This window comes from Micromonospora sp. CNZ296 (assembly GCF_007827635.1).
Window position 1 is genome coordinate 57,117 of sequence record NZ_VISW01000014.1, and the last position, 56,424, is coordinate 113,540.

A 56,424-nucleotide genomic window follows, 5' to 3' on the forward strand; every position below is an offset into this window, starting at 1 on the left:
AGGAGATCCGTACCGCCGCGAACGTCACCACCCGCACGACAGTGGTGCTGTCCACGCCGTACGAGAACCGGCCGCCGAAGATCAATGGCGAGCTGACCGGTCGGGGACGTCCCCGACCGTCGGCGGAGCCGGCAGGTTCCACCGCCTGATCACCCGCCGGCCGTGCTCGTGACCGAGCACGCTGAGCGTGGCGGTGTCCAGCCGCAGCAGCGCACCGGCCGAGGGCGGCAGCCCGATCCAGCGCGCCCCCAGCACCCGCAGGCTGTGCCCGTGCCCGACGAGCGCGACGTCACCCTCCTCCAGCAGCGGCGCGGCCCGGTCCAGCACGCGGTCGAGGCGGGCGCCCACCTGCTCCGGTGACTCGCCGCCGGGGCCGCCGTCGGTCCAGATCGACCAGCCGGGCCGTTCCCGCTGGATGTCCGCGGTGGTGCGGCCCTCGTACTCGCCGTAGTTCCACTCGGCCAGGTCCGGCTCGATCGCGTCCACTGTGAGCCCGGCCAGGGCGGCCGTGCGGGTGGCGCGCTGCCGAGGGCTGGACAGCACCCGGGCGAGGTGCCGGCCGGCCAGCAGAGGAGCCAGCGCGCGTGCCTGCCGCTCGCCGTCGGGCGTCAGGTCCAGGTCGGTGTACGAGGTGTGCCGGTGGGCGGCGCTCCAGGTGGTCTCGCCGTGCCGGATCAGCAGGATCTCGTTCACCGGCCCAGTCAACCATGACGAGGCGGGTCGGGCCCGCCGACGGTTTGCGCCGGCGCTACCGGGCCGCCGGCGCGGGTTCGGTGTCGCGCGCCGGTCCCGCCCGGCCGGCCGCCTGTTCCCGGGGCCGTACGCGGCCGGGTCGCAGTTGCAGGACCGCGACGGAGGACAGCACCAGCGCGCCGCCGGCGAGCTGCGCGAGCGTCAGGGCCTCGCCGAGCGCGAGCGTGGCCAGCGCGGCGGTGACCACGGGTTCGAAGGTGGACAGGATGGCCGCGGTCGACGGCCCGGTCCGTCTCAGGCCGGCGAAGAAGGCCAGCATCGCCACGACCGTGGAGACCACGGCGATGGCGGCCAGCCAGAACCATCCCCGCCACCCGAAGCTCAGGTCGACGCCGCCGGTGACCAGGGCGCGAGCGCCGAGGGTGCCGGCGGCACCGGTCATCACCATTGCCGACAGCGTTACGGGTGCCAGCCGGTGCACGACGGTGTCGGAGACCAGGATGTAGACCGTGTAGGTGACGGCGGCGGCGAAGGCCAGCAGCGCCCCGAGCGGGTGGAAGCCCGCGCCACCGGCGCCGAGCAGGACCAGCAGCGTTCCGCCCGAGGCGGCCACCAGGGCCGCGCCGCGTCCCAGGGTGAGCCGGTCCCGGCCGAGCAGGACCGCGGCCGCTGTCACCATGACCGGGTACGTGTAGAGGATCAGCGCCAGCAGTGACGCGTCCATCAGCTCGAGCGCGGAGAAGAACAGGCTCGCCTGCGTGGCGTACCCGATCGCGCCCAGCCCCAGGGCGACGGCCACCACCCGCCCACGCCTCGTCGCCGGCCGCCCACCGCCGGCGTCGCCCGGCGCCGCGCGGCGCAGGCCCGGCCGGGTGAGCAGGACGAGCCAGAGCAGTGCGGCGGCCAGCCCGAAACGCACCAGCAGCAGAGACGTCGGGGGGACACCGGCGTCGTACGCGAGCTTGCCGAAGACGGCCATCGCGCCGAAACAGGCGGCTGACAGGAGACACAGTGCGGCACCCACGCGCCAAGGATCACCGGCACCGACTGCCCAGGTCCAGCGATGAATTCCGCAGGTGAATCATTAGGATTTCCGCATGATCGAGCTGGACCTGCGGCGGTTGCGCTTCCTGCGGGAGTTCGAGGAACGCGGCACGATGGCCGCTGTCGCCGCGGCTCTGGGCTACAGCCCGTCGACTGTCTCGCAGCAGCTGGCCCTGCTGGAGAAGGAGGCAGGTGTCCGGCTGCTAAGCAGGGCCGGCCGCGGCGTACGGCTCACCGAGGCCGGGCACGTGCTCGCTCGGCACGCCCGGGTGCTGCTGTCGGCGGCCGAGGCGGCGGAGGCCGACCTGGCCGCCCTCGACTGTGACGTCCGGGGGAGCGTCCGGGCGGGCGGCCTGCAGTCGGCGGCGCGCCGCCTGCTCGTGCCGGCCGTGGCCCGGATGAGAGCCGAGCACCCTCGGGTCCGGGTGGAGATCTTCGAGCTGGAACTCGAACAGTCCCTGCCGGGCCTGCGCCTGGGCACCGTCGACCTGGTCATCGGCGACGAGTACGACAGCCAGCCCCGCCCCCGCCCGGCGGGGCTCCGTTTCACGCTCCTGCTCGAGGAGCCCCTGCGTCTCGTGCTTCCCGCTGCGCACCCGCTCGCCGGGCCCGGGGGACACGTCGCGGTCACCGACCTGCGGTCCGAGGTGTGGACCGCCTCCGCCGAGGGCACCGGGCACCACGCCATGGTGGTGGGGACGTGCCGTCGTCTCGGCGGCTACGAACCGGACCTGCGGCACCGTTCCAGCGACGCGGACGTCCAGCTGGAACTGGTCCGGGCCGGGGCGGCGGTCGCTCTGATGCCGGCCCTGACCCTGCCCGACGCCGACCCGGCGCTGGCGGTCCGGGGTATCGCCGAGACCGTTCTCCGGCGCCGCCTGGTCGCAGTCACCCGGGACACGCCGCCCGGGCCCGCCCTCACCGCGTTCCTGTCCGCCGTCACGGAGCGGGTCCGCGACCTCGGCCGGTAGGCGCACACCTTCAACCTATTATCCTAGGACGCCCTACGCGATGTGCGCCGGTCAACGGCGTTTGCACCGACACTCACCGGGGACGCGACAAGGGCAAGGCGTAGCCGGACGAGGGAGGGCGACATGAGCTTCACCGACAAGGCGAAGAACAAGGCCCAGGAGATGAGCGGCATGGCCAAGGAGCGGATCGGCGACGTGACCGACAACGAGCGGTTGCGGGCCGAGGGCGCCTCCGAGCAGAGCACGGCGCGTGCCAAGCAGGCCGGGGAGCACGCCAAGCAGGCGGGCCGCGACGTCAAGGACGCCTTCAACAAGTGAGTACGCGAACGGCGGGCCACCTCATCGCAGAGGTGGCCCGCCGTCGTACGCCCTGAGGGCCGGGGGTCAGTCGTCGCGGTGCGCGAGCCACCAGGCCTGGCCGGCCTCGGGCAGCGTGTCGATCGGGTCGTAGTAGGCGTAGCGCTTGTTCAGCGCCTCCAGGTCGGCCGACTCGATCGAGGTGCGGTAGTTCTTGGTCCAGTACGAGATGCCGCGCTCACGGTCGTAGTCGGTGAGCATGTGCACCCAGCGCTTGCCGACGAACGGCACGTCGCAGACGATCCGCGGGGTGGCGTAGCCGGGCAGGTAGCCCATGATGTCGTGCTGGAGCTGCTGGGCGTGCCAGACCGGGACGCGCCAGTGCTCGGCGTTGGGGATCATGTCGCACATGTAGAAGTAGTACGGCAGGATGCCCGCCTCGCCCTGGAGCGCGAAGCAGAGGTCGAGCAGGTCGGCGCTGGTGGCGTTGACGCCGCGCATGAGCACGCCCTGGTTGCGCACGTCGCGTACGCCGACGTCGAGCGCGGTCTGTGCGGCCTTGGCGACCAGCGGGGTCAGCGACTGGGCGTGGTTGACGTGGGTGTGGATGGCCAGGTTGACGCCGCGGCGGGCGGCGGTGCGGGCCACTCGTTCGAGGCCCTCGACCACGTCGGGCTGGAGCCAGTGCTGGGGCAGGCCCATGAGCGCCTTGGTGGCGAGCCGGATGTCACGGATCGTCTCGATCTCCAGCAGGCGCATCAGGTACGACTCGAGGTTGCGCCACGGCACGTTGGCGACGTCACCGCCGGAGACGACCACGTCGCGTACGCCCGGGTGGGCCTTGAGGTAGGTGATGTGGGCGTCGTAGCGGTCGACCGGCTTGAGGGTGAGCTTGAGCTTGTCGACGGCGGGGGTGGAGTTGCCGACGAGGTCCATGCGGGTGCAGTGGCCGCAGTACTGCGGGCAGGTGGAGAGCAGCTCGGCGAGGACCTTGGTGGGGTAGCGGTGGGTGAGGCCCTCGGCGACCCACATGTCGTGTTCGTGGAGGCTGTCGCGGCTGGCGTACGGGTGGGACGGCCAGTCGGTGCGCCGGTCGGAGGCGACCGGGATCATGTAGCGGCGGATCGGGTCGGCGAGCAGCGCCTCGGTGCTCATCGGTTGATGCGGCACCATGGTGTTGAGCATCTGCGGCGGCACCAGCATGGACATGGTGGCCAGCGCCTTCTGGTCGGCCTCCAGGTCGGCGTAGAAGGTCTCGTCGACGGTGTCGCCGAGGACGGCGCGCAGCTGCTTGATGTTCTTGACGCAGTTGACCCGTTGCCACTGGGCGCTCTCCCACTGGTCGCGGGTGATGTGGCGCCAGCCGGGGAAGCGGGTCCAGTCGGGTTCGACGAGGGGCGCGCGGCGGTATTCGTAGGGCTGTCCGGCGGTCGGAACGGCGACCGGCGCGGGGCGGGGCGTCGGGATGGTCTCCACCGGTTGGGTCTGGGTCACGGCCCCTCCTCGTCAGTGTGCGGGTTGATCAACGAATGCGTAGGCTACTGGAAAATCTGCGGTGAAGAAATTAGTCTGCCGGAAGTTTTCCCGCGACGCGAGCCCTGACCGGGGGTTCGGGCGGCTGGACATAGGGGGTCGGCGTGACGTCACCGGTGGGTCTGCACCGAGTCGTGGAACCGGCGGGGGTGCTTCCGCAGGCGGCCTGGCGGCTGGACCCCGACCCGCGGATCGCGGCGAACGAGGTGCGGATCCGGGTCGAGCGGCTGAACCTGGACGCGGCGAGTTTCCGGCAGCTGGCGGAGAAGCACGGCGGCGACGGGGAGAAGGTCCGCGCCGAGGTGCTGGAGATCGTGTCGGCCCGGGGGAAGATGCAGAACCCGGTGACCGGTTCCGGCGGCATGCTGATCGGCACGGTCGAGGAGGCGGGCCGCCGCTCGCCGCTGGGGCTGAAGCCGGGTGACCGGGTGGCGACGCTCGTGTCGCTGACGCTGACGCCGCTGACGATCACCGACGGGCTGGCCCGCTGGGACGGGCGCAGCGAGCAGGTGCCGTGCGACGGGTACGCGATTCTGTTCGCCCGGTCGATCGCGGCGGTGCTGCCGCCGGACCTGCACCCCGAGCTGTCGCTGGCGGTGCTGGACGTGTGCGGGGCGCCGGCGTTGACGGCGCGGGTGGTGGCCGAGCAGGTGGCGCGGCGCTCGCGTGAGGGTGATCCGCGTCCGGTGTCGGTGGCGGTGATCGGCGGGGCCGGTAAGAGCGGGTCGTTGTCGCTCGCGGCGGCGCGGCGGGCGGGCGCCGCCCGTACCGTCGGGGTGGTTCCGGTGGTCGCGGAGCGGGACGCGCTGACGGCGGCCGGGCTGGCCGACGTGGTGGCGCTGGCCGACGCGCGGGATCCGGTGGGGTTGTCGACGGCGGTGACGACGGCGCTGGGTGTGCCGGCGGACGTGACTGTGGTGTGCGTGGACGTGCCGGGGTGTGAGCACGGTGCGGTGCTGGCCACGGCGGACGGCGGTACGGTGATCTTCTTCTCGATGGCGACGAGCTTCGCGGCGGCGGCGCTGGGCGCGGAGGGCCTGGCGGCGGACGTGACGATGCTGGTGGGCAACGGGTACGTGCCCGGGCACGCGGCGCTGGCGCTGGATCTGTTGCGTGCCGAGCCGGGGGTGCGCGGTCTGTTCGAGGCTCGTCTGGCGGCAGACTGAGACCATGACGAACCCCTCGACGCTGTATCGCGGTGGAGTGCTGCACTGTCCGGCGGACCCGAGCGCGACGGCGCTGCTGGTGCGGGACGGGCGGATCGCCTGGTTGGGTACTGATGCGGAGGCGCCGCGGGCGGACCGGGTGGTGGAGCTGGGCGGTGCGCTGGTGACGCCGGCGTTCGTGGACGCGCACGTGCACGCGACCGATACCGGGTTGGCGTTGTCGGGGCTGGATCTGTCGGCGGTGCGGTCGGCGGGTGAGCTGCTGGACGGGGTGTCGGCGTTCGCGGCGGGTCTGCCGGGTGACGCGGTGGTGCTGGGGCACGGCTGGGACGAGTCGGCCTGGGCGGATCGGGCGTTGCCTGATGCGGCGGCGCTGGGCCGGGCGGCCGGTGGGCGGCGGGTGTATCTGTCGCAGGCGTCGATCCATTCGGCGCTGGTGTCGGCGGCGTTGCTGGCGGCGTGCCCGGAGGTGGTGTCGGCGGCCGGCTACGACGCGTCGGGGTGGTTGCGGCGCGACGCGCATCACGTGGCGCGGGCGGCGGCGTTCGCGTCGGTGTCGCGGGCGCAGCGGGTGGCGGCGCAGCGGCGGGCGCTGGAACACGCGGCGTCGCTGGGTGTCGCGGCGGTGCACGAGTGCGGTGGTCCGGACATCTCCGACGAGGAGGACTTCACCGGGCTGCTGGCGATCTCGGGGGCCGGGGTGCCGGAGGTGTACGGGTACTGGGGTGAGCTGCTGGGTGCGGCGAAGGCCCGGGAGCTGGGTGCGGTGGGCGCGGGTGGTGACCTGTTCGCCGACGGGGCGCTTGGGTCGCGGACGGCGCACGTGTCGGCGGCGTACCTGGACGGTGAGGCGGGGGCGTGCGGGCACGGGTACGTGTCGGCGGAGCAGGTTCGTGATCATCTGCTGGACTGCGCGGCGCACGGGTTGCAGGGCGGGTTCCACGCGATCGGGGACGCGGCGATCGGGACGGTGCTTGAGGGGTTCGGGCTGGCGGCGCGGTCGCTGGGTGTGGACCGGTTGCGGGCGGCCCGGCACCGGGTGGAGCACGCGGAGATCATGAGCAAGGCGTTGATCGCCGGGTTCGTGGAGTACGGGATCGTGGCGTCGATGCAGCCGGCGTTCGACAGGTTGTGGGGCGGCGCGGGCCGGATGTACGAGTCGCGGCTGGGGTTGGCGCGGTCGCTGGAGTCGAATCCGATGGGTGCGATGCACGGGGTCGGTGTGGCGTTGGCGTTCGGGTCGGATTCGCCGGTGACGCCGGTCGATCCGTGGGGGTCGGTGCGGGCGGCGGCGGCGCATCACAACCCGGCGCAGCGGATGAGTGTGCGGGCGGCGTTCGCGGCGCACACGCGCGGCGGGTGGCGGGCGGTGCACCTGGACAACGAGGGTGTGCTGGCGTTGGGGGCGCCGGCGACGTTCGCGGTCTGGGACACCCCGGCGGGCGTGGAGCGGGGGCTGCCTGTGGTGCTGGCGGAGGATCCGGAGTTGCGGGGTGCGGACGATCCGACGCCGCTGCCGGTGTGCCGGGCCACTGTGTTGCGCGGTGACGTGATCTATCAGGAAGGGTCTTCGTGACAGGGAAGCTTGGGCTGGATCCGGCGCTGGTGGCGCGGGCGCGGGAGTTGGCGCGCCGGGCCGGGCAGCCGGTGGTGGATCTGGCGCGCAGCCACACCACTGTGTCGGTGGAGCGGGCGGTGCTGCGGCTGGCCGGGGTGACCGGCGCGGACCCGGACGGCATTCCGTGGGTGAACCGGCTCGTGGACGCGGTGGTCGCGGACGTGGGGCTGGGGCACGGGGTGGCGGCGCCGGTGTTCGACGCGCTGGCTCGTGAGGGCATCGCGGATGTGACGTTGCTGGCGCAGAAGGCGGCGGCCGGGTCGGTGCGGTTCGCGCAGCCGTCGGGGAAGGCGGCGACTGCGGCGCGGCGGGCGTCGCGTAAGGCGGTGGCGGCGGGGATCCGCAGCATCGACCGGCGGCGCGCGGAGCGGGACCGGCTGGTGAAGCGGTTCGGGGATCCGGAGCGGCGGCCGTGGATCTACCTGATCGTGGCGACCGGTGACATCTACGAGGACATCCCGCAGGCGCAGGCGGCGGCGCGGGCCGGCGCTGACGTGATCGCGGTGATCCGGTCGACGGGGCAGTCGCTGCTGGACTACGTGCCGGAGGGGGCGACCCGGGAGGGGTTCGCGGGCACGTATGCGACGCAGGAGAACTTCCGGCTGATGCGGGCGGCGCTGGACGAGTCGTCGCGGGAGCTGGGCCGGTACGTGCGGTTGACGAACTACGCGTCGGGTCTGTGCATGCCGGAGATGGCGACGCTGGCCGGGTTGGAGCGTCTGGACATGATGCTCAACGACTCGATGTACGGGATCCTGTTCCGTGACATCAACCCGATCCGCACGTTCGTGGACCAGCGGTTCTCGCGGCAGGTGCACGCGCGGGCGGGCATCATCATCAACACCGGTGAGGACAACTACCTGACCACCGCGGACGCGGTGGACGAGGCGCACACGGTGACGGTGTCGCAGCTGCTGAACGAGTTCTTCGCGCACGAGGCGGGGCTGGCGGACTGGCAGCTGGGGCTGGGGCACGCGTTCGAGATCAACCCGGATGTGCCGGAGTCGTTCCGGTTGGAGCTGGCGCACGCGTTGCTGGCGCGGGAGTTGTTCCCGGACGCGCCGTTGAAGTGGATGCCGCCGACGAAGCACATGACCGGTGACGTGTTCCGGGGCAACCTGCTGGACGGGTTCTTCAACCTGGTGGGCACGATGACCGGGCAGGGGATCCTGCTGGTGGGGATGATGACCGAGGCGGTGGTGACGCCGTGGCTGTCGGACCGGGACATCGCGCTGCAGAACGTGCGGTACGTGCTGGGCGCGGCGGGCGGCCTGCACGAGGACTTCGTGCCGGCGCCGGGCGGGTTCATCCAGGAGCGGGCGCACCGGGTGCTCGGTGAGGCGGTGGACCTGCTGGAGCGCATCGGGGACCAGTCGTTGCTGACGGCGATCGCCGAGGGCACGTTCGGGATCATGAAGCGGCCGGCGGACCGGGGCAAGGGCCTGGACGGGGTAGCGCGGCACGAGGCGGACTACTACAACCCGGCCACGGAGATCCTGGAGCAACCCTCATGAGTGAGAAGACGGTCGTGCGGCCGTACGGGGACACCACCGGTGACGGCATGGTGCAGGTGTCGTTCACGTTGCCGGTGCCGCACGACAAGCGGGCCGAGGGCGCGGCGGTGCAGCTCGCAAACAAGATGGGCATGGACCCGGCGATGCTGGTGCACGCCAAGCCGATCGGTGACGGGTTCACGTTCTTCGTGGTGTACGGGCGGGTGAACCACCTGGTGGACCTGTCGAAGGTGCAGGTGGTGGAGCGTGACTATCCGCTGCTGTCGGCCAAGGAGGTCAACGCGGTGGTGAAGCGGCGGCTGCGCCGCAAGCTGTCGGTGGTGGGCGCCTGCATCGGCACGGACGCGCACACCGTGGGCATCGACGCGATCCTCAACGTCAAGGGCATCGCCGGCGAGAAGGGCCTGGAGTACTACCGGGAGCTGAAGGTCACGAACCTGGGCGCGCAGGTGAGCGTGCCGGAGCTGGTCGAGGCGGCCCGGCGGGAACGCGCCGACGCGGTGCTGGTGTCGCAGGTGGTGACGCAGCGTGATGCGCACCTGCACAACACGCGGGAGATGTCGGCGGCGTTCCGGGAGGCGATGCCGGCCGGGAAGCGGCCGCTGCTGATCGTCGGCGGGCCGCGGTTCGACGAGACGATGACCGGCGAGCTGGGCGTGGACCGGATCTTCGGCCGTGGCACCACCCCGGGCGAGGTCGCCAGTTACCTCGTCCACGCTTTGATCACCTCCAGGAAGGCGAACACCTGATGAGCGATCCCCGTGTCGGTCTGACAGTCACCCACCGCCGGTACGTGCCGTACTCCCACGCCCACTACGCGGGCAACCTGGTCGACGGGGCGTACGCGCTGGGCTTGTTCGGGGATGTGGCCACCGAGGTGTGCATCCGCACCGACGGCGACGAGGGGTTGTTCGCCTCGTACTCCGACGTGCAGTTCCGGGCGCCGATGAAGGCCGGTGACGTGCTGGAGGTGACGGCGACGGTGACCCGGGTGGGCACCCGCAGCCGCACCGTCGACTTCGCCGCGACAGTGGTGTGCCGGGGCCGCCCGGACAAGGGCGAGTCGGCCGCCGAGGTGCTCGACGAGCCGATCGTGGCGGTCACCGCGACCGGCACGGTGGTCGTGCCGCCAGCACCGTGAGCGCGAGGAGCGAGCCGGTGTTGCGAGCCCCACAGTCGCGAACGAAGGACAGCCCGGCGTGAGCGCGAGGCCGGTCGTCGTCTGCGCCGACGTCGGGTCGACGTACACGAAGGCCGCGGTGGTGGACCTCGACGGCGGCCGTCTGGTCGCGGCGGCGTCGGCGCCCACCACGGTGGGCACGGATGTGCTGCACGGCCTGGACGCCGCGGTCGGTGCGGCCACCGCGTCGGCCGGGGTCGCTGAGGTGCCCTGGTACGTGTGTTCGTCGGCGGGGGGTGGGCTGCGCCTGGCGGTGGTGGGTTACGAGCCGCTGGTGACCGCTCAGGCGGGCCGGCGGGTCGGTCTGTCGGCGGGCGCGAACGTGGTGCACGTCGCGGCCGGGCGGCTCGGTGGGGTGGACGTGGCGGCGTTGCGGGCGGCCCGCCCGGACGTGGTGCTGCTGGTGGGCGGCACCGACGGCGGGGACGCCGAGACGGTGACGCACAACGCGACGCGGCTGGCGAAGGCCCGCTTCCGGGTGCCGGTGGTCCTGGCGGGCAACGCCGACGTGCGTGCCGACCTGCACGCGCTGCTGGCGGGCGCGGGTGTGCCGGTGACGGTGGCCGACAACGTGCTGCCGCGCATCGGGGTGCTGGAGCCGGCGTCGGCGCGGGCGGCGATCCGGGAGGTGTTCCTGCGGCACGTCATCGGCGGCAAGAAGCTGTCCCGGGGTACGCGGTTCGCGCGGCTGGTCCGCGCGGCCACCCCCGACGCGGTGCTCACCGGCGTGGAGGTCCTCGCCGGGACGCTCGGCGGTGACCTCGCAGTGGTGGACGTGGGCGGCGCGACCACCGACGTGTACTCGGTGCTCACCCCCGACGAGCGGGACAGCGGCCCCAGTCAGGAGGTCGCCGGGACGCTGTGGCGGGCCCGCACCGTCGAGGGCGACCTGGGCATGCGGTGGAGCGCGCCGGGCGTGGTGCGCGCCGCGGTGGAGGAGCGGCTGCTCGACGCGGCCGAGGAGGCGGAGCTGACGGTCGCGGCGGCGGTACGGGCCGCCGACCCGGGGTTCCTGCCCGCCGGTGACGGCGAGCGGGCCGTGGACCGGCGTATCGCCTCGTTGGCGGCGACTGTGGCGTTGCGGCGGCACGCGCGGGGTGCGGCGACGGGGGAGCGGGCCGGGCGGGACCTGCGGGAGGTGAAGCTGCTCGTCGGCTCCGGTGGGGTGCTGCGGCACGCCGAGCCGGGCGACGCGGCGGCGGTGCTCGACGCGGTCCTGACCGACCACGCCGGCGGGTGGGCGTTGCCGCGGGCGGCCCGGCCGGTCGTCGACGCGGACTACGTGCTGGCCGCCGCCGGGCTGCTCGCCGAGGAGCATCCGGGTGCGGCGGCGGCGATGCTGCGGCACCATCTCGGCGCCTGACGCACGCCGCGAACAGGGCGGAAATCGAGACGCGCCGACGCGACACGCCGTGTCGCAACACACGACAGGCCCGGGTGGGTTGACAGCGGCGGGGGTCTACGCCGTACCGTCTTTGAGTCCTACCACGGGAAGCGGCTGTTGTTCGCTTCGTCCCTTCGTCCGCTGGCCGAGCGACCGGAAGGTTGCGGCGGCCAGGTCCAGCGGGCGGGGGTCGGCGGGGCGGCGCGAACCGGCCGCGGTTACCGGTGTACGGGCAGGGTGAGAGGCACGGCCAGTAGACAACGGCCAGGCGGGGGCAGCCAGTCCACGTCGGGTCGGTCCGAAGGTCGGCGCCGATCGTCTTCGCCCCACCGGCCGGGAAGGGCCTGGGAGCATCGGGGCGCGGCTTAGGCCGCGCCCCGATTTCATCCCCCCGATGTTCCCCGTGTCAGCGGCCGGCCCTCGTCAGCGGCCCAGCCGCCGGTAGCGGCGCACCGCCGCCGGGGCAGCCACCGCGATGAGCGCCAGCGGCCAGGCGACCGCCAGTTCCAGCGCGTGCCGGGCCGGCCACGAGTCCCCGCCCAGGCCCGGGTTGCCGAACAGGTCCCGGGCCGCCGCCACTGTGGCCGACAGCGGATTCCAGGCGGCGATCGCGCCCAGCCAGTCCGGCATCAGCTCCGGCGCCACGAACACGTTGGACAGCGCGGTCAGCGGGAACGCCAGCGGGAACACCACCACCGCGACCGTGTCCGGGTTCGGCACGAGCAGCCCGAACAGGATGCCCACCCAGGTCATCGCGACGCGCAGCAGCAGGATCAGCGCCACCGCCGCCAGCGCCGGGCCGACGCCCTCGCGCCACTGCCAGCCCACCAGCAGCCCGCACACCACCAGCGTGGTCATCTCCAGGCACGCGCGTACCAGGTCGGCGCTCGCGCGGCCGGACAGCAGCGCCGAGCGGGCCATCGGCAGCGACCGGAACCGGTCCACCACGCCCCGGCCGGCGTCCACAGCGATGGCCGACGCGGTCGCCCCGAGGCCGTAGAGCATCGTCATGACGAACACGCCCGGCAGCAGGAACTCCCGGTAGCTGCCGTCGCCCGGCACGGACATGCCGCTGCCGAACACGTAGCCGAACACCAGCACGAACATGATCGGCAGGCTGAAGTAGAGGATGATCTCCTCCGGGGCACGCACCACGTGCCGCATGTTCCGCCCGGCCATCAGCCACCCGTCGGCAAGCGCCCTCACGACGCCACCCCCACCCGCTGCGCGTCGGCGTGACCGCCGGTGAGCCGCAGGAACGCCTCGTCCAGCGTCGGGCGGCGGACCAGGACGTCGTCCACCGCGATCCCGGCGTCGTCGAGGGCCCGCAGCACGGCGGTGAGCACGGCGATCCGGTCGGCCACCGGCGCGTCGACGCGCCGCAGCTCGCCGTCCACAGTCGCGGTCGCGCCGGTGGCGCGTTCCACCACCGCCGCCGCGGCGGGCAGGTCCGCCGCGTCGCGGACCACCAGTTCCAGCCGGTCGGCGCCGATGCGGGCCTTCAGCCGCTCCGGGGTGCCCTCGGCCACGACCCGGCCGGCGTCGATGACGCACACCCGGTCGGCGAGGTGGTCGGCCTCCTGCAGATATTGGGTCGTGAGCAGCACAGTGGTGCCGTCGGCGACCAGTTCCCGCACCGCCGTCCACAGGCCGTTGCGGCTGCGCGGGTCCAGGCCGGTGGTCGGCTCGTCGAGGAACAACACCCGCGGCGGCACCACCAGGCTGGCCGCCAGGTCCAGGCGGCGGCGCATCCCACCGGAGTAGCCGCCCGCCGACCGGTCCGCGGCCTCGGTCAGACCGAACCGGTCCAGCAGCTCCTCGGCGCGGCGGCGGGCCCGGCGCGCGGACAGCCGCCGCAGCCGCCCGAACAGCACCAGGTTCTGCCGTCCGCTGAGCACCTCGTCGACCGCCGCGTACTGGCCGGTCAGGCTGATCGCGGCACGCACCCGGTCCGGGTCGGAGGCGACGTCGTACCCGGCCACCCTGGCCCGGCCGGCGTCGAAACGCAGCAGCGTGGTGAGGATCCGCACCGCTGTGGTCTTGCCCGCCCCGTTCGGGCCGAGCACCCCGTACACGGTGCCGGCCGGAACGGCCAGGTCGAAGCCGTCCAGGGCGGTGGTGCGTCCGTACGTTTTTCGTATCCCGTCGGCCAGTACGGCCGTCGCGTCGTCGGTCATGGGAGTCAGCGTCACCGGCGGCGCTGACCGGGCGCGTACCGCGCGCGCACCGGACGGCGCCGCGCCGGTCAGCGCCCGTCGACCAGCGCCAGCGCCCGCTGCCGGGGCAGGTCCGCGCCCCGGGCGTACGCGGTGGCGAACGCCGCCTCACCCAGGTGTTCCCGCAGCGTGACGGCGGTGGGTGTGCCGGCCGGGGCGTCTGCCGCGCCGGTGCCTGCGAGCAGCGCCGCCGCCGCGCCCAGCAGCCGGGCCGCCGACTCGTGGTCGCCGTCGCGCAGCAGCGGCCCGGCCAGCCCGTCCGCGGCGGCGGCCACCACCGGCACGTCCCACACGCCGACGCCGGCGGTGAGGACCTGCCGGTAGTGGGCGCGGGCCGCAGCCGGGTCGCCGGTGGCGTCGGCGAGCTGCCCGAGCGTCACCAGCGCCGCGAGCCGCACCACATCGGCGCCGAACCAGCCCGACGGGCATTCCGCGACCGCCCGTTCGCACAGCGTCCGCGCCCGCTGCGGGTCGCCGTCGCGGCGGGCGATCTCGCCGAGCCCCAGGTACGCGGCGGCGACCAGCTCCGGCGCGCCGGCCGGCCCGGCGATGCGCCGCACCCGCCGGAAGTCCTCGGCCGCGCCGGTCAGGTCACCGGCTGCCAGCCGCCCGTCGGCGCGGGTCCGCAGCAGTTCCGCCAGGTCCAACGTGGAGCCGAGCTGCTCGGCCAGCTCCAGCGCCTCCGCCATCGGCGCGGCCGCCGACGCGACGTCACCGGTGCGGTAGGCGGCCTCGGCGTGGGTGGACAGCGTCACGATCATGCCCCAGCGGTCGTCGAGGGCCCGGAAACCGGCCAGCGCGGCGTCCAGGTCGGCGCGGGCCTGGGCGTGACGGCCGTGCAGCAGACTGACCATCGCGGTGCCCAGCAGGCCCAGTGCCCGGCTCCACGGGTCGGTGCCGAGCAGCCGGTCCCGGACGGCCTGCTCGTGCAGCGCCGCCGCGTCCTGCGGCGACGGGGGACCGCTGGCCATGCCGGACAGGTACAGCAGGAACGGATGCCGGGGCGGCCGGGCCAGGGTCCACAGGATCCGCGACGCGGCGTCGACCTCGCTGCGCTCGCCGCCACCGGCGAGCGCAGCGATCAGCAGGCCCAGCGCGTACTCCTCGGCCACGCCGTCGGGCGGGCCGTCGAGCCGGTCGACCAGCCGCCGGGCCAGCGCGGCGCCCTCCCCGCGCAGGCCCCGCAGCCACCAGTAGAACGCCAGAGCCGCGACCAGCCGCAACCCGGTGGTGGTTTCGGCGTGCCGCAGCGCCGCGTGCAGGTCGTCGCGGGCGGCGTCGAGGCGGCGCAGCCACCGTTCCTGGCCGCCGCCGCGCAGGGCCACGTCGCCGGCCTGTGCCAGGTCCAGAAAGTACGCGGCGTGCGCGTCGCGCACCCGGCCGGTCTCGCCGTGCTCGGCCAGCCGGGCCGCCGCGAACTCGCGGATCGTCTCCAGCATCCGGTAGCGCCCACCGGTGGCCTCCACCAGCGACTTGTCCACCAGGCCGGTGAGCACGTCGAGGACGTCACCGGCGTCCGGCGCGCACACCGCCTGCACCGCGGCCAGGTCGGCGGCGCCGGCGAACACGCTCATCCGGGCGGCCAGCCGCCGCTCCGGCTCGTCGAGCAGGTCCCAGCTCCACCCGACGACCGCCTCCAGCGTGCGGTGGCGGGGCGCCGCGGTGCGGTCACCGCGGCGCAGCAGCCGGAACCGGTCGTCCAGCCGGGCCGCGACCTGCGTCACCGGCAGGGCCCGCAGCCGCGCCGCGGCCAGCTCCAGGGCCAGCGGCAGCCCGTCGAGGGTACGGCAGATCCGCAGCACCGCCGGGGTGGTGGCGTCGTCGAGGGTGAACCCGGGCGACACGTCGGCGGCCCGGTCGGTGAACAGCCGCACCGCCGGGTACGCGGCGGCCGCCGGCGGTGCGGCCGGCCCGTCCGGGGCGGGCAGCCCGCCGACCGGGCACAACGCCTCGCCGGTGAGGCCCAGCGGTTCCCGGCTGGTGGCGAGCACCCGCAGCCCGGGCGCGGCGGCGAGCAGCCGGCCGGTCAGCCGGGCCGCGTCGTCGATCACGTGCTCGCAGTTGTCCAGCACCAGCAGCAGCCGCCGGTCGGCCAGCGCCGCCACCAGCCGGCCGGTCAGGTCGGCGGGGCCGCCGGGGGTGCGCAGGCCGGCGTCGCGCAGGTCCAGCGCGGCCAGCACCGCGGGCGCGACCGGCGCGCCGGGTGCCACAGCGGCCAGCTCCACCAGGCACACCGGCCCGTCGTGGCCGGACGCGACGGTGGTGGCCAGCCGGGTCTTGCCGGCGCCGCCCGGGCCGTGCAGGGTGACCAGCCGCGCCGCGCCCAGCAGCTCGTGGACCCGCCGCAGTTCCGGTTCCCGGCCGACGAAACTGGTGAGCGGGCTGGGGAGCCGGGCGGGCGGTGCGGCGTCGTCGCGCAGCAGCGCCGTGTGCAGTGCGACCAGCTCCGCCGACGGGTCGGTGCCCAGTTCCTCGGCGAGCACCCGGCGGGCGTCGGCGTAGACGGCGAGGGCCTCGGCGCGGCGGCCGGCGCCGTGCAGGGCCCGCATCAGCTGCCCGTGCAGCCGTTCCCGCAGCGGATGCGCCGCCACCAGGTCCCGCAGCTCGGCGATCAGCGGCGCCCCGGCCGGCGCCAGCGCCAGCTCCGCCTCGACGCGGTCCTCGACCGCGGCCAGGCGTGCCTGGCGCAACCGGGCGGCCTCGGCGTCGGCGAACGGCGCGTCCGTCACGTCCGCGAGGGGTTCGCCGCGCCACAGGCCGAGCGCGTCGCGCAGCAGCGTCGCCGCGCCGGCCGGGTCACCGGCGGCGAGCGCGGCCCGCCCGGCCGCGGCCAGCCCGGTGAACCGGTGCACGTCCACCCGCTGCGGATCCACCGCCAGCCGGTAGCCGGCCGGGCCGAACTCGATGTGCGCGCCCGGCAGCAGTCGCCGCAGCCGCGACACCTGGGACTGCAGCGCGTTCGTGGCCTGCTCGGGCGGCCGGTCACCGTACACGCCGTCGACGAGGCGCTGCGGCGCAACGGTGCGGTCGGCGTCGAGGAGAAGCAGCACCAGCAGCGCGCGCAGCCGCCCGCCGGCGACGGGCAGCACGCTGCCGTCGGCCGCGTACGCCTGGGTCGCGCCCAGCACACCGAACCGCATGCGCCCGATTGTCGCCTGTCGCCGGTGACGCCCACACTCCCCACCCGCCGGTCACAGGTGGTGCCGCCGCCATTCGGACTGCTCCTGCTCGGCGGCGACCTGCTCGTCCAACGCGGTCCGGCGCACCCGGCTGCGCCACGGGTCACTCGAACGCAGGCCCAGCAGGACCACCGAGACGCTGGCCACCGCCAGGATCGCCAGCGCGGCCACCGCAGGCAGCCGGCCTGCCCACGGCAGTCCCACAGCCATCGCGACCACCACGGCGGTGGGTACCGCCGAAATCCGGTGCGTCGCGCGCACCCCCAGCGCCAGCAGCCCCGACACGTAGATGACCAACCCGGCGAACAGCACCCGGTTGTCCAGAGCGGCGGCGTGTTCCCGCCAGGGATCACCGCGCGGGTGGGAGATGACGGCGAGGTAACGCTTGAGGCCGAGGGCGAACAGGATGATCCCGGTGATCAGCGGCAGGTGCAGGTAGGCGTACGCGTCGCGGGCGAGCGCCGCCCGTGCGCGGACGTCGCGGGTGCGATGCAGCCGCTGCTCCAGCGCGGGCGCCAGGCTGTCGAAGTACAGCCACCACAGCGCCGCGATGATGGTGACGCCGAGCACCGACGCCACGATCACCGGCCACGTGGCCGGCAGGCCGGCGCTCAGCTTCGGCCCCAGCCCGAGCGAAATGATCGACTCGCCGAGCGCGATGAGCAGGATCAGGGCGTACCGCTCCGCCCAGTGGGCGGCGGACACGACTGTCAGCCCGGCGCTGGGGGCGAGGCCCCCCGAGGTGTACTCGATGCAGAGCGCGGCCAGCCACAACGCCAGCGGCAGCCACGTCGCCCAGGTCTGCCGGGGCGACTCGGGCAGGGCCGCGGTGGCGAGAATCAACGCCACGCTGATCAGCGGCGGCAGACCGAGGCGCACGGCGGTCCGTCCGCGGTGGCTGCTGCGGCTGAGGAACACCAGCACCTGGGCCGCCCGGATGACGAGATAGCAGCAGGCGAACAGGACCGCGGCGGGTGGCCCGGACTGCCGCTGCGCCGGCCCGTCGGCGAACGCCGCCGGCATGGCCAGGGTCAGGACGAACAGGGCCGCCACCGTCACCGCGCCGACGAGCGGCATCACCCCCTGGTCGGTACGGACGACGTTGCCCAGGGCGGCGAACGACACCCAGCACCACCACAGCAGCAACAGCAACACCAGCCCGGCCAGCAACGACCTGCCGCTCAGGGTTTCGGAGAGCACGTTGGTGACGTTCAGGAACGCGAACACGAAGACGAGGTCGTAGAACAACTCGACCCGGGTGACGCGGAAGCCGGGCGCGGTCGGCAGGATGCGACCCCGTCCCCGCTCAGCGCTCATGCTGCCGAGCATGGCAGCGGGCTCCGCCCGCCGGGGCGCTGTTGTCCGATCGGCGGCGCAGGGGCGCGGGCCGACGACCGGTACGGGCGGGTAGCCTTCGGCCCGTGATCGTGGGGAGAAGCCGGTGACGACGCTGGACCGGGAACAGCCGCGTGCCACCGACGGGGCACACGGTGACGGCGGCGCGCGTCCCCTGCCGCTGACGCTCGCCGTGCCGGCCGCCGTGCTGGCCGGGGTGGCGCTGCTGCTGGCGTTCCCGCCGTACGGGTGGTGGCCGCTCGCGCCGGTCGGTGTGGCGTTGCTGGCCGCCGCGGTGCACCGGCGGCGGCTGCGCGCCGGCGCCGGGCTGGGCTTCCTGACCGGGGTGGCGTTGTTCGCGCCGCTGCTGGAGTGGACGAACCTGCACACCGGCTACCTGCCGTGGGCGCTGCTGTCGCTGCTGCAGGCCGCCTATCTGGCGCTGCTGGGCGCCGCCACCGCCTGGGTGTCGCCGCTCGCCGACCGGCACCGGGCGGCGTGGCCGCTGCTCACCGGTGTGCTGTGGGTGGGGCAGGAGGCGCTGCGTGACCGCACCCCGTTCGGCGGGTTCCCGTGGGGGCGGCTGGCGTTCAGCCAGGACACCTCGCCCCTGCTGAAGCTCGCGGCGCTCGGCGGCGCCCCGCTGGTCACGTTCGCCGTCGCGGTCGCCGGTGGGCTGCTGGTCACCGCCGCGTGGCGGGACTGGCGGCGTGCGCCCGGGCAGTGGCGGCCCGTCGCCGGGCTCACCGCCGCGCTGGTGGCGCTGCTCGCCGCCGGTACGGCCGTGCCGACCGGGGTACGCGGCGCGGGCGACACCGTCACCGTCGCGATCGTGCAGGGCAACGTGCCGCGTCTCGGGCTGGACTTCAACGCGCAGCGGCAGGCGGTGCTGAACAACCACGTCGACGCGACGCTGGAGCTGGCGCGTCGGGTCGCCGAGGGCGGGCAGGACCGTCCGGACGTGGTGGTGTGGCCGGAGAACTCCAGCGACATCGACCCGCTGCGCAACCCGGGCGCGGGGGAGCGGATCTCCCAGGCGGCCGACGCGATCGGCGCGCCGATCCTGGTCGGTGCGGTGCTGGTCGGGCCCGGCCGGGGTGAGGTGCGCAACGCGGGGCTGCTGTGGCGGCCGGGCACCGGCCCGGATCTGGACCAGGTGTACACGAAACGGCATCCGGTGCCGTTCGCCGAGTACGTGCCGCTGCGGTCCATCGCCCGCAAGGTCAGCTCCCAGGTCGACCGGGTCCGGTCCGATTTCGTAGCCGGTGACCGTCCCGGCGTGCTGAACACCGGCCCGGCGGTCCTCGGCGACGTGATCTGCTTCGAGGTCGCCTACGACGGCATCGTCCGGGACACCGTCACCGGCGGCGCGCAGCTGCTGGTGGTGCAGACGAACAACGCCACGTTCGACGTGGCCGAGGCCCGCCAGCAGCTGGCCATGGTGCGGCTGCGGGCCGTGGAGCACGGCCGGGCCGCGTTGATGGCCTCCACGGTCGGTGTGTCCGGGTTCGTTTCCCCGGACGGGCGGGTAGACGGTGCGACCGGGTTCAACACCGCCGCGGTGGTGGTGCGGCAGATGGAACTCGGTAACGGGCGTACCCCGGCGACCACTGCCGGGGTGTGGCCGGAGGTGGCGCTGACGGCGCTGGCGGTCGCGGCCCTGGCCGGTGCGGCCGTGCTGCGCCGCCGCCGGGAGGTCGCTCCCGGCTGAGCCGACGAGAGGCGGTGCGACGGTGGGCGTGGCAGCCGACAGGCGGACGGTCGGCCATCCCGGGGTGGGGCGGGTCCTGGTGGTCATCCCCACCTACAACGAGGCCGACAACGTCGGGCGCATCGTCGCCCGGGTACGCGAGGCGGCGCCGGCGGTGGACGTCCTCGTCGCCGACGACAACAGCCCCGACGGCACCGGCGCGATCGCCGACACGATCGCCGACGGCGACCCGGGGGTGCACGTGCTGCACCGGGCCGGCAAGGAAGGACTCGGCGCGGCCTACCTGGCCGGGTTCGCCTGGGCGCGCACGCGCGGCTACGACGCAGTGGTGGAGATGGACGCCGACGGCTCGCACGCCCCGGAGGACCTGCCGGCGCTGCTGCACGCCGCCCGCGACGCCGACGTGGTGATCGGTTCCCGGTGGACCCGCGGCGCGCGGGTGCTGAACTGGCCATGGCGGCGGCTGCTGCTGTCCCGGGTGGGCAACCTGTACGCGCGGCTGGCGCTGGGCATGCCGGTCAGCGACGCCACCGGCGGCTACCGGGTGTACCGGGCCAGCGCGCTGGACGCGATCGACCTGGGTTCGGTGCGGTCCCAGGGGTACGCGTTCCAGGTGGAGCTGTCGCGGCTGGCGCACCGCGCCGGGGTGCGGATCGTGGAGGTGCCGATCACGTTCGCCGAGCGGGAACACGGCGACAGCAAGATGAGCCCGCTGATCGTGGCGGAGGCGCTGTGGCGGGTCACCCGCTGGGGGGTGCGGGACCGCCTGGCGACCGCGCCGTCACGCCCGGACGCGCTCGCGCGCTGGCCTTGAGCGAGGGCGTGTCATGCTTGAGGGGCGTGATGACCCCGGGCTGATGAGGTGAGATGCGCCGAGGACTGAAGTACGTACCACCGGCCCTGCTGCTGCTCGCGCTGCTGGAGCTGACCGTTTTCGTGCTGGTCGGCCGGGCCGTCGGGTTCGGCGTGGCGGTGCTGCTGGTGTTCGGGGCGTCCCTGCTGGGTCTGGTGCTGCTGCGCCGCGAGGGCATGCGGGCGTGGCGCGGCTTCCGCGCGGCGGCGCAGGCCGGCCGGCCGCCGGGCCCGGAGGTGACCGATGGGCTTGTCGGTCTGCTGGGCGCGCTGCTGCTGGCGCTGCCGGGCCTGGTCAGTGGCGTGGTGGGCCTGCTGTTGCTGGTGCCGCCGCTGCGCCGGCTGGCCGGTGGCGGGGTGCGCCGGGCCACCGAGCGCCGGGTGTCGTCGATGGTCGCCGGTGACCTGTTCGGGCCGCGCCGGGTGCGCGTGTACCGGGGTGCGCCGCAGCCGACCCCGGAGCCCGCGCCGGCCCCGTCGCCTGGTCCCGCGCCGTCGCCGCAGCCGGTCACCGACCCGGGCAAGGCCATCGAGGGCGAGATCGTCGACCGCTGACGCGCCCCCGCTGCGCCGTCAGCTTGATCAACTCCAGTTCGCCGAGGTGGTGGCATCGGACCGCGCCCGACCCCGCCGCCTCCCCGGGCCGGCGGCCCGGTCACCGGCCCGGCACCCGGATCGGCCCACGCGCGGCGGATCAGCAGCCCACAACCAACCCGCCCTCCCATGATCGGCACAAGTTCGGGGAGATGGCGGCATCAAGGCACGCTTGATACCGCCACCTCCCCGAAGTGGCGGGGCCGTGCCTGCCCGGGCAACGAAAAACGCCCCCGGGTGATCCCGGGGGCGTTTTCGGTCATTGCGGGAGGTGCTCAGGCACGACCGCGGCGGGTGCGGACCTCCTGGAGCCGCTCGGCGAGGATGTCCTCCAGCTCGGCGATCGAGCGCCGCTCCAGCAGCATGTCCCAGTGGGTACGCGGCGGCTTGGCCTTCTTCTGCTCCGGCTCGGTGCCGTCGACCAGACGGGCCACGCTGCCGTCGAACTTGCACTCCCAGGTCGTCGGGACCTCGGCGTCGACGGCGAACGGCACCTCGAACTGGTGGCCCTTGGCGCAGAGGTACTCGCGGGTCTGACGCGGCGCGAGCTCCGTGTTGCGGTCGGACTCGTAGCTGACCGCTCCCAGCCGGCTACCGCGCAGCATGCGCTCGCCCATGATCGACTTCCCCTCGTTCGTGGTGCTGGTCTTCAGGTGTAACGACCGGTCACCGCTCGCCCATTCCCCGGCCCGCGGCGGCAGGGCCGTACGCGGGTCGGGAGTGTCAAGGGTAACCGGCCATGACAGCTGCCCGGCGGGGTCGTCCCCGGCCGGGCCGAATCGGTGGAGTGTTTCGCCTGTCAACGGGGATGTTACCCACCTGTTTGCGTGCCGGAGGTGACGATGAGCAGTGACGCGCCGGTCGGGGCCCGACCACCAGCCGGGAAGACCTTCTTCGGTCACCCCCGCGCGCTGTCCACGCTCTTCCTCACCGAGATGTGGGAGCGGTTCAGCTTCTACGGCATGCGGGCGATCCTCGTGCTGTACCTGACCGCCGCGGTCGCCGACGGCGGACTGAACCTCGGCGAGTCCAGCGCCAACGCCGTGTACGGCACCTACAACGCCATGGTCTACCTGATGGCGCTGCCCGGCGGCTGGGTCGCCGACCGGCTGATCGGCGCGCGGCGCAGCGTGCTGTGGGGCGGCGTGGTGATCGCCGCCGGTCACTACGTGATGGCGATCCCCACCGGGTGGAGCGTGTTCGCCGGCATGGCGCTGATCGTGCTCGGCACCGGCCTGCTCAAACCGAACATCTCCACCATGGTCGGTGACCTGTACGAGCGGGACTCGCCGCGCCGCGACGCCGGGTTCTCCATCTTCTACATGGGCATCAACCTGGGCGCGTTCATCGCGCCGCTGATCACCGGCTTCCTCGGCGAGAAGATCAACTGGCATCTGGGGTTCGGCGCCGCCGCGGTCGGCATGACCTTCGGCGTGCTCCAGTACGTGCTGGGCCGCCGCAACCTCGGCGAAGCCGGTGCCCGCCCGGCGGACCCGCTGCTCGGCGCCGACCGGCGGCGCGCGCTGACCCGCGTCGGCGTGGCGAGCGTCGTGGTGCTCGCCGTCCTGCTGGTGCTGCTGGTGGCCGGCTGGTTCACCGTCGACACGGTGGTCAACCTGCTCACAGTGGTGACGGTGCTGGTGACAGTCGGCTACTTCGCGCGGATCCTCACCGACCGGGAGATCAGCGGCACCGAACGCAGCCGGATGAAGGCGTACGTGTGGCTGTTCCTGTTCGCCGCCTCGTTCTGGCTCATCTACGACCAGGCCGGGTCGGTGCTGAACATCTTCGCCGCCGACCAGACCGACCGGTCGGTGGGCGGGTTCACGTTCCCGGCGTCCTGGTTGCAGTCGGTGAACCCGATCCTCATCATCATCGGCGCGCCGCTGGCCGCCGCGCTGTGGCTCAAACTCGGCCACCGGGTGTCCACGCCCACGAAGTTCGCCGTCGGCCTGGTGCTCAACGGCCTGTCGTTCGTGTTGATGGCCGCCGCCGCGCAGGCCGCCGTCGGCGGCGACCTGGTCTCACCGCTGTGGCTCGTCGCGGTGTACGCGATCCAGGTCGCCGGTGAGCTGTCCCTGAGCCCGGTCGGCCTGTCCGCCACCACGAAACTCGCCCCGGTCAAGTACGCGAGCCAGATGCTGGGCCTGTGGTTCCTCGCCACCGCCGTCGGCGACGCCATCGGCGGTCAGGTGGCCCGGCTGGCCGGCACCTGGTCCCAGCCGGTCTACTTCCTGACCTTCGGGCTGGCCTCGGTGGTGCTGGGCCTGGCCGCGGTGATGTTCACCCGCCAGATCCGGCACCTGATGGCCGGCATCCACTGACAGCGCTCACCCCGCCGGGGTCGGCGGCAGCGGCAACGGCAGGCCGGGCAGCCCGTCGATGCTGGTGGCGACGTGGTCCTTGCCGGCGAAGTACGCGCTCAGCGACACGTCGTCCTCCCGGGCGAACCGCCGTTCGTGCAGGTCACGGTCGGCGTCGTAGGTCATGAACGGCACCGCGTAGCCGCAGGTGTCGCGGACCAGCTCGGCGCGCACCACGATGATCGCCCGCAGCCCGTGCGGACCCGGGTCGATGTCCGGGAAGTGGGCAAGCAGGCCGGGCCAGCGCGGGTCGTCGCGGAACACCGGCTCACCGCGCCCGTGCACCCGCACGATGTTCGGCGGGCCGGCGAACGCGCACCACATCAGCGTGATCCGGCCGTTCTCCCGCAGGTGGGCGATGGTCTCGGCGTTGCTGCCGGCGAAGTCCAGGTACGCCACGGTGTGCTCGTCGAGCACCGCGAAGCAGCCGCGCAGCCCTTTCGGGGACAGGTTGACGGTGCCGTCACCTGACAGCGGGGCGGTGGCCACGAAGAACATCGGCTGCGCCTCGATGAAGTCCCGCAGCCGCCCGTCGATGCGCTCGTACGTCTTTCCCATGCCCCGATCCTCGCCGCCCGACCGGGTGCGGCGCTGCCCCGTTCCCAGCCCGTGGCCGCCTCAGCCGGTACGCGTGCCGAGCCGCGCCAGCGCCGTCGCCAGATCGCTCACCTGGTCGGCGAGCTGCCCGGCCCGGCGCTGCGCGGCGTCCCGGTCGGCCTCGATCACCGCCGTCCGCGCGGCCAGGTCGGCCGCCCGGGCCTCGGCGGCGCTCGCGGCCCGCCGCGCGTCGGCCAGCTCCGCGGCGACCGCGTCCCGCTCGGCGGTACGGGCCGTAGCCTGCTCCACCGCGGCGGCCATGTCGGCACGGGCGCGCTCGACGGAAGCGGCAGCCTCGGCACGGGCTCGTTCCAGCGCCGCCTCCGCGTCGGCGCGTGCCGCGTCGGCGCGGTCCCGCTCGGCGAGGGCCTGCCGCGCGGCGGCGGCCTCGGCGTCGGCACGTTCGGCGGCGGTCCGGGCCGTGCGCTCCGCCTCGGCGGCCCGCCCCTGGGCGGCCTGCGCGTCGGCGCGCGCCCGGTCGGCCTCGGCGCGGGCCTGTTCGGCCCGGTCCAGGGCCTCGGTGGCGGATCGGGTGGCCCGCTCGGCGTCGGCCCGGGCGGCGGTCAGCTCGGCCGCGCGGCGGCGTTCGGCGTCACGTTCGGTGCGTACCGTGCGCAGTTCGTGCCGGGCCGCGTCGCGGTCGCGTTCGGCCTGCACCCGCAGCGCCTGCGCGGCACCCGCCTCGGCGCGCGCGGCGTCGCGGGCGTCCTCGGCCGCGGCGACCCGCTCGGTGGCGGCGGACGCGGTGGCCTCCGCCCGTTCGGCGCGTTCGGCGGCGGTGTCGCGGTCGGCGTACGCGGCGCGGGCCTGCTGCCGGTCCCGGGCCGCCGCGGCGGTCGCGTCCTCGGCCTCACGGCGGGCCTCGTCGCGTTCGGCGTGCGCGGCGGCGACCTGCGCCGACGTCTCCGCGCGCAGCTCGGCGAGCTGCCGCTCCACACCGGCCGGTGACAGTTCGGCGTGCAGCGCCTCGGTGAGCGTCTCCACGATCTGGTCGAGCCGGTCCACCGCCTCCCAGGTGCGCGCCACCTGCCCGGGCAGGCCGGGGGAGTTGCGGTGACGCATCCGCGAGTTGCGGGCGGCCCGCTGGCAGGCGCCGTCGTTGTCCCGGCAGTAGCGGAACGGGCGGCCCGCGCCGACGCGCTGCGGCACGTCGCGTCCGCAGTGGGCGCAGGGTCGGGTGTCGGTGGCGGGCTCGGCGTCCATCGGGGGCGAAGTCTATCCGGCGGCGTCCGCCCGGGCCGCGCCGTCGAGGGTGTAGCGGCGTTGGAGCAGCACGGCGACCACCATCACGGCGGCGGGCAGCAGCCCGAAGCCGTAGCGCAGCGCGTCCAGCGCGGTCGGGGACTGGGTCACGGTCTGCCCGGCGGTCGAGGCCACGAACCCGCCGGCGGCGAGGCACAGCGCGTACGCGTAGGGGCCGAGCGCGGCGCCGGTGGCCTCGGTGGCGGTCCACACCCCGGTGTACGTGCCGGCCCGCTCGGTGCCGCCTGCCGCGCGGATCACGTCGGGCAGCATCGAGAACGGCAGCAGTTGCATGCCGGCGAACGCCACCCCGAGCACCGCCACGGCGGCCACCAGGACCGGCAGTCCGGCGGGGCGGCCGATCGCCAGCACCAGCGACCCGGCGGCGAACGCGGCCTGCCCGGCGAGCAGGGCACGTTGCTTGCCGATCCGCCGCGCCACCGCCAGCCAGCCCGGGGTGACCAGCAGCGCGGGTGCGACGAACGCGGCCACCAGCACGGTGGTGAGTCCGGGGCGGCCCAGTTCGTACTCGGCGTAGTAGGGCACCCCGGCGAGCACCAGGTGGGTGGTGGTGGACATGGCCAGGTACGCGCCGACCAGCCAGCGGAACTGCCGGTCCCACAGGCTCGCCGCCAGCGCCCGCCACCCGCCCGGGCCGTGCGGCGGGGCCGTGTCGGCGGCGGTGCGGCGCAGCCGGCCGATCCCGGCGACGCCGACCAGCATCGCGGCGAGCATCCCGGCCGCCAGCACCACGCCCATCCGCAGGTAACCGTCGCGTGTGGCGTCGTCGCCGCCGGCCAGCAGCGGCGCGAGCAGTCCGGAGACCAGGATGCCGAGCGTCAGCACCACCATCCGGAACGCCATCAGCCGGGTCCGCTCGTGGTAGCCGATCCGCAGGTCCGCCGGGGTCGCCAGGTAGGGCACCTGGTACGCGGCGAACAGCAGGTTGCCGGCGACGAAGAAGACCGCCACCCAGCCGGCCGCGGCGGCGCCGGTGAGGCCGCCGGGCACCGCGAACAGGGCGGCGAACGCCAGCGGCAGCGCACATCCGGCCAGCAGCAGCCGGCGGCGGTGGCCCCGGCGGGCCTGCTCCACGTCGCAGCGGTGCCCGATCCACGGGTGCAGCAGCACGTCGGCGATCTTCGGCAGCAGCAGCGTGAGCCCGGCGAGCCACGGCGCGACCGCCAGCACGTCGGTCAGGAAGTAGAGCAGCAGCAGCCCGGGCACGGTGACCCAGACGCCCATGCCGAGTGAGCCGGTGGCGAACCCGACGAGCGGGCCGCGCGGCAGGGTGACCGCGTCGGAGCGCTGATCCAGCCCGGTCATGGCGGTCTCCTGTCCTCGGGGCGCGCCGCCCCCAATCCAACGGTTGCTGGATTGTAGGGGTAACAATGGCCGGATGACCATGCCTCGCCGCCGTCCGGGCCGGCCCCGCCGCGACGACCAGCGGCCGACCCGTGACCTGGTGCTCGCCGCCGCCACCGCCTTGTTCGCCGAGCGGGGCTTCGACGCGGTGAGCGTCCGCGACGTCGCCGCCGCGGCGGGGGTGGACGCGGCCACCGTCGTGCACCACACCGGCACCAAGGCGCAGCTCTACGACGCCTGCTTCGCCCGGGTGTTCAGCGCCGAGCGGGAGGTCATCGAGGCAGCAGGGGAACGCGCCCGGGCGGCCCTGGCAGCGGGCCCGCAGGACGCGCTGCGGGCGCTGCACGACCTGGTGGACGTGTTCGTCGACTTCCTGGAGGACCGGCCGGAGACGACCGCGCTGTGGCTGCGCCGCTGGCTGGAGCCGCAGCGGCACGGCGAGCTGGACCGCCGCTACGCCGCCCCGCTGTACGGGCTGGTCGAGGAGCTGCTGGTGGCGGCGTCCGGGGCCGGCGCGCTGACCGAGCCGACCCCGCACGTGACGGTGCGTTCCCTGGTCTGGGCGGTGCACGGGCACGTGGTGGCGCTCGCCGCCGGGACCGGCTCGGGGGCTCGGGAGCGCCGGGAGTTCCGGGCGTTCGTGCACCGATTCCTCGACGCGCTGTATGCCGGCGGCCCGGGAGACACCCGCCCTTGACGCCGGCCCGCGCTCCGGGGATTATCCATCAGTCGTTGGATTAAGGAGGCGGGTATGGCCACACCCAGGGTCGCTGTCGTCGGCGCCGGAGCCGCCGGGCTGGCCACGCTCAAGGCGCTCGCCGACGCCGGTGTCCCGGCGGTGGCGTTCGAGGCGGCGGACACGCTCGGCGGCCTCTGGGTGTACGGCGCCCCCGGCTCGCCCGCGTACCGGACGCTGCACCTGAACACCAGCAAGGGGCGCACCGAGTTCGCCGACCATCCGATGCCCGCCGACTGGCCCGACTACCCCGACCACGCCCGCGTCGCCGGCTACCTCGGCGACTACGCCGACCGGTTCGGGCTGCGCGAGGCGGTACGGCTGCGGCACACCGTCGAGCAGGTCACCCGCACCGGCGACGGCTGGCGGGTGCGGGCCACCGGCCCGGACGGCCCGGTCGAGGTCGACGTCGAGGCGGTGGTGGTCGCCAACGGGCACAACCGGGTGCCGAAGCGACCCGAGCCGTACCCGGGCGAGTGCGCCGCCGAGCAGATGCACAGCCACGACTACCGCGGCCCGGAACAGCTCGCCGGGCGACGGGTCCTCGTGGTCGGTGGCGGCAACTCGGCCATGGACATCGCCGTCGACGCCTCGTACGCCGCCGAACGCACGCTGCTGTCGCTGCGCCGCGGCGTGTGGGTGGTGCCCAAGTACCTGCTCGGCCGCCCGTCGGACACGCTCAACGGCGCGCTGGCCCGGCGGCTGCCCTGGCGGCTGCGGCAGCGGATCAGCCAGACCATGATCACCACTGCGGTCGGCCCGCCCACCCGGTACGGGCTGCCCGCACCGGCGCACGGCTTCCTCCAGGACCACCCGACGCTGTCCGACGCGCTGCTGTCCCGGCTCACCCACGGCGACATCCAGGCCCGGCCCGGCATCGCCCGCTTCGACGGCGACCGGGTCGAGTTCACCGACGGCCGCCACGACGAGATCGACCTGGTCGTCTGGTGCACCGGCTACCGGGTGGAGGTGCCGTTCCTCGACCCGGCGCTGCTCGGCGACGGCGCCGACCGGCTGCCGCTGTACCGGCACGTGTTCCACCTGGACGCCCCCGGTCTGGCGTTCGTCGGGCTCATGCAGTCCACCGGCGCGGCGTTCCCCCTGGTCGAGGCGCAGGCCCGGCTGGTGGCCGCGCGCCTGGCCGGCACCTGGACGCCACCGGATCCGGCCCGGCAGGCCGCCGCCTGCCGCGACGAGTTGCGCGCCGCCACCGCCCGGTGGGGGCAGCGCCGCCCGCACATGCGCGTGGACTTCGACGTCTACCTGGCCGAACTGGGCCGCGAACTGGCCGCCGGGCGGCGCCGCGCCGGAGCGGCCCGATGAGCGCGGCAGGCCGTGAGCGGACCGGAGTGAACGCGCCGGGCCGTGGCAGCGGGCTGGCCGGACGGCGGGTGCTCGTCACCGGCGCCCGGGGCACGTTCGGGCAGCACCTGGGCGCGGCGCTCACCGCCGCCGGCGCCCACGTGGTCGGGCTGGACCTGCACGCCGACCCCGACGTCACACCGCCGGTGCTCGGCGTCGACCTGACCGACCCGGCCGCGACGCCACCGGCGGTGGCCGCGGCCGTCGACCGGCTCGGCGGGCTGGACCTGCTCGTCAACAACGCCGGTGTCGGCGGGCCCGCGCCCGCCGAGCTGCCGCCGGACGAGGTGGTACGCCGCCAGATCGAGGTGAACCTGCTCGCCGCCTGGCGGACCACCGCCGCCGCGATGCCGGCCCTGGAGGCGGCCCGCGGCCGGGTGATCTTCGTGGCCAGCCGGATGGCGGTGCTGCCGCTGCCGCTGGCCGCCGCGTACGGGGTCAGCAAGCGGGCGCTCGTCGCGTACGCCGACGCGCTGCGCCACGAAGTCGGCACCCACGTGGGCGTCAGCGTCGTCTACCCGAGCATGGTCGCCTCCCCGATCCACGACAGCACCGTGGCGGCCGGGCTGTCGCTGAGCGGGGTGTCCCGCCCGGAGCCGGTCGAGGGGGTGGTGGCCGCGATCCTGCGCGCCGCGACCGCCCGGCGCGCGCCACGGGACGTCGCCACCACCCGGCGCGGCCGGATCGAACTGGCGCTGGCCCGGCACGCTCCGGCGCTGGCCGACCGGATGGTGCGCCGTACCGTCGCCACAAGACTGGCCGCCGGTGACCTGGACGGTGCGGCGCTGGCCGAGGGCATGGTCCGGCGGCACCGGCAGGACCGCCGGTAGCCTGCTCGCCATGGCCGTCTCGCCCTACATCGCCCGGCTGCGCCGCCACGTCGGCCACGACCTGCTCATGCTGTACGGCGTCAGCGGCGTGGTCACCGACGACGCGGGACGGGTGCTGCTGGCCCGCCGGGGCGACAACGGCCGCTGGTCGGTCCCGGCGGGCACCGTCGACCCGGGCGAGCAGCCCGCCGACGCGCTGGTGCGGGAGGTCCACGAGGAGACGGGCGTGAAGGTGGCGATCGACCGGCTCGCCGGTGTCGCCACCCACCCGGTGGTCTACCCCAACGGCGACGCCTGCGAATACCTGAACATCTGGTTCCGCTGCCGGGCGGTCGGCGGGGCACCGGCGGCCGACGGCGACGAGTCGCTGGCGGTGGCCTGGTTCGCGCCGGACGCGCTGCCCGACCTGGACGACTGGGCGCGGCTGCGGATCGGCACCGCGCTCACCGACGACGCCCCGCCCTGGTACGCCGCGCCGGGACAGAGTCACCCGGCGCTGCACCAGCCCGACAATCTCTAGCCGAACGCCACCTCGTACGGCCGGCCCGGGGTCAGCGTCACCGCACGGTGGCCGCCGGGCGCGTGCACGACTACGCGCTGCGCCACCGGCGACACCAGCCGCGCCCGGACCCGGCCCGGCGTCCAGGTCAGCTCCTCGACGACGACCCGGCCCCGGCAGGTGATGCCGCGCAGCGTGCCCGAGGACAGGCCCGGTAGCGGCGCGGGCAGTAGCCGCAGCGTTCCCGGGCACGACTGCACCAGCGACTCGATCAGCACCGCCGGGAGCGCGTGCGCGGCGTCGGCGTTGTACGTGGTCCGGCCCGGGTTGTGCGCGCTCATCAACGACCGGAAGAACATGTCCGCGCCGAGGATCTTGCGCAGGTTCGCCGCGACCAGTTCGCCGTCGCGCAGCCGTGCCGCCGCCAGCGCCCGGTGCAGGCTGCCGTGCGCGGACCGGTTCTCGTCGCCGCGCAGCGTCAGCGCCCGGTGCGCGGCGGCGGCCAGTTCCGGGGTGTCGTCCGGGTCGATCTCGTGCAGCGGCCACACCGGATACAGGTGGCTGACGTGCCTGTGGTCCTCGTCGCCGGTGCTGCCCGGCCACGCCCACTCGGCGAGCGCGCCGCGCCCGTCGACCAGGTAGTCCGGCGGCCGCACCCCGGCCCACCGGTCATCGCCTGTCACCTCGGCGGCCAGCCGCAGCGCGTGCCGGGCGGCGGCGACGTCCATGGTGGCGTTGACCGCGACCGGCGCGACCCGGCCGGTGTCGTCGTACGGGCCGGTCTCCGGCGAGTACGACGGCACCAGCGCCGGCCGCCCGTCCACGACGGTCAGCACGTCGGCGAAGAAGTCCGCCACCTCGGCCAGCCAGCCGGCCACCTCGCCCAGCGGCTCACCGGTGACCATGTGGTGTTCGTGCAGCGGGTGCAGCAGCCAGTCCGCGCCGGCCAGCCACGCGGTGAACGGCCAGTCGGGGTGGACGTGGAACAGGTGCCCGTGCTCGCCGTCGGTGCGGCTGGGTGCCAGCAGCCCGCGCGCCCCGTACACCGTGCGGGCGTTGGCGCGCCAGTGGTCCACCTGCGCGGCGACCAGCCGGGCGTGCGCGGCTGTCACCTCGGGCAGCGCGCCCACGTTCGCGCCCGCCAGTTGGAGGTTCAGGTTCGCGTCGGTGGTGAAGTCACCGGCCCACGCGGCGTCCCAGGAGCCCAGCCACAGCCCGGTCAGCCGGGGCGGCAGCACCCCGCTGGCGCTGAACAGCAGGTACCGGCCGGCGTGGAACAGCCGTTCCAGCAGCGCCGGGTCCAGCCGGTCCGGCGCGGCGGCCTGCCGGGCCAGCAGCTCACCGACTGGTAGCGCCCGGTCGGCGGCGGGCACGCCGAGGTCCAGGCCGACCCGGGTGTACGGGCCGAGATGGCGCGGCACGTGCCGGGCCAGCAGCGTGTCGTAGTCCCCGGTCAGCGCGGCGAGCCGCCCCTCCGAGGCCCGGGTACGCCACGGCGGCGCGCCGGGCCGGTCCACGAGCGTGGTGAGCAGCGCCGGTCCGCGTACCCGCACCCGGTCGCCGTCGACGGTCACGTCGCCGCGCAGCAACGTCAGCCCTTCGAACCCGTACGCGCCGCCGGCGTCCGGATAGCGGGCGCGGACCCGCAGGAACACCAGCCCGCCGCGGCGGTACGCGGCGTGCTCGTACACCACGTCGGCCGGCTTGCCGGGCAGCTCACCCGTCGCCCCGACCACGCAGTCGCCCTGGTCGAGGTGAAGCACCGCCACGTCGTCGGCGCGGGAGGCGAAGCAGCGCCGCCGCCCGCCCGACCAGTCGACAGTCACCTCCCCGGTGGTGAAGTCGGTGTCGCGCCGGTAGTCGCGTACCGGTCCGGGCGCGGCGTCGACTGTGAGCGCGTACCCGGGGTGGAACGACTGGGTCCACTCCAGTTCCCGGCCGCCGGTGAGCAGCCGGGCGGCCTCGGCCCGGCGTCCGGCGAGCACCAGCGCGCGGATGTGCGGCATCCGGCCGGCCAGCTCGGGCGCGCGGGCGTCCCGGGTGCCGTTCGGCAGGACGAGCCGGTGGTGGTTCACCACGATCCGTTCCGCGTGCGGCCGCCCGTGGACCATGAGTCCCAGCTCGCCGTTGCCGGTGAGGAACGCGTCCGTCCAGTCGTCGGCCGGTACGGTGTCGTGGATGCGGTGCGCCGTCACCGGCCGGCGCTGGTGTCCCGCACGGTGAGGTGCGGTTCCAGCAGCGTCACCTCCGGCACCGGCTCGCCGTTCAGGCGCCGCATCAGCAACGCCACCGCCTGCCGTCCGACCTCCTCGGCGGGCACCGGCACGCAGGTGAGCCCTGACTGCTCGGCCAGCTCGTCCGGGCAGATCGCGACCACCGACACGTCGCGGGGCACCCGGCGGCCCAGCAGCGGCAGCGTGGCGAGCACCGGCCCGACCGCCGACTCGTTCTGCACGACCAGCCCGGTGACGTCCGGATGGTCGGCGAGCAGCGCCTCCAGGTCCCGGCGTACCGCGGCCGGTCCCTCCTCGCAGGGCCGGGTCACCGCGTCGACGCCGAGCCGCTCGGCCGCGGCGCGTACCCCGGCGCGGGTGCGGTGGGCGAACCCGGTGCCCCGGTCGTAGACCGCGGCGGGGGCGCCGAGCAGCGCGATCCGCCGGTGCCCGGCGGCGGCCAGGTGTTCCACGCACAGCTCACCGGCGCGCCGGAAGTCGAGGTCCACGCAGGCCAGCCCGGTGCTGTCGGCAGGGTGCCCGATCAGGACGCCGGGTAGCGCCAGCTCGCGCAGCAGCGGCACCCGGGAGTCCTCCAGCTCCACGTCCATCAGCAGCACGCCGTCGACGAGCGCGCTGCCGGCGATGCGGTGCAGCCCGGCCGGTCCCTCGTCGGCGGTGACCAGCAGCACGTCGTGGTCGTAGCGCCGGGCGGTGGTGACCACGGCGGTGGCGAACCGCATCACCACTGGCACCTGCATGCCGGTACGCAGCGGCAGCACCAGCGCGATCACGTTGGCCTTGCGGCTGGCCAGCGCCCGGGCCCCGGCGTGCGGGTGGTAGCCGAGCGCGCGGACGCTGGCGAGCACCCGTCCCCGGGTGGTGGCCGAGATGGTGCGCTTGCCGCTGAGCACGTACGACACGGTGCTGGCGGCCACCCCGGCGTGCCGGGCCACGTCGGCGATGGTGACCTGCTCACCCGGGGTCCGGCCGCTCACCGGACCGCCCCGATGCGGGAGCCCGCCGGCTCGGCGGTGGCGTCGCCGCCGGTCACTGTCAGCGCGCCGGCGAGCCGGATGTCCCGCGCGGACCGGCCGACCAGCACGGAGTGGACGGCGTCCTCCACCACCATCGCGGCGCGGGTCTCGTCCCACCAGGCCAGATCGGCGGTACGCAGCCGCAGCGTCACCCGGGCGGCGCAGCCCGGGTCGAGCGTGACGCGGGCGAAGTCGCGCAACTGCCGCAGCGGCTGCTTGACCCGGGAGCGCCGCTGCCGGGTGTAGAGCTGCACGACCTCGGTGCCCGGGCGGCGGCCCGTGTTGGTGACCTCGACGCTCACCTCCACCTCCTCGCCGGCGCGCGCCGTGGTGGTGCTCAACCGGAGGTCAGCGTAGTCGAACGTGGCGTAGCTGAGCCCGTGCCCGAACGGGTACAGCGGCTCACCCCGGTGGTACAGGTACGTGGCGTCGGCGCCGATGACGTCGTAGTCGAGCAGGTCGGGCAGTTCGGCGGCGTCGGCGTACCAGGTCTGGGTGAGCCGCCCGCCCGGGTCGGCGGCGCCGAGCAGCACATCGGCCAGCCCGTTGCCGTGCTCCTGTCCGCCGTGGGCACTCCACAGCACCGCCGGCACGTGCTCCTGCGCCCAGCCCACCGCGTACGGGTAGCTGCTCGTCAGCGCCAGCACGGTCCGCGGGTTCGCGGCGTGCACGGCCCGCAGCAACTCGGCCTGGCCGGTGGGCAGCTCCAGGTCGGCCCGGTCCTCGGTCTCCCGGCCGTTGACCATCGGGTGGTTGCCGAGCACCACCACCGCCACGTCGGCTTCGGCCGCGAGCGCGGCGGCAGCGGCGGCCCCGTCGACGAGCAGCGTCACGGTGAACACGGCCGGGTCGCCGGTGGCGACGCTCAGCCGTCCGTCCGGTGCGACGCCGACGTGCCGGCCGGTGGCCAGGTGGTGCAGCAGCGCGGTGCCGTCGGGCCGGTGGTGCAGGCGGAACGTCTCGCGTACCACCCAGCCGCCCGGTCCGTCGCGGTCGGCGGCGAGGCCCCCGGTGTCGTCGGCGCCGACGTACCGGCCGGTGTCCACGGCGCGCAGCGCCACCACGTCCTGCCCCCAGTCGACCACGTCGAACTCGGCCGCTGTGTCGCCGAGCGCCAGCGGGCCGTCGTCGTGGCGTACCGCGCGGTCGCCGACGTGCAGGGTGATCCGGTCGGTGCCGGGGTGGGTGGTCACCTCGGGCAGCCGTCCGAGCAGCCCGGCGTACGGGCTGATCGTGTACGGCGGGGTGCCGCTGTACCAGTCGGTGAGCACGGTGTCGGCGAGCGGGCCGAACACCGCGACCCGGGTGCCGGGGCGCAGCGGCAGCAGGCCGTCGTTGCGCAGCAGCACCACCGACTGGCGGGCGGCCTCGCGGGCGAGTTCCCGGTGGGCGAGGCTGTCGAGCGTGTCCGGCGGCACGTCGTCGTGGGGGTCCGGGGCCAGGTCGCCCAGCCGCGACCGCACGGACAGGATCCGCCGTACCGCCCGGTCCACGTGGGAGGGCTCGATCAGTCCGCGCGCCAGCGCCTCGGTGAGGCGCTCCACTGTGGGGGCGCTGTCCTCGTCGTCCTCGGTGAAGCTGTCGATGCCGGCACGCAGCGCGGCGGCGAAGCCCGCCACGTGGTCGGGCAGGTACTCCTGCACGCCGGCGATGTTGCCGACCGCCCCGGCGTCACCCACCACCATGATCTCGTCGTCGGCGTAGCCGCGCAGCTCACCCTCGATCAGTGGGCTCAGGTGCGCTGGCACGCCGTCGACCAGGTTGTACGACGCCATCACCGCCACCGCCGCACCTGCCGCCAGGGGAGCGCGGAACGCGGGCAGCTCGTACTCGTGCAGCACCCGGGGCGGCAAGTCGCTGGAGGTGGTGGCCCGGTCGGTCTCGTTGTTGTAGCCGAGGAAGTGCTTGAGCGTCGGCGCGGTCCGCAGCCGGATCGGGTGGTCGCCGCGCAGCCCCAGCGCGTACGCGGTGGCGAGCCGGCCGGTCAGCCACGGGTCCTCGGACCAGCCCTCCTCGTTGCGCCCCCACCGGGGGTCGCGCAGCGGGTTGACCACCGGCGCCCACACGTTGAGACCGACGCGGTCCGGGTCGGCCCGGTGCTTGACCCGCACCTCGTCGCCGACGGCGGCCCCGACCGCCCGGATCAGGTCCGGGTTCCAGCTCGCGGCCAGGCCGATCGCCTGCGGGAAGACGGTGGCGGTGCCGAGCCACGCGACGCCGTGCAGCGCCTCGGTGCCGGTGCGGAACGCGCGCAGGCCGAGCCGGGGCACCGGCGCCTGCCACTGGTGCAGCAGGCCGAGCTTCTCCGGCAGCGTGAGCCGGGCCAGCAGGTCGTCGAGACGGTGGGGGACGGGGTCGGTCATGGTGGGCGCCTCCGGTCGGCGTACGTGCTGCCGCTCGTTCGTCGAAGCGCTTCGACTAACGAGCCGGTGATGCGGCGGCGCGTACGCGAAAAGGGGTGGTGGTGGGGGTCGGCGATGTCGGCCCGGAGCGGTGGTGAAGCGCTTCGACAACCGCCGAAAAACACGCCGCTTCGCAGGTTGCCCGGTCCCGAAACGCGGCGCTACCGAGGTTGACACCTTCCGGCGGGTGCGGTCAAGGGGTCATCCGGCGGGCAGGCGTCCTGCCTCCACTGTGGCCATTGCGGCGGTGGCCCCGCCCAGCGCGCCGGCCGCGGACCCGAGCGTGCTGGCCTCCAGCCGCACGCCGGGTGGGACCGGTGTGCGGGCGGCGAGTTCGGCGTGGGCGGCCGGCAGCAGCCACGGCGCGAGCGCCGCCAGGTGACCGCCGACCACCACCACCTCCGGGTCGAGTAGCCCGGACAGCACCGACACGGCCTGCCCGAGCAGCCGGCCCATCTCGGTGAGCCCGGTCCGTACCGGCTCGTCCCCGGCGCGGGCCAGGGCCTGGATCCGTTCGATCTCCGGCAGGTGGTCGGTGACCGGCCCGGCGTCTGGTAGCAGCCGGCGGATCACCGCGTCCACGCCGAGCAGCGCGGTGAGGCAGCCGCGCCGCCCGCAGTCGCAGGCCGGGCCGTCAGCGGCCAGCGGCAGGTGCCCGACGTCCCCGGCGAAGCCCCGGCCGCCGCGCAGCAGCCGGCCGCCGCTGATCAGGCCCGCGCCGATCGCCGGGCCGCCGGTGAGGTGCACCAGATCGGTGGTGGCGGCGTACGGGCCGTGCCGCCGCTCGGCCAGCACGGCGAGGTTGGCCTCGGTGTCGACGGCGACGGGGAAACCCGGGTCGCGTAGCGCGCGGCGCACCGACGCCGCAAGCGGCACGCCGCGCCAGCCCAGCGCCGGGGCGGCCGGCACGTCGCCGTCGGGATCCACCAGCCCTGGTACGGCAACGGTCAGGCCGAGCACGGTGCGGTCGGCGCCGATCCGGGTGACGGCGCGCCGGACCAGCGCGGCGAGCGCCTTCACCGTCTCCTCGGGACCGGCGGTGGCGGCGGGGAACGCCCGTCGCCAGGTGAGCACCGGGTCGCCGCCCGGTCCGGCGGCGACCGCCACCAGTTCGTCCGCGCCGACGCGCAGGCCGAGCCCGACGTAGCGGGAGCCGTCGAGCACGAGCATGGTGGCCGGGCGGCCCACCCGGTTCTCGGTCAGCCCGGTCTCCCGCAGCAGGCCGTGCTCGATCAGCTCGGCGACCAGGCTGGAGACGGTGGCCTTGTTCAGCCCGGTGTGCGCGGCCACGTCGGCCCGGGAGCAGGGGGCATGCCGGCGGACGTGCCGGAGCACAGCGGCCCGGTTGGTCACCCGCACGTCGCCGAGGTCGGCCGTCGGCCGGTCGATGCTGATCACGTACTGCCCGCCTCCTGCGCCCGGCCCCGAGTTCGGCTACAGCTTAAACTAAATGGGCGAGATTCCGGCCGGCCGGTCTCCGCCGCCGAACCACGGCGCGAACGGCGTCACCGGGACCGGCTCGCCGTCGAGCACCACCCGGCGCGGCGGATCCTCACCGACCACGCTGACCCGCCGTACGTCCAGCGGCCCGTCCACGCGTACACGCAGCGTGTCCCCGTCGCGCACGGCGGTGATCGTGGTGTCGCCGTCGGGGTCGTGCACCATGCTCACGCCGTCCACGCCGCCCCATGCCACCAGCGTGACGTCCCGGAACGCGCCGGTCCCGACCGTCGCCGCGGGCGTCACCGTGGGGATCAGCGCGCCGTGCCGCACGTACAGCGGCAGCCGATCGAGCGGCACGCTCACCCGCAGGTGCCGGCTGCCGGGGTGCCGCTGCCCCGTGTACGCGTCGAGCCAGTCGTCGCCCGCCGGCAGGTAGACGGCACGCTCGCCGGACGGGTCGAGCACCGGCGCCACCAGCAGGTCGGGGCCGAGGCGGTACTGGAGGTCGGCGGTCCAGGCGGCCGGGTCGTCAGGGGTGTCGACGAGCAGCGCCCGCAGCATCGGGCCGCCGGTGCGGGCGCTCGCCACCGCCACCGACCAGAGGTACGGCAGCAGCCGGTAGCGCAGCCGCAGCGCGTCCACCGCGTGCCGTTCCGCCTCGGGCGGGAACTCCCACGGCAGGCGGCTGGTGGTGCCGTGCAGCCGTACCAGCGGGGAGAGCGCGCCGAACTGGGTCCAGCGCACGTACAGGTCCGGTTCGGGGGTGCCGTGGAAACCGCCGGTGTCGTGGCTCCAGAACGGCACGCCCGACAGCCCGTGGGACAGGCCGCCACGCAGCGTGCTGGCCATGCCGGGCCAGGTGGCGTTGACGTCGCCGCTCCACTGGGCGCTGTGCCGCTGCCCGCCCAGGTACGACGAGCGCGCCCACACCGTGCGGTGCCCTGCGACCTCCTCGGTGACGTCGGCGACCGCGTCGTTGAACAGCAGCGCGTACACGTTGTGCAGTTCCACGCCGGTCATGCCGTTGTGCGCGACGGCGTCCGCAGGCACGCCCTCGGCGAAGTCGGTCTTGAACGCCGCGACGCCCTGCGCCAGCAGCGGCCGCAGCAGGCCCTGGAACCAGCGCACCGCCGCGGGGTTCGTGAGGTCCACGATGGCGCACTCCGGGTAGCTGCCGTGCCAGGTGTCGGCGACGTACGTGCCGCCGTCGGGGCGGCGCAGGAAGTACCCGGCGGCCTCGGCCTCGGCGTAGAGCGGGCTGCCGGTCATCAGGTACGGGTTCATCCACAGGCACACCCGGAAGCCCTGCTCGGTGAGGTCCTTGAGCATGCCGTCCGGGTCCGGGAAGGCGTCGGCATCCCAGCGCAGGTCCGACCAGTGCCCGGCGACCTGCCAGTAGCAGTCGAGGTGCAGCACGTCGCAGGGGATGTCCCGCTCGCGGATGCGCCGGGCCCGTTCCAGCACGCGCTGCTGGCTGTCCGGGAAGAAGCCCGACGAGATCCAGGCGCCGAACGCCCATCTCGGCGGCAGGTACGGCCGTCCGGTCAGCGTGTCGAGCCGGTCGAGTACCCGCTCCGGGGTGGGTCCGGCCAGCACGTAGTAGTCGAGCAGGTCGTCCGGGACGAGGATCTGCACGCTGCTGTGGGTGCTCGCGCACACGTCGAACTGCACCGGCAGTCCGCTGTCGACGAGGACGCCGTAGCCGCGGTCGGACAGGTAGAACGGCACGTTCTTGTGCGAGCGGTCGGACTCGCCGCCGAACGCGTCGAAGTTCCACATCAGCGGTCGCTGGCCGCGCTTGTCCAGCGGCGTGAACTTCTCGCCGAAGCCGACGAACCGTTCGTCGCCGGGTGCGACGAAGCTCTCGTGCCAGGCCACCGGCTCCCCGTCGACTGTGGAGCGGCCGAGCGGCAGCGTGCGGCGGCGACCGCTGATGTCCCGGGTGCCGCCGTCGGCGGCCAGCAGCAGCCGACCGTCGGGGGTGAGGAAGCGCAACCCCCACGGGTCCAGGCGCACCTCGGCGACCACGCCACCGGCACCCACCCGGACGCGCCCGTCGGTGACAGTCACCGTGGCCGGGTGCGGCTGCGGGTGGACCAGCGTCAGTGCCCGTGCGGACCGGCTGCGGACCGAGAGGTCGTCGGCGAGGCGTACCCGGATGATCCCGTCCCCGGCGGCCTCGACGCGCGCGGCGAGCGTGCGGCCGGACGCGCAGGTCGCGGTGAGCGTGACCCCCTGCGCGTCGGTCGCGGCGACCTCGGCCCGCAGCACGTCGTCGGCGCCCTCCTCGCCGGGGGCGCGGACCGGCAGGTCGGGCGGGTCGGCCACGAACGTCTCGTACGGGACCAGCGGCGGGCGGTACGGCATGGGCGTCTCCTCGCGGCGTCCACGGGCGGTCCCGCCAGTTTCTTTGGAAGCCCAACTAACTGTCAATGATCGACGGCATTGACTTTCCGTCTCACCTGTTCCTATTTTGGCCGGGATGCCAACTAAAGCGCTGTGGGACGACGGCCGGCTCTGCTACGGCGGCGACTGGAACCCGGAGCAGTGGCCGCCCGACGTGTGGCGCGAGGACGTCGCCCTGATGCGCGCCGCCGGGGTCAACCTCGTCACCGTCGGCGTGTTCGCCTGGTCCCGGCTGGAACCCGAACCCGGCCGCTACACACTCGACTGGCTCGACGACGTGCTGGACCTGCTGCACACCGGCGGCATCCGGGCCGCCCTGGCCACCCCCACCGCGTCGCCGCCACCCTGGTTCTCGCTGCGCCACCCGGACGCCCTGCCGCTCACCGCCGACGGCGTTCGCCTGCACCACGGCAGCCGGGACACCTACTGCGCCGCCGCGCCCGCGTACCGGGACGCCGCCCGCGGCATCGCCGAGGTGCTCGCCGCCCGCTACGCACACCACCCGGCGCTCGCGCTGTGGCACGTGCACAACGAGTACGGCACCACCTGCCACTGCCCGCACGCCGAGACGGCGTTCCGCCACTGGCTCACCACCCGGTACGGCGACCTCGACGCGCTGAACGACGCCTGGGTCACCAGCTTCTGGAGCCAGCACTACTCCGACTGGGCGCAGGTCGGCACCCCCCGCGCCACCCAGTACCTCGCCAACCCCGGCCAGCTGCTCGACTTCCGCCGCTTCTGGTCCGACACCTTGCTGTCCGCGTACACCGAGCAACGGGACCTGCTGCGCGCGGCGAACCCGGCGGTGCCTGTCACCACCAACTACGTGCTCGGCGACTGGGTGCCGGTCGACCACGCCCGCTGGGCGCGCGAGGTCGACCTGGTCGCGATCGACCACTACCCGTCCGCCACCGACCTGGGCGCGGAGGAGCAGACCGCGTTCGCCGCCGACCTGGCCCGCGGCTGGGCCCGCCACGGCGCCGGACGGCCGGTGCCGTGGCTGCTGATGGAGAGCGCGCCCAACCAGATCCACACCGCCGGGCGCATGCACACCAAGGAACCCGGCCGGATGATCCGGCACAGCCTCGCCCACATCGCGCGCGGCTCCGCCGGGGTGATGTTCTTCCAGTGGCGCGCACCGGCCGGCGGCGCGGAACGCTTCCACTCCGCCGTCGTCTCGCACGCCGGGCCGGACACCCGCGTGTTCCGCGAGGCCGCCGACCTGGGCGCCGCGCTGGGCCGGCTCGCCGGGGCCGCGCCGGGCCGCGTCCAGGCGGCGGTGGCCATCGCGTACGACGCGGCGAGCGGCTGGGCGCTGCGGCACCCGGGAATGCCCCGCGACGGACTCGACCACCCCGGCGAGGCGGCCGCCGTGCACCGGGCGCTGTGGCACGCGGGCGTCACCGCCGACGTGGTGCCGCCCGGCGCCCCGCTCGACGGCGCCCGGCTGCTCGTGCTCCCCGCCCTCTATCTGGCCTCGGACGCCACAGTCGACTGGGTACGCCGGCACGTCCACGACGGCGGGCACCTGCTGGTGACCTGGCTCAGCGGCGTCGCCGACGAGCACGCCCGGGTACGCCTCGGCGGCTACCCGGGCGCGTACCGGGATCTGCTCGGCGTGCGGGTGGAGGAGTTCCACCCCCTCGCCGACGACGAACACGTGCCGCTGACCGGCGGCGGGACCGGCCGGATCTGGTCGGAGACGGTGCACCCGGCCGGCGCGGAGACGGTCAGCGCGTACGCCGGGGGAGTGCCGGCGGGCCGTCCCGCGATCACCCGGAACCGGGTCGGCGACGCGTACGCCTGGTACGTCTCCACCCGCCCCGACGACGACACGTACCGGCGGCTGCTCACCGAGGCGGCCCGGCTCGCCGGTGTGGCCCCGGCCTGCCCCGGCGCGCCCGAGGGTGTGGAGGCGGTACGCCGCCACGACGGCCTGCTCTATCTGCTCAACCACACCGACCGGCCGCAGCGGGTGCCGGCTGCCGGGTTCGAACTGCTCACCGGCGCGGCTGTCGACGGCGAGTTGACGGTGGCGCCGGGCGCCGTGGCGGTGGTACGCGAGAAGACCCCGTGACGCGGCTCTGGCGGCGGGACGTCCTCGGGCGCTGAGGTGCGTACCCGGGTCAGGGGGTGGCGACGGCGGCGCGGGAGCGGTCGGCGGCGATCCGCACCGCGAGCGCCGCCAGCACCGTGCCCATCACCCACCGCTGCACGCGCGCCCAGCCCGGCCGTCGGGTCAGGAACGCCGACACCGAACCGGCGCTCAGCACGATGAGCGCGTTCACGGTCAGCGCCACGACGATCTGGGTCAGGCCGAGCAGCAGACTCTGCACCGCCACGTGCCCGCGCGCCGGGTCGACGAACTGCGGCAGCAGCGACACGTACAGGATGGCGATCTTCGGGTTGAGCAGGTTGGTGACCAGGCCCATGGTGAACAGGCGCCGGGGCCGGTCCGGCGGCAGCGGCGCCGGGGTGAACGCCGACGCGCCACCGGGGCGCAGCGTCCGCCAGGCCAGCCACAGCAGGTAAGCCGCGCCGGCCAGCTTCACCGCCGTGTACAGCGGCGGGACCAGCACGAACACGGTGGCGATACCGGCCACCGCGGCGGCCAGGTAGACCAGGAAGCCGACGGCCACGCCGAGCAGCGACACCAGCCCGGCCCGCCGCCCCTGCGTCACCGACCGGGACACCAGGTAGACCATGTTCGGCCCGGGCGTGAGCACCAGACCGAGCGCCACAAGGGCGATTCCCAGGACCGCGCCGACAGTGACCACGTCGCCTCCCCGTTGCCGACCGTGAACCGGACCCTACGCCGGTTGCCGCCGTCCGCGGGTGCCCGTGGGGCGCTGGTGGGGTGTTGCGCGGGTCACGTGATCGGGTCGAGGGCGGTGATACTTGCCGCATGTCGATCGTGCTGTCCGCGCCGGCCACCCCGACCGCACCCGCCCTGTTGCTGCGCCCGTGGCGCGACGGCGACGCCGGCGCGCTGATCGAGGCGTACCGGGATCCGGTGCTGCGCGCCTGGACCAGGCATCCGGTGACCGGTCCGGCGCAGGCGCAGGTGTTCCTGCGTCGCAGCCACCAGGGCTGGGCCGCAGGGCACCGGTTCATGTTCGCGGTGCTGGAGGAGGACCGGGTGGCGGCCTGCGTGGTGCTCAAGGACGTCCGCCCGGGACGCCCGTCCGCCGAGATCGGCTACTGGACGGCGGCGCCGGCACGCGGGCGGGGCGTCGCGCCACGGGCGGTGGAGGCGGTCACCGCGTGGGCGTTCGCCCGGTTCGCCGCCACCGGCCTGACCCGCCTGGAGCTGCTGCACCAGGTCGACAACCCGGCCTCCTGCCGGGTGGCGGAGAAGAGCGGGTACGTCTTCGCCGAGGTGCTGCCGGCCCGCCCGCCGTTCCCCCGGGACGGCCACCGGCACGTCCGCCACCTGCCCTGACACCGGCCCGCCGCTGCTCTCACGGGCCGAGCAGGCGCAGCAGCAGCCGCGGCTCGCCCGGCCACGCGTCGAGCAGCACCTGCCGGGGCACCTGCCGGGCGGCGTAGCGCAACGCGAGCGCCACCACCACGATGTCGTCCAGCGGGCCGATCACCGGCAGGAACTCCGGGATCAGGTCGATCGGGCTGGCCACCCAGATTCCGGCGACCACGATCGCGACGCGGGCACGGCGGGGCACCCGCGGATCGCGGCGAAGCCGTCGTACCGCTGTCACGCAGTCGGGCACGAACGCGGCCAGATCGCGCAGGATCCCCGGCGGCAGGCGCCGGGCCAGCAGTACCAGGACCGCCCAGCTCACAATCAGGCAGGCCGCCGCCACCGCGAGTCCGATGAGCCAGTCGCGCACGCCGCCACCCCTTTCCCCGGGGGCACGCTACGCCGCAGTCCTGCCCGGCGCCCGGGAACAGCCCGGCCCCGCGCGACGCTGACCCTTGTCGGACGGCGGCGGATACCGTGGGTACGGGAGGTGACGGCGGTGACGACAGACTGGGAGGCCGCGGTCGAGGCGCAGATCCGCTCGGCCCAGGAGCGCGGCGAGTTCGACAACCTGCCGGGCGCCGGCAAGCCCATCCCGGGGCGTGACATGCCCTACGACGAGGGCTGGTGGATCCGCAGCTTCATGGAGCGCGAGCAGATCCCGTCCGACCTGCTGCTGCCCACCCCGCTCCAGTTGCGCCGCCGCATCGAACAGCTCCCGGCCGAGCTGCGCGACCTGCCCACCGAGGAGGCCGTCCGGTCGTACGTGGCGGCGCTCAACACCGAGGTGGTGGCCTGGCTGCGTACCCCGACCGGGCCACGCGTGGTGGTCCGCCCGGTGAACGTCGACGAGGCGGTGCGCCGCTGGCGCGCCGATCGGGAACGCGCCGCGCCGGGCGTCACGGCACCGGAGCCGCAGCGTGCCGCCTCGGCCCGCCCGCGCCGTCGCTGGCGCTGGTGGCGTCGCTGAGAGCGCTCAGGGAAGCGCCGCCTGCCAGGTCCACGCGGTACGCCGCGGCCGGTCGCCGAGCGGCGCGCGGCCGGTCAGCCACAGCAGCACCGGCACCGGGTCGCCGCCCGGCGCGTCGGGGAACAACCGGCGCACCACCCGGGCACACGACTCGGCGGGTGGCGACCAGTCCAGGCCGAGCCCTCGGGTCAGGTCGTGCGTGTGCAGCAGGATCTCGGCCACGCCCATCGCGGCGAACCCGCCCGGATCGCAGGGGCCGAAGTGCCACGCCCGGTCGCCCGGGCTCGCCGCGTCGATGGTGGCGGCGAGCATCCCGGCCGCGGCCGCCGCGACAGTGAGCACCTCGGCGGGCGCGGCGTCGGCGCGTACCCGCAGGTCGAACGGGAGGTAGCCACCGTCGGGCCGGCCGGACACCTGACCGGCGTACGCGGCCAGGTCGTGCGCGACGTGCGCCGCGGTGGTCCAGCAGGACCAGTCCAGGTCGCGCGCGCGTACCGTCCAGTCGCGGTCGACGGCGGGCCGCAGCACGGCGGTCATCGCGGCGGCGGCGGACCGGACATCCGCGCCGTTCACCTGCGCCACACCCGCAGTACGCAGGTGAGCATCGGGAGCGTGAACTCCCCGTCGGCCGTCTCCGGCCGGCTCGCCAGGTAGGCGCGGATGCGGTCGAGCGTCTCCGTACGTTCCCGTTCCGGCATGACCAGCATCCCGGCCCGGGTGGCGAGCGTCGCCACGAGCGAGTCGGCGGTACGGCGCTGCCCGTGCGGGAACTCCGCCTGCTCGGGCGAGCCGAACCGGGCCTCGCCCGTCTTCGGCAGGTGCATGGTCGCCGTCGCGGCGCGCCAGCTCGCGGGCGTGTCCCGGGGGCCGATGGCGGCGCTTCCGCTGACCGCCGCGAGCCCGGCGACCCAGTCGACCCGGTCGTCCACGACGTTCCACAGTCCGGCCAGGACTCCGCCGGGCGCGAGGACCCGGGCGATCTCCGGCCCGGCCACGGCCATGTCGAACCAGTGCATGGCGTTGCCGGCAACGACGGCGTCGACGGAGGAGTCCGGCAGGGGGATCGCCTCGGCGCTGCCGGCGAGCGCACGTACGTCCGGCAGTGTGCGGCGGAGTTCGGCGAGCATCGCCGGGTCCGGCTCCACGGCCGTGACGTCGTCGCTCACCTCGGCCAGGGTGGCGGTGAGCTTGCCGGTGCCCGCGCCGAGGTCGAGCACCCGCACGCCGGGCGCGGGTTCGAGGGCCCATCGCAGGGCGGCGTGCGCATAGTCCGGGCGGTGTTCGGCGTACGCGGTGGCCGCCGCGCCGAACGACGACGAGTGCCGGCGTCGTACGTCTTCGTCCATCCGGTCACCCTATCGACGGCCGGCTCCCCCTTGACGCACGAACTGTGCTTCGTGAATAATCAATCGTAGTTCGAGGGGGAGTACCCGACGATCCACGCACCGCCGTCAGTACGGGCCCGGCCCATCCGGATCCCGGCGGTGCAGCCACCGCTACGGGTGGCCCGGGGAGACCTTCGTCCAGCAGCGCCGGAACACCTCGGGTGTGCCGGCCCCGGGCGAAAGGTCCCCTTCGTCATGTCCGTGTCCTGGTGGATCTGGGCCGTACTGATGCTGGCGATCGCGGCGATGCTCGCCGTCGATCTGTTCCTGCACCGCGACAACCACGTCATCGGCTTCCGTGAGGCAGCGGTCTGGTCCGGCATCTGGATCGCCGCCGGCCTGCTCTTCGGTGTCGTCCTCTGGGCCTGGCAGGGCGGTGACGTGGCCGGCACCTACTACGCCGGCTACCTGATCGAGAAGGCGCTGTCGATCGACAACGTCTTCGTCTTCGCGCTGATCTTCACCTACTTCGCCGTGCCGGCCGCGTTCCAGCACAAGGTGCTGTTCTGGGGTGTCATCGGCGCCCTGGTCTTCCGGCTGGTCTTCATCTTCGTCGGCGCCGAGCTGCTCGAGACGTTCTTCTGGACCGCGTACGTGTTCGGCGCGTTCCTCGTCTACACCGGATACAAGATGGCGTTCCGCCACGACGAGCAGACCCCGCCGGACCGCAACCCCGTCGTCCGGCTGGTCCGCAAGGTCATGCCGACCGACCCGGCCTATCACCGCGACAGGTTCTTCACCCGGGTCGACGGCAAGCGGGTGGCGACTCTGCTGTTCGTGGTCCTGATCGCGGTCGAGGCCACCGATCTGATCTTCGCCGTCGACAGTGTCGCCGCGATCCTGGCCATCACCACCAGCACGTTCATCGTCTGGACCGCCAACGCCTTCGCCATCCTCGGCCTGCGCAGCCTCTACTTCTGCCTCGCGGGGCTGCTGCGCCGCTTCGTGCACCTGCACTACGGCCTGGCCGTCCTGCTCGCCTTCGCGGGCGTCAAGTTGATCCTCTCGGAGACGCCGGTCGGCAAGCTGCCCATCCCGGTCACCCTCGGCGTGATCGTGGTGACGATCGCGGTGTCGATCGGGTGGAGCCTGCGCAGCACCCGGGGCGCCGGGGCGCTCGACGGCGCCGACTCCCCGGCGAGTTCGGCGCGCTGATCCTCCGCCTCCGCGGTACCGCCGCTGGAGCCCATGGGCGCACTACCATCTGCGCATGGGCTCCAGCGGGGCGTCTGTCGAAGCCGTCTTCTTCGGCACCACGACCGTCTACCTGTCCGACGGGACGTCCGGCATCCTGATCGACGGCTTCCTGAGCAGGCCCTCACTGCTCCGCGTCGCACTGGGCCGCGTCGCCCCCGACCTCGGGCGGATCACCCGCGCTCTCTCCCGAGCCGGCGTCACCCTTCTCGACGCCCTCTTCGTCTCCCACTCCCACTACGACCACGCCATGGATGCCCCCGAGGTCGTCAAGCATCTCGGGGGACGGCTGTTCGGCTCCGCGTCGACTCTCAACATGGGACGCGGCGCGGGTCTCGCCGAGGAGTCGATGACGTGCATCGCGGACGGCGACGAGCACAGGATCGGCGCGTTCACCGTGCGCGTGCTCGCCGGCGTCCACAGCCCGGACAACAGGTTTCCGGGCACGATCGAGGAGCCGCTGGTCCCGCCGGTACGGGCGAGCAGTTACCGCGACGGCGGGTGCTTGTCCTTCCTCATCACCCACCCCGGCGGCTCACTGCTGATCCATCCGAGTGCCAACTTCGTGCCGGGCAAGTTCGACGGACTCGACGTCGACGTCCTCTACCTCGCGATCGGCGCCCTGGGGGTTCAGCCGCAGCGGTTCCAGAGCGACTACTGGCGGCACGTGGTGGAAGCGACGCGGCCCGGCCTCATCGTGCCGATCCACTGGGACAACTTCTTCGTGTCGCTGGACCGCAGGCTGCGCCCGCTGCCGGCAATCTTCGACAGGTTCGCCGTGACGAAGGCGTTCCTCGACCGTAAGAGTGAGGAGACCCGGATCCCCGTGCGGTTCCCCGAGCCCTTCGAGGTGATCAGGCCGTTCGCGAGGTAGGGCGCGCGGCCGTTGTGCTCACCGGCGGGGCGTCAGCGGAACCGGTCGACCGTGACGGGAACCATCCCCTGCCGGCGCACCTGCGTCGTCAGACCGTGCAGCAGCACACCGGCCGCTTCGTCGCGTTCCCCGAGAAGGTCGCAGGTCACGTCCAGTGCCCAGGCGGCACCTGCGGCGACCCGGCGCAGATCCCAGCGGAAGGCGTCGCCGGAGACCTGACGGCGTACCGCGCCCAGGATGCGCGTCTCGGGATCCGCCGGGTCGCCGGTGATCGGCATCTGCCAGGCCTCGCTGAGTGCCGCGAGACCGTCCGGGCTCAACTCGCCGGCGAACAGGATCCGGTAGACGCGCGTCTCGCGGAACCCTGGCCGGGGCCCGGAGTCGTTCAACCGCAAGGGGGACGGCGGCGGAGCCGGAGGGGTGCCGAAGCACTCCCGCAGCGCGCCTTCGTCCGGCAGATCCTCACCGCAGAGGTCCCGATAGAGCGCCGCCGCCGCGGACCGGCCGACGGGCGTCACCCGCTTGCGCAACGCGGCGTCCACGCGTAGGCGCCGGCTGGTGGCCGACGCCTCGTGCCAGCGGCCCTCGGAACGAGTCCAGCCACCGCTCACCAGCCCGGCGGAGGAGTGGTCCGCCGCGAGCAGGAACTCCTCGACCAACAGCCCTTCCGGCACGCCGACACCGTCGTACACCACGTAGTAGTGCAGCGCGGGAGGCAAGCCGGCCATCTGTCGCGCGAGGGAAGTCTTCGTCACACGTGGATTGTCGAGCAGTGCGGGAGCTGCCACCGTCCGGCTCGCCGAGGGCTTCGCCGACGCTAATTGCCGGATTACCGGTAACACCAATTGCCTAATACGAACGGTCAAAAAGGACGAATAGGTGGTGCACCATAATGACAGTTATGTGCGCGCACGCGATGCGGGAGCGCCTCGGCCCGTCTCGCCGACTACGGTGAGGCGGACGCATCCGAGAGGAGGCCGATGGCGATGCGGATCGCGGTTGCGGGAGCGACGGGCCGGATCGGGGCACTGACCGTCGCCGCGTTGGAGCGGCAGGGCCACGACGTCGTGCGCATCAGCCGCTCTCTGGGCGTGGATCTGACGACGGGCACCGGGCTGGACGAGGCGCTCGCCGGCGTGGAGGCGGTCGTCGACACGACGAACGTGGCGGCAGGCGATCGCTCCGAGACGGTGGCGTACCTCGGCGGCCTCACGCGCAACCTGCTGGCGGCCGAGCGGCGCGCCGGCGTACGGCACCACGTGCTGCTGTCGATCGTCGGCATCCACCGGGTCGACGACAACGCCCACTACGCGGGCAAGCGGGAACAGGAGCGACTGGTCGCAGGCGGGCCGGTGCCGTGGACGATCGTCCCGGCCACCCAGTTCCACGACTTCGCCGCCATGGTCACCGGCTGGACCGAACGCGACGGCGTCGCCACCGTCGCACCGCTGCTGGTGCAGCCGATCGCACCCCGGGACGTCGCCGACATCCTCGCCGAGGTCGCCGTCGGCGAACCGCAGGGACACCACGCAGACATCGCCGGACCCGCGACGGAGGATCTCGTCGACATGGCCCGGCGCACCCACGAGGCGCGGGGCCGCCGGATCCGGCTTGTTCCGACGTGGTCGGGCGTGTTCGGCACCTCGATGTCCGGCAACGTGCTGCTGCCGGGCGACGGCGTACGCATCGCGCCGACCAGCTTCGACGACTGGCTAGCCGCGGGTGCTCGTTGACGGGGTGACGGCGGCGACGACCAGGTCGACGATGCCGTCGGCGTAGTCGTCGGTCAGTGGGCCGTTGCGCAGCAGCCAGCGGTGGTAGAGCGGGCCGAACAGCAGCTCCACCACCTGGTCCAGGGGAGCGTCGGGGCGTACCTGGCCGGCCTCGCGGGCGGCCTCCAGGCGTACGCGGACGGCGTTCAGCTGGGGGCGGAGCAGCCGGTCGCGCGCCTGGTCGGCCAGCTCCTCGTCGGCGAGAGTCTCGATGGTGACGGCACGGGTGGTCGCGGACAGCCGCGGATCGGCGAACTCGGCGACAGTGGCCCGGAGCACCTCACGCAGATCGGCCCGCAGGTCACCGGTGTCGGGCAGGGCGATGACCTCCGGCATGTCGTCGGCGAGCGCGTCCAGGATGACCGCGCCCTTGCCGCGCCACCAGCGGTAGATGGTCTGCTTGCCGACTCCGGCACGGGCGGCGATCGCCTCGACGGTCAGGGCCGGATAGCCGGTCTCGGCCAGCAGCTCCAGCGCGGCGGCGAGGATCGCGCGGCGGGACTGCTCGTTGCGGCGGGTGGGCTGCGGAGTCACAGCGACAGCCTACAGCGAGACGAGACGTACCGTCTTGACGGGCGCGGTCACCTCGTGCTTTTCTGTGGCAAGCGAGACGGGACGTCTCGTCTCAGTGGAGATCAGGAGATCACTTGCCGCACATCGCCATGGTCAGCATTCCGTTCCACGGCCACGTCAACCCGAGCCTGGAGATCATCAGTACCCTCGTGCGGCGCGGCCACCGGGTCACCTACGCCAACGATCCCGCCTTCGCCGAGGTCGTCCGGGCCACCGGCGCGGAGCTGAAGCCGTACGCCTCGACGCTGCCCGCCGACGGCGGCGCCGGCATCGACGACCCGATCGCACAGCTCACGCTCTTCCTCGACGACGCCGTCGCCATGCTGCCGCAGCTACGGACCGCCTACGCCGACGACCGGCCGGACCTGTTCCTCTACGACATCGCCGGCGCGCCGGCGCGGCTACTCGGCGAGCAGTGGGGGATTCCGGCCGTCCAGCTGTCCTCGACGTTCGTCGCCTGGGACGGCTACGAGCAGGAGATGGCGCCCGCCGTGGAGGCGATGCGGGCAGATCCGCGCGGCGCCGACTACTACCAGCGGTTCACGGCGTGGCTGACCGCTGAGGGTTCGTCGGTCACCGACAGCATGGCGTTCCAGGGGCGGCCGGTGCGCAGCCTCGTCCTGCCGCCGGAGGCGCTCCAGCCGAACGCCGACCGCGTGGACCGGTCGGTCTACAGCTTCGTCGGCCCGGTCCTGGGCGACCGCTCCGACCAGGGCTCCTGGGTACGACCGGAGCGCGCAGACAAGGTGCTGCTCGTCTCGCTCGGCTCCGCCTTCACCCGGCAGCCCGAGTTCTACCGCCGCTGCGTCGCCGCGTTCGGTGACCTGCCCGGCTGGCACACGGTTCTCCAGATCGGCAAGCACGTCGATCCCGCCGAGCTCGGCCCCGTTCCGGACAGCGTCGAGGTGCACCGGTGGGTGCCGCAGCTGGCCGTACTGGAGCAGGCGGATGCCTTCGTCACCCATGCCGGCATGGGCGGCAGCAGCGAAGGTCTCTACTGCGGGACGCCGATGATCGCCGTACCGCAGGCGGCCGACCAGTTCGCGAACGCCGAGCAGCTGGCATCCCTCGGCGTCGCCCGGGTCGTCGACTCGGCCACCGTCACCGCCGCGGAGCTGCGCGAGACGCTGCTCGCCCTCACCGCGGACCCCGCCGTGGTGGCGCGTAGTGCCGAGCTGAAGCGGCAGGCCCGCGCCGCCGGCGGCGCCGACCGGGCCGCCGATCTGATCGAGGCCGAACTCGCCACGGCGAGCGGCGGGTGATGCGTGGTCGCGGCGGCCGGGTGCCGCCGCGACCACGCCCCGGTCAGTCCTCCGCCAGCACGGTGAAGGTGAAGGCGGTGCTCGTCGGACGCTTCAGCGGGATGTCGCACTTGACCCGGCGCAGCACCTCGGACCGGGTGAGGCCGAACCGGCGAGCGATGAGCCGGTCCGGGCGTACCGGCACCGGATCATCGAAGGTGACGTCCACCTGGACCGGCCACCGGTCCAGCGGCACCGTGGGCGCGTCCAGCGTCCACGCGTCCGTCCAGTCCAGGGTGAAGCGGCAGCGCCGGGCGAACGCCGGATCCAGCAGTGTGGCCGCCACCAGGGCGGGATCGTTGACGTGGTGGCCGTGCAGCTCGGCGGGATCGAACGAGCTGACGGTCGCCCGCTCCCGGACGGTGAGCTTGACGGTGCGGTCGCAGGACACGCACCGGACGAGCAGCCACACGTCCAGCAGCTTGCCGTTGGCGTTGACGCGGAACCGGCCCTTGGCGGCGGTGGCCGACTCCGCCCGGCAGACGGCGCAGCGCAGCGACAGCAGCGGAAGGCGGGTCCGGCGTACGACCCAGGGCAGCACGATATGCGGTTGGGATGACATGGAGACCTGATCTCTGAAGACCTGACGCGAGGCCGATCACGCGCGGCCTCGGACGCTGTGGCCGGGCGCGCGAGGGCAGCCCGGGGAGCCGGCGCGCAACGGCCGGCTACAGGCGTGGGGAACGTGTCAGGTTCTAGAGAGCAGGAGGGGTCACGCGGAGTCGTCCTTCTTCGCTGCGACAGGAGTGCGGGAAACGTACGGGACGTCCGGAACCGCTCTCAACCCGTTTTCCGGCGCCGGTGCGGTGCGGCGCCCGTCACTTCACTCACTAAAAGTTTGCACTGTCTGCAAGATCGCTCGTAGTGTCGTCGCGTGACCCCGGATCAGAGCCGCCCCGGCCTGCGTGACCGCAAGAAGCGCCAGACCCGCGCCGCCCTCAGCGCCGCCGCGCTGCGCCTGGTCGCCGAACGCGGCCTGGACCAGGTGACGGTGGAGGAGATCAGCGAGGCCGCCGACGTGTCGGCCCGCACCTTCTTCAACTACTTCCCCAGCAAGGACGAGGCGCTGCTCGGCGACCAGCCGACCGACCGCGAGGTGCTTGCCGCCCGCATCGTCGACGCCCCGCCGGAGCTGTCCGCGTTCGACGCGCTGCGGCTGGCCTTCGACGACGTGGTCGAGGCCGTCGAGGCCGACCGCGAGGTGTGGCTGCTGCGCCTGCGGGTGATCGCGGCGAACCCGTCGCTTCTTCCGCGGCTGATCAGCGGCAACGCCGAGACCGAGCAGGTGATCGTCGCGGCGGTGGCCGCCCGGCTGGGCGTCGACCCGTGCCACGGCCACCCGACGCTCGTCACCACTGTCGCCGGCGCGGTCTTCCGCACGGCCCTCATGCAGTGGGTCGAGCGACCCGACACGACGACGCTGCGCGAACTGACCGCCGAGGCGTTCGCCGCCGTCGCCGCCGGCCTGCCCGATCCGTACGCCTCGGCCTGAGCCGTTCCTACCGGCCGCCGCCGTCGCGCGGCCGCTCGCCCGTGCACACGACAAGGAGTTCGATGACCACCGCCACTGTTCCGCCCGCAGAGACGGGTACGCGGATGTCACGCCGGGAGGTCCTCCAGGCGTTGTCCGGCCTGATGGTCGGCATGTTCGTGGCGATCCTCGCCTCGACGGTGGTGGCGAACGCGCTGCCCCGGATCATCGCCGACCTCGACGGCAGCCAGACCGTCTACACCTGGATCGTCACCAGCGAGCTTCTCGCGATGACCGCGACGGTGCCGCTGTGGGGCAAGATGGCCGACCTCTACAGCAAGAAGCTGCTCATCCAGATGTCCCTCGGCCTGTTCGTGGCCGGTTCGCTCGTCGCCGGGTTCACCCCGAACGTCGAGGTGCTGCTGCTCAGCCGGGTCATCCAGGGCATCGGCGCGGGCGGCATGACAGCGCTCGCCACGATCGTCATGGCGGCCATGATCCCGCCGCGTGAGCTGGGCCGGTACGCCGGCATCTTCGGCGCCGTGTTCGGTGTCGGCACCATCGCCGGTCCGCTGATCGGCGGTGTCCTGGTCGACACGTCCTGGCTCGGCTGGCGCTGGTGCTTCCTGATCGGGGTGCCGTTCAGCCTGCTGTCCATCGCCCTGCTGCAGAAGACGCTGCACCTGCCGGTGGTGCGCCGCAAGGTCCGCATCGACTGGCTCGGCGCCCTCCTGATCACCTCGGGCGTGTCCACGCTGCTGATCTGGTCGTCGCTGGCGGGCAACAAGTTCGACTGGGCGTCCGGCTGGACCGCGCTGCTGGTCGGCGGCGGGCTGGCGCTGCTCGCGCTCGCCGTGTTCGTCGAGTCCCGCACCGAGGAGCCGATCATCCCGCTCGGCATCTTCCGCAACCGCACCGTCAGTCTCACCACGATCGCGAGCATCCTCGTGGGCGTGGCGATGTTCGGCGGCACCGTGTTCCTGTCGCAGTACTTCCAGACCTCGCTGGGCAAGTCGCCGACCGCGGCCGGCCTGATGAGCCTGCCGATGGTTCTCGGCCTGCTGGTCTCCTCGACGGTGGCGGGTCAGCTGATCACCAAGTACGGCCGCTGGAAGATGTTCCTGGTCGCCGGCGCCGCGGTGATGACGGTCGGCATGCTGCTGCTGAGCACCATCGACGCGAACACCAGCGTGCCGGTGCTGTCGGTGTACATGGCGGTGCTGGGTGTCGGCGTGGGCATGCTCCTGCAGAACCTGGTGCTGGCCGCGCAGAACGACGTACCGGCCGCCGAACTCGGCGCGGCCACCTCGGTGCTGACGTTCTTCCGCAGCATGGGCGGCGCGGTCGGCGTCAGCGCGCTCGGCGCGGTCCTGGCGAACCGGGTGACCTCGCTGACCGTGGAGCGGCTGGGGCCGATCGCGGCCGGCGGCGGTTCGGCCGAGGTGCCGGACCTGTCCGCCCTGCCGGAGCCGGTGCTGCGGATCGTGCAGGACGTCTACGGCATCGCCACGTCGGAGATGTTCCTCATCGGCGCGCCGTTCGCGCTGCTCGCCCTGATCGTCGTGCTGTTCATCAAGGAGAAGCCGCTGAACACGCTCAGCGGCGACGAGCGCCGGGCCCGCGAGGAGGCGGCTGCCGCCGCCGGCATGCACTGACCGCGTCCGGTCGAGCGTGAAGGGCCGCCCCCGGGAACACCGGGGGCGGCCCTTCCTCGCGTACGGTCAGCGTTCGGTGCGGTCGTTGATCTCCGTGCCGGACTCGCCGGGCATGGCGCCGATCGACTCCTCGGCGGCCCGGCCGCCGGTGCTCTCGTCGCCCTGCTTCAGCGAGCTGCGGGGCAGCCCGGCCAGGTGGGCCGGGTCCTCGATCGGCTGGGGCGGCCACTGGTCCTGCGTGCCGTCGGTCACCCCGGCGCGGCGCAGCGCCTCGACCAGTTGGTCCGGCGACAGGCGGTCGACCTCCTGTATCCCGGCCCCGCGCGCAATCGCCTGCAGTGTCTTCAGGTCTTCGCTCACGAATGTCTCGGCCATGCCCGAGCCTTCCCGGCGCTCAAGACAAGGAAACCCGGTCGGCGCCCCGGCCTGCCTGCCCTCCGTCGATCATGAAGTTGTGCCGGGCAAACCGGACGCGGAACGCCGTCAACCTCATGATCGACCCGAAATGAGAGGTCTGGTCAGCGGCGGGCGGGTTTGCGGTCGGGGCGCGGACGGTCCCGTTCCGGGTCGACGCCCACCTGTACGGCGAACGCCGGGTCCACGGCGAGCAGCGGCCGGGGGCCGAACAGGGCCATCCCGGTCAGCAGCGTGTCGGTGTCCCGGCCCTGCCAGACCGGGCGGCGCTCCGGGTCCAGGTCGGCGTGCTCGCGGCGCAGCCGCCGCAGCAACCGGCGGGCGGCGGCGCCGGTCTCCGGCACCTCGGTCAGCCACCAGCCACCCAGCGCGGTGGCCAGGCAGCACAGCAGCAGCCCGGCGACCGAGGCCGGACCGCCCGCCGAGCGCCCCTCGACCGCGCTGTCCACCAGCCGGGTCAGTCCGACCGCGGCGACCGCGAACAGCGGCACCGTGCCCAGCGCGATCCGCCGCCGCTGCCCGGGGGTGAGCAGCCAGCCGTCGCGGACCAGCCGCCCGACCGTACGGCGCAGCGCCCGGCCCACTGCGGGATCGGCGAGCACCGCCGCCCAGGTCTGCGGGCGGCGCAGCGCGGTGTGCAGGGCGCGCACCAGCGCGGGCGAACCGGCCGGGGGCGGCCCCTGCGCGTGCAGGGTGGCGAGTTCGCCGACGTCGACCCCGCCCGCGCGGCGCAGCGCGGCCACCCCGACCTGACAGGCCAGCAGCGCCCGGTCGGTCAGGTACGCCAGCTCGACCCGGTCGGGTGTCGCACCGCGGGTACGGCGGCCGGTCAGTTCGCGTACCGCCACGGCGATCACGACTGCCACGGCGACCGCGCCGAGGTAGTCGAGGAGGAAGATCGGCCCGCTGACTCCCCAGAGCATGGCGGCAAGTATCTCAGGAGCCGTGGCGTACCTCGGTGTCCCAGATCTGTGACCACGGACGCCGCAGGCCCCGGGCGAGGAAGATCGGCTCGCCGTTCTCGTCGTTGTCGACGTCGGCCCGCTGGTCGACCCGGCCCACCTCGGTGACCTCGGTGAACCAGGCACGCAGCGGCTCCGGCCGGGACCAGCCGACGACGATCACCACGTCGGCGTCGTCGGGCGGCCGGCCGAACGTGGCCATGCTGTTGTGCCCGGAGTACGCGCGGGGCAGGCCCCGGGCCGGACCGTACCGGGCCAGCGCCCCGGCCTCGCCGTAGTTACCGGTCAGCACCACGGCCCGGTCGCGCTCGGCCGGCGGCAGCGCGCGGTGCACGGCGGCCACCGAGTCGGCGAACTCGGGCCAGCCGATGGTCTCGCCCGCGTCGTAGTTGACAGCGACCACGAACCCGGGCAGCCGGTCGGCCGGCAGCGTCGGCAGCAGCAGCACCGCGCTGCTCGCCGCCATCAGCACGGCGGCTGTGACCAGCAGCGCCTGCCGGCCCCGGGCCGCGCCCCGCCGCGCCCACGCGACGACCGGCACCACCCCGGCGGCGGTGAGCACCAGCAGCAGCGGCGCGTCGTAGTAGCCCTTG

Annotated in this window: 52 protein-coding genes (2 of these 52 running past the window's edge); 26 read left to right on the top strand and 26 right to left on the bottom strand. The window is 74.0% G+C overall.

The genetic code is table 11. The features are described 5' to 3' along the window. Nucleotides 1-149, top strand: the 3' portion of a protein-coding gene (locus FB455_RS22570) for an Lrp/AsnC family transcriptional regulator (RefSeq protein WP_013286270.1). Its footprint begins 355 nt before the window's first position; only the last 149 of its 504 coding nucleotides appear in the window; its start codon lies beyond the left edge, outside the window; it ends in the stop codon at nt 147-149. On the opposite strand, the gene FB455_RS22575 is transcribed toward FB455_RS22570, so the two are convergent. After that, entirely contained in the window at nt 82-693 is a 612-nt protein-coding gene (locus FB455_RS22575) for a histidine phosphatase family protein (protein ID WP_013286271.1), read from the bottom strand. The genes FB455_RS22570 and FB455_RS22575 overlap by 68 nt on opposite strands. 55 nt (nt 694-748) lie before the next feature. Next, a complete protein-coding gene (locus FB455_RS22580; RefSeq protein WP_084588824.1) occupies nt 749-1,717 on the bottom strand; it encodes a DMT family transporter in 969 nt (322 codons plus the stop codon). 73 nt (nt 1,718-1,790) lie between these two features. On the opposite strand from FB455_RS22580, the gene FB455_RS22585 reads away from it, so the two are divergent. Together FB455_RS22585 and FB455_RS22590 are read left to right on the top strand one after the other, a co-directional pair. Next, nucleotides 1,791-2,708: a LysR substrate-binding domain-containing protein gene (locus FB455_RS22585; protein ID WP_145754938.1), complete on the top strand. Its 918-nt coding sequence runs from the start codon at nt 1,791-1,793 to the stop codon at nt 2,706-2,708. 123 nt (nt 2,709-2,831) lie between these two features. Then, nucleotides 2,832-3,026: a CsbD family protein gene (locus tag FB455_RS22590; RefSeq protein WP_013286274.1), complete on the top strand. Its 195-nt coding sequence runs from the start codon at nt 2,832-2,834 to the stop codon at nt 3,024-3,026. A gap of 66 nt (nt 3,027-3,092) precedes the next feature. Here the strand turns inward: FB455_RS22590 and FB455_RS22595 are convergent, their stop codons facing one another. Continuing rightward, nucleotides 3,093-4,499: a KamA family radical SAM protein gene (locus FB455_RS22595; protein WP_013286275.1), complete on the bottom strand. Its 1,407-nt coding sequence runs from the start codon at nt 4,497-4,499 to the stop codon at nt 3,093-3,095. 143 nt (nt 4,500-4,642) lie between these two features. Here FB455_RS22595 and kdd point away from each other — a divergent pair, with 143 nt between their 5' ends. From kdd to FB455_RS22625, 6 genes are read left to right on the top strand one after another with little or no spacing between them, the layout of a single operon-like run. Next, nucleotides 4,643-5,704 (top strand): L-erythro-3,5-diaminohexanoate dehydrogenase, encoded by a 1,062-nt coding sequence (gene kdd, locus FB455_RS22600; protein WP_036311047.1) that lies wholly within the window; start codon nt 4,643-4,645, stop codon nt 5,702-5,704. A 4-nt stretch (nt 5,705-5,708) separates the two neighbouring features. Then, nucleotides 5,709-7,280, top strand: a complete 1,572-nt coding sequence (locus tag FB455_RS22605) for an amidohydrolase family protein (RefSeq protein ID WP_145754939.1) — start codon at nt 5,709-5,711, stop codon at nt 7,278-7,280. Beyond that, nucleotides 7,277-8,836: a lysine 5,6-aminomutase subunit alpha gene (kamD, locus tag FB455_RS22610; RefSeq protein ID WP_013286278.1), complete on the top strand. Its 1,560-nt coding sequence runs from the start codon at nt 7,277-7,279 to the stop codon at nt 8,834-8,836. Before FB455_RS22605 ends, kamD begins: the two co-directional genes overlap by 4 nt. Then, nucleotides 8,833-9,585 carry a lysine 5,6-aminomutase subunit beta gene (kamE, locus tag FB455_RS22615; protein ID WP_013286279.1) on the top strand — a complete coding sequence of 251 codons (753 nt, stop codon included), beginning with the start codon at nt 8,833-8,835 and terminating at the stop codon, nt 9,583-9,585. Before kamD ends, kamE begins: the two co-directional genes overlap by 4 nt. Further along, complete coding sequence (gene kal, locus FB455_RS22620) at nt 9,585-9,977, top strand: 3-aminobutyryl-CoA ammonia lyase (RefSeq protein ID WP_013286280.1); 393 nt, start codon at nt 9,585-9,587, stop codon at nt 9,975-9,977. The genes kamE and kal overlap by 1 nt, the downstream gene beginning before the upstream one ends. Before the next feature lie 58 nt (nt 9,978-10,035). Beyond that, nucleotides 10,036-11,379 (top strand): glutamate mutase L, encoded by a 1,344-nt coding sequence (locus FB455_RS22625; protein WP_145754940.1) that lies wholly within the window; start codon nt 10,036-10,038, stop codon nt 11,377-11,379. A 444-nt stretch (nt 11,380-11,823) separates the two neighbouring features. Here the strand turns inward: FB455_RS22625 and FB455_RS22630 are convergent, their stop codons facing one another. The 4 genes from FB455_RS22630 to FB455_RS22645 all read right to left on the bottom strand — a co-directional run bounded on the left by FB455_RS22630 (nt 11,824) and on the right by FB455_RS22645 (nt 18,112). Beyond that, complete coding sequence (locus FB455_RS22630) at nt 11,824-12,606, bottom strand: ABC transporter permease (protein WP_013286282.1); 783 nt, start codon at nt 12,604-12,606, stop codon at nt 11,824-11,826. Then, nucleotides 12,603-13,577, bottom strand: coding sequence for a daunorubicin resistance protein DrrA family ABC transporter ATP-binding protein (locus FB455_RS22635; protein ID WP_030272318.1), 975 nt, complete (start codon nt 13,575-13,577; stop codon nt 12,603-12,605). The genes FB455_RS22630 and FB455_RS22635 overlap by 4 nt, the downstream gene beginning before the upstream one ends. A gap of 68 nt (nt 13,578-13,645) precedes the next feature. Next, a complete protein-coding gene (locus FB455_RS22640; protein ID WP_145754941.1) occupies nt 13,646-16,756 on the bottom strand; it encodes a BTAD domain-containing putative transcriptional regulator in 3,111 nt (1,036 codons plus the stop codon). A 51-nt stretch (nt 16,757-16,807) separates the two neighbouring features. Beyond that, nucleotides 16,808-18,112 (bottom strand): low temperature requirement protein A, encoded by a 1,305-nt coding sequence (locus tag FB455_RS22645; RefSeq protein WP_225319578.1) that lies wholly within the window; start codon nt 18,110-18,112, stop codon nt 16,808-16,810. 133 nt (nt 18,113-18,245) lie between these two features. Here FB455_RS22645 and lnt point away from each other — a divergent pair, with 133 nt between their 5' ends. The 3 genes from lnt to FB455_RS22660 are packed head-to-tail and all read left to right on the top strand — an operon-like array spanning nt 18,246 to nt 21,248. Beyond that, nucleotides 18,246-19,841: an apolipoprotein N-acyltransferase gene (gene lnt / locus FB455_RS22650; RefSeq protein WP_420063442.1), complete on the top strand. Its 1,596-nt coding sequence runs from the start codon at nt 18,246-18,248 to the stop codon at nt 19,839-19,841. A 22-nt stretch (nt 19,842-19,863) separates the two neighbouring features. Next, nucleotides 19,864-20,655: a polyprenol monophosphomannose synthase gene (locus FB455_RS22655; RefSeq protein ID WP_013286287.1), complete on the top strand. Its 792-nt coding sequence runs from the start codon at nt 19,864-19,866 to the stop codon at nt 20,653-20,655. Between the two features lie 53 nt (nt 20,656-20,708). Continuing rightward, entirely contained in the window at nt 20,709-21,248 is a 540-nt protein-coding gene (locus FB455_RS22660) for an FxsA family protein (protein WP_013286288.1), read from the top strand. 314 nt (nt 21,249-21,562) lie between these two features. Here FB455_RS22660 and FB455_RS22665 read toward each other — a convergent pair whose 3' ends face one another. Beyond that, nucleotides 21,563-21,904, bottom strand: a complete 342-nt coding sequence (locus FB455_RS22665) for an RNA polymerase-binding protein RbpA (RefSeq protein WP_007070998.1) — start codon at nt 21,902-21,904, stop codon at nt 21,563-21,565. Nucleotides 21,905-22,129: 225 nt separating this feature from the next. On the opposite strand from FB455_RS22665, the gene FB455_RS22670 reads away from it, so the two are divergent. Next, complete coding sequence (locus tag FB455_RS22670) at nt 22,130-23,611, top strand: peptide MFS transporter (protein ID WP_013286289.1); 1,482 nt, start codon at nt 22,130-22,132, stop codon at nt 23,609-23,611. 6 nt (nt 23,612-23,617) lie between these two features. Here FB455_RS22670 and FB455_RS22675 read toward each other — a convergent pair whose 3' ends face one another. From FB455_RS22675 to FB455_RS22685, 3 genes are read right to left on the bottom strand one after another with little or no spacing between them, the layout of a single operon-like run. Beyond that, nucleotides 23,618-24,208, bottom strand: coding sequence for a pyridoxamine 5'-phosphate oxidase family protein (locus tag FB455_RS22675; RefSeq protein ID WP_013286290.1), 591 nt, complete (start codon nt 24,206-24,208; stop codon nt 23,618-23,620). 60 nt (nt 24,209-24,268) lie between these two features. Continuing rightward, complete coding sequence (locus FB455_RS22680) at nt 24,269-25,450, bottom strand: hypothetical protein (RefSeq protein WP_145754942.1); 1,182 nt, start codon at nt 25,448-25,450, stop codon at nt 24,269-24,271. 12 nt (nt 25,451-25,462) lie between these two features. Next, entirely contained in the window at nt 25,463-26,815 is a 1,353-nt protein-coding gene (locus FB455_RS22685; protein WP_013286292.1) for an MFS transporter, read from the bottom strand. Between the two features lie 73 nt (nt 26,816-26,888). Here FB455_RS22685 and FB455_RS22690 point away from each other — a divergent pair, with 73 nt between their 5' ends. From FB455_RS22690 to FB455_RS22705, 4 genes are read left to right on the top strand one after another with little or no spacing between them, the layout of a single operon-like run. After that, entirely contained in the window at nt 26,889-27,551 is a 663-nt protein-coding gene (locus tag FB455_RS22690) for a TetR/AcrR family transcriptional regulator (RefSeq protein ID WP_235437406.1), read from the top strand. Between the two features lie 54 nt (nt 27,552-27,605). Beyond that, entirely contained in the window at nt 27,606-28,913 is a 1,308-nt protein-coding gene (locus FB455_RS22695; protein WP_013286294.1) for a flavin-containing monooxygenase, read from the top strand. Continuing rightward, nucleotides 28,910-29,782, top strand: coding sequence for an SDR family NAD(P)-dependent oxidoreductase (locus FB455_RS22700; RefSeq protein WP_013286295.1), 873 nt, complete (start codon nt 28,910-28,912; stop codon nt 29,780-29,782). The genes FB455_RS22695 and FB455_RS22700 overlap by 4 nt, the downstream gene beginning before the upstream one ends. A 10-nt stretch (nt 29,783-29,792) precedes the next feature. Further along, nucleotides 29,793-30,302, top strand: coding sequence for an NUDIX hydrolase (locus tag FB455_RS22705; RefSeq protein ID WP_013286296.1), 510 nt, complete (start codon nt 29,793-29,795; stop codon nt 30,300-30,302). Here the strand turns inward: FB455_RS22705 and FB455_RS22710 are convergent. The 5 genes from FB455_RS22710 to FB455_RS22730 form a co-directional block, all read right to left on the bottom strand. Further along, nucleotides 30,299-32,476 carry a glycoside hydrolase family 95 protein gene (locus FB455_RS22710; RefSeq protein WP_013286297.1) on the bottom strand — a complete coding sequence of 726 codons (2,178 nt, stop codon included), beginning with the start codon at nt 32,474-32,476 and terminating at the stop codon, nt 30,299-30,301. The genes FB455_RS22705 and FB455_RS22710 overlap by 4 nt on opposite strands. Next, nucleotides 32,473-33,492 (bottom strand): LacI family DNA-binding transcriptional regulator, encoded by a 1,020-nt coding sequence (locus FB455_RS22715; protein WP_013286298.1) that lies wholly within the window; start codon nt 33,490-33,492, stop codon nt 32,473-32,475. The genes FB455_RS22710 and FB455_RS22715 overlap by 4 nt, the downstream gene beginning before the upstream one ends. Next, nucleotides 33,489-35,894: a glycoside hydrolase family 3 C-terminal domain-containing protein gene (locus FB455_RS22720; RefSeq protein ID WP_145754943.1), complete on the bottom strand. Its 2,406-nt coding sequence runs from the start codon at nt 35,892-35,894 to the stop codon at nt 33,489-33,491. Before FB455_RS22720 ends, FB455_RS22715 begins: the two co-directional genes overlap by 4 nt. A 240-nt stretch (nt 35,895-36,134) precedes the next feature. Continuing rightward, nucleotides 36,135-37,331: an ROK family transcriptional regulator gene (locus FB455_RS22725; RefSeq protein WP_013286300.1), complete on the bottom strand. Its 1,197-nt coding sequence runs from the start codon at nt 37,329-37,331 to the stop codon at nt 36,135-36,137. A 48-nt stretch (nt 37,332-37,379) separates the two neighbouring features. Continuing rightward, complete coding sequence (locus tag FB455_RS22730) at nt 37,380-39,743, bottom strand: TIM-barrel domain-containing protein (RefSeq protein WP_013286301.1); 2,364 nt, start codon at nt 39,741-39,743, stop codon at nt 37,380-37,382. 115 nt (nt 39,744-39,858) lie between these two features. Here FB455_RS22730 and FB455_RS22735 point away from each other — a divergent pair, with 115 nt between their 5' ends. Next, on the top strand, nt 39,859-41,859 hold the full coding sequence (locus tag FB455_RS22735) for a beta-galactosidase (RefSeq protein ID WP_013286302.1): 2,001 nt from the start codon (nt 39,859-39,861) through the stop codon (nt 41,857-41,859). Nucleotides 41,860-41,908: 49 nt separating this feature from the next. Here the strand turns inward: FB455_RS22735 and FB455_RS22740 are convergent, their stop codons facing one another. Beyond that, complete coding sequence (locus tag FB455_RS22740; protein WP_013286303.1) at nt 41,909-42,559, bottom strand: LysE family translocator; 651 nt, start codon at nt 42,557-42,559, stop codon at nt 41,909-41,911. Between the two features lie 128 nt (nt 42,560-42,687). Here FB455_RS22740 and FB455_RS22745 point away from each other — a divergent pair, with 128 nt between their 5' ends. After that, the gene (locus FB455_RS22745; protein WP_013286304.1) at nt 42,688-43,224 is read left to right on the top strand and encodes a GNAT family N-acetyltransferase; all 537 of its coding nucleotides are present in this window, start codon (nt 42,688-42,690) and stop codon (nt 43,222-43,224) included. Nucleotides 43,225-43,243: 19 nt separating this feature from the next. On the opposite strand, the gene FB455_RS22750 is transcribed toward FB455_RS22745, so the two are convergent. Continuing rightward, nucleotides 43,244-43,630 carry a YkvA family protein gene (locus tag FB455_RS22750; RefSeq protein ID WP_013286305.1) on the bottom strand — a complete coding sequence of 129 codons (387 nt, stop codon included), beginning with the start codon at nt 43,628-43,630 and terminating at the stop codon, nt 43,244-43,246. A gap of 129 nt (nt 43,631-43,759) precedes the next feature. Here FB455_RS22750 and FB455_RS22755 point away from each other — a divergent pair, with 129 nt between their 5' ends. Then, nucleotides 43,760-44,230: a DnaJ family domain-containing protein gene (locus tag FB455_RS22755; RefSeq protein ID WP_013286306.1), complete on the top strand. Its 471-nt coding sequence runs from the start codon at nt 43,760-43,762 to the stop codon at nt 44,228-44,230. Between the two features lie 6 nt (nt 44,231-44,236). On the opposite strand, the gene FB455_RS22760 is transcribed toward FB455_RS22755, so the two are convergent. Next, nucleotides 44,237-44,803: a maleylpyruvate isomerase N-terminal domain-containing protein gene (locus tag FB455_RS22760; RefSeq protein ID WP_013286307.1), complete on the bottom strand. Its 567-nt coding sequence runs from the start codon at nt 44,801-44,803 to the stop codon at nt 44,237-44,239. After that, nucleotides 44,800-45,576 carry a class I SAM-dependent methyltransferase gene (locus FB455_RS22765; RefSeq protein ID WP_013286308.1) on the bottom strand — a complete coding sequence of 259 codons (777 nt, stop codon included), beginning with the start codon at nt 45,574-45,576 and terminating at the stop codon, nt 44,800-44,802. Before FB455_RS22765 ends, FB455_RS22760 begins: the two co-directional genes overlap by 4 nt. 234 nt (nt 45,577-45,810) lie before the next feature. Between FB455_RS22765 and FB455_RS22770 the strand changes: the two genes are divergently transcribed. Continuing rightward, complete coding sequence (locus tag FB455_RS22770) at nt 45,811-46,770, top strand: TerC family protein (protein ID WP_013286309.1); 960 nt, start codon at nt 45,811-45,813, stop codon at nt 46,768-46,770. Between the two features lie 55 nt (nt 46,771-46,825). Next, a complete protein-coding gene (locus FB455_RS22775; RefSeq protein WP_013286310.1) occupies nt 46,826-47,683 on the top strand; it encodes an MBL fold metallo-hydrolase in 858 nt (285 codons plus the stop codon). Nucleotides 47,684-47,715: 32 nt separating this feature from the next. On the opposite strand, the gene FB455_RS22780 is transcribed toward FB455_RS22775, so the two are convergent. Next, nucleotides 47,716-48,438: a hypothetical protein gene (locus tag FB455_RS22780; protein WP_235437659.1), complete on the bottom strand. Its 723-nt coding sequence runs from the start codon at nt 48,436-48,438 to the stop codon at nt 47,716-47,718. 231 nt (nt 48,439-48,669) lie between these two features. Here FB455_RS22780 and FB455_RS22785 point away from each other — a divergent pair, with 231 nt between their 5' ends. Then, nucleotides 48,670-49,416, top strand: coding sequence for an SDR family oxidoreductase (locus FB455_RS22785; protein ID WP_013286312.1), 747 nt, complete (start codon nt 48,670-48,672; stop codon nt 49,414-49,416). On the opposite strand, the gene FB455_RS22790 is transcribed toward FB455_RS22785, so the two are convergent. After that, nucleotides 49,396-49,989 carry a TetR/AcrR family transcriptional regulator gene (locus FB455_RS22790; protein ID WP_013286313.1) on the bottom strand — a complete coding sequence of 198 codons (594 nt, stop codon included), beginning with the start codon at nt 49,987-49,989 and terminating at the stop codon, nt 49,396-49,398. The two genes, FB455_RS22785 and FB455_RS22790, sit on opposite strands and share 21 nt — an antisense overlap. Before the next feature lie 128 nt (nt 49,990-50,117). Here FB455_RS22790 and FB455_RS22795 point away from each other — a divergent pair, with 128 nt between their 5' ends. Further along, entirely contained in the window at nt 50,118-51,290 is a 1,173-nt protein-coding gene (locus FB455_RS22795; protein WP_420063441.1) for a macrolide family glycosyltransferase, read from the top strand. 43 nt (nt 51,291-51,333) lie between these two features. On the opposite strand, the gene FB455_RS22800 is transcribed toward FB455_RS22795, so the two are convergent. Continuing rightward, on the bottom strand, nt 51,334-51,870 hold the full coding sequence (locus tag FB455_RS22800) for a DUF1062 domain-containing protein (protein WP_244879607.1): 537 nt from the start codon (nt 51,868-51,870) through the stop codon (nt 51,334-51,336). Between the two features lie 333 nt (nt 51,871-52,203). On the opposite strand from FB455_RS22800, the gene FB455_RS22805 reads away from it, so the two are divergent. Beyond that, nucleotides 52,204-52,821: an acyl-CoA-like ligand-binding transcription factor gene (locus FB455_RS22805; RefSeq protein ID WP_013286316.1), complete on the top strand. Its 618-nt coding sequence runs from the start codon at nt 52,204-52,206 to the stop codon at nt 52,819-52,821. 62 nt (nt 52,822-52,883) lie between these two features. Then, nucleotides 52,884-54,455, top strand: coding sequence for an MDR family MFS transporter (locus FB455_RS22810; protein ID WP_013286317.1), 1,572 nt, complete (start codon nt 52,884-52,886; stop codon nt 54,453-54,455). A 66-nt stretch (nt 54,456-54,521) separates the two neighbouring features. Here FB455_RS22810 and FB455_RS22815 read toward each other — a convergent pair whose 3' ends face one another. From FB455_RS22815 to FB455_RS22825, 3 genes are all read right to left on the bottom strand, one after another. Further along, nucleotides 54,522-54,830, bottom strand: coding sequence for a hypothetical protein (locus FB455_RS22815; protein WP_013286318.1), 309 nt, complete (start codon nt 54,828-54,830; stop codon nt 54,522-54,524). Between the two features lie 143 nt (nt 54,831-54,973). Then, a complete protein-coding gene (locus FB455_RS22820) occupies nt 54,974-55,792 on the bottom strand; it encodes a TIGR04222 domain-containing membrane protein (protein ID WP_013286319.1) in 819 nt (272 codons plus the stop codon). Between the two features lie 13 nt (nt 55,793-55,805). Continuing rightward, nucleotides 55,806-56,424 carry the 3' portion of an ArnT family glycosyltransferase gene (locus tag FB455_RS22825; protein WP_013286320.1) on the bottom strand. The gene runs 923 nt beyond the window's last position, so only the last 619 of its 1,542 coding nucleotides appear in the window; the start codon falls outside the window, past its right edge; the stop codon is at nt 55,806-55,808.

What these genes read in the sequence shown, in the direction of transcription:
- FB455_RS22770 (WP_013286309.1), top strand. Translation starts at nt 45,811, where the DNA reads ATGTCCGTGTCCTGGTGGATCTGGGCCGTACTGATGCTGGCGATCGCG.
- FB455_RS22675 (WP_013286290.1), bottom strand. Translation starts at nt 24,208, where the DNA reads ATGGGAAAGACGTACGAGCGCATCGACGGGCGGCTGCGGGACTTCATC.
- FB455_RS22660 (WP_013286288.1), top strand. Translation starts at nt 20,709, where the DNA reads ATGCGCCGAGGACTGAAGTACGTACCACCGGCCCTGCTGCTGCTCGCG.
- FB455_RS22810 (WP_013286317.1), top strand. Translation starts at nt 52,884, where the DNA reads ATGACCACCGCCACTGTTCCGCCCGCAGAGACGGGTACGCGGATGTCA.
- FB455_RS22720 (WP_145754943.1), bottom strand. Translation starts at nt 35,894, where the DNA reads ATGACCGACCCCGTCCCCCACCGTCTCGACGACCTGCTGGCCCGGCTC.
- FB455_RS22590 (WP_013286274.1), top strand. Translation starts at nt 2,832, where the DNA reads ATGAGCTTCACCGACAAGGCGAAGAACAAGGCCCAGGAGATGAGCGGC.
- FB455_RS22765 (WP_013286308.1), bottom strand. Translation starts at nt 45,576, where the DNA reads ATGGACGAAGACGTACGACGCCGGCACTCGTCGTCGTTCGGCGCGGCG.
- kamE (WP_013286279.1), top strand. Translation starts at nt 8,833, where the DNA reads ATGAGTGAGAAGACGGTCGTGCGGCCGTACGGGGACACCACCGGTGAC.
- FB455_RS22795 (WP_420063441.1), top strand. Translation starts at nt 50,118, where the DNA reads ATGGTCAGCATTCCGTTCCACGGCCACGTCAACCCGAGCCTGGAGATC.
- FB455_RS22605 (WP_145754939.1), top strand. Translation starts at nt 5,709, where the DNA reads ATGACGAACCCCTCGACGCTGTATCGCGGTGGAGTGCTGCACTGTCCG.
- FB455_RS22680 (WP_145754942.1), bottom strand. Translation starts at nt 25,450, where the DNA reads ATGGACGCCGAGCCCGCCACCGACACCCGACCCTGCGCCCACTGCGGA.
- FB455_RS22745 (WP_013286304.1), top strand. Translation starts at nt 42,688, where the DNA reads ATGTCGATCGTGCTGTCCGCGCCGGCCACCCCGACCGCACCCGCCCTG.
- FB455_RS22695 (WP_013286294.1), top strand. Translation starts at nt 27,606, where the DNA reads ATGGCCACACCCAGGGTCGCTGTCGTCGGCGCCGGAGCCGCCGGGCTG.
- FB455_RS22585 (WP_145754938.1), top strand. Translation starts at nt 1,791, where the DNA reads ATGATCGAGCTGGACCTGCGGCGGTTGCGCTTCCTGCGGGAGTTCGAG.
- FB455_RS22735 (WP_013286302.1), top strand. Translation starts at nt 39,859, where the DNA reads ATGCCAACTAAAGCGCTGTGGGACGACGGCCGGCTCTGCTACGGCGGC.
- FB455_RS22820 (WP_013286319.1), bottom strand. Translation starts at nt 55,792, where the DNA reads ATGCTCTGGGGAGTCAGCGGGCCGATCTTCCTCCTCGACTACCTCGGC.
- FB455_RS22705 (WP_013286296.1), top strand. Translation starts at nt 29,793, where the DNA reads ATGGCCGTCTCGCCCTACATCGCCCGGCTGCGCCGCCACGTCGGCCAC.
- FB455_RS22775 (WP_013286310.1), top strand. Translation starts at nt 46,826, where the DNA reads ATGGGCTCCAGCGGGGCGTCTGTCGAAGCCGTCTTCTTCGGCACCACG.
- FB455_RS22730 (WP_013286301.1), bottom strand. Translation starts at nt 39,743, where the DNA reads ATGCCGTACCGCCCGCCGCTGGTCCCGTACGAGACGTTCGTGGCCGAC.
- FB455_RS22685 (WP_013286292.1), bottom strand. Translation starts at nt 26,815, where the DNA reads ATGACCGGGCTGGATCAGCGCTCCGACGCGGTCACCCTGCCGCGCGGC.
- FB455_RS22635 (WP_030272318.1), bottom strand. Translation starts at nt 13,577, where the DNA reads ATGACCGACGACGCGACGGCCGTACTGGCCGACGGGATACGAAAAACG.
- FB455_RS22665 (WP_007070998.1), bottom strand. Translation starts at nt 21,904, where the DNA reads ATGGGCGAGCGCATGCTGCGCGGTAGCCGGCTGGGAGCGGTCAGCTAC.
- kal (WP_013286280.1), top strand. Translation starts at nt 9,585, where the DNA reads ATGAGCGATCCCCGTGTCGGTCTGACAGTCACCCACCGCCGGTACGTG.
- FB455_RS22670 (WP_013286289.1), top strand. Translation starts at nt 22,130, where the DNA reads ATGAGCAGTGACGCGCCGGTCGGGGCCCGACCACCAGCCGGGAAGACC.
- FB455_RS22640 (WP_145754941.1), bottom strand. Translation starts at nt 16,756, where the DNA reads ATGCGGTTCGGTGTGCTGGGCGCGACCCAGGCGTACGCGGCCGACGGC.
- FB455_RS22645 (WP_225319578.1), bottom strand. Translation starts at nt 18,112, where the DNA reads ATGAGCGCTGAGCGGGGACGGGGTCGCATCCTGCCGACCGCGCCCGGC.
- FB455_RS22785 (WP_013286312.1), top strand. Translation starts at nt 48,670, where the DNA reads ATGCGGATCGCGGTTGCGGGAGCGACGGGCCGGATCGGGGCACTGACC.
- FB455_RS22815 (WP_013286318.1), bottom strand. Translation starts at nt 54,830, where the DNA reads ATGGCCGAGACATTCGTGAGCGAAGACCTGAAGACACTGCAGGCGATT.
- FB455_RS22690 (WP_235437406.1), top strand. Translation starts at nt 26,889, where the DNA reads ATGACCATGCCTCGCCGCCGTCCGGGCCGGCCCCGCCGCGACGACCAG.
- FB455_RS22700 (WP_013286295.1), top strand. Translation starts at nt 28,910, where the DNA reads ATGAGCGCGGCAGGCCGTGAGCGGACCGGAGTGAACGCGCCGGGCCGT.